This is a genomic window from Rhodanobacter aciditrophus (genome assembly GCF_042679525.1).
In the GTDB taxonomy this organism is placed as follows: Bacteria; Pseudomonadota; Gammaproteobacteria; order Pseudomonadales; family Marinomonadaceae; genus Marinomonas; species Marinomonas aciditrophus.
The window spans coordinates 1-57,353 of the sequence record NZ_JBHTMN010000011.1 but is presented as its reverse complement, the minus strand read 5'-3'; the positions used below and the strand labels follow the sequence as shown (position 1 = coordinate 57,353).

Sequence of the window (57,353 nt, the reverse complement as noted above, 5' to 3'; positions counted from 1 at the left end):
AGAAGAAGTAAAGACCCCAGAGGATATGAAAGGCATCAAATTTCGAGCCGCGGGGCTGGGCGGAGAGATCATGGCTGAAATGGGCATGTCCGTGACCGTGCTTCCAGGTGGCGAATTATATCAGGCCCTTGAAACAGGCGTGATTGACGGCACTGAATTTTCCATCCCCACGGTCGATCAGCAATTAGGGTTCTACCAAGTCGCCAAGCATTACTACCTTCCTGGTTGGCATCAGCCAAGCACCAACCTGTTTTTGTATATTAATCTGGACAGCTGGAAGGACTTAAATCCATCCACCCAATCTCTTATTGAAACCACTTGTATGGCGGCAAACACCTACTCCATTGCCAAATCAGAAGCCATGCAAGGCGCCGTTATCAACGACTTTGAGTCTAAGGGTGTCCAGCTGCACCAGTATTCACCTGAGATCCTAAAAGCTTTTGAGAAAGCGACCGAGACCGTTATGGCTCGTCGTTCCGCCAGCAATAAAGAATTCGCAGAGATTTATGCATCCATGAAAGCTTTCCAAGAAGAACACAGTGCTTGGAAAAACTACGGCTATTTACCCCGTGATTGGCATCAAAACTAGCTCTTAATCCATGCCTAATCGGCCCTGCCATGAGCCAGTGCTGCTGGCCTTGTTTGCTAACTTCTGATGTTGGAATTTTTATTATGTCGAACCATGAGATATCTCAGGACCTAAAAGCCATTGAGGCAAAATTGTCGGACACTACTTGGTCAACGCTCCCCCACACTCGACTCAGTCGTGCTATTGACCGAGTGATTGAAATCATTGGTCGCAACGTCTCGTTTGTGTGGGTGCTTTTAATGCTTTTAATCGTTGCCAACACCCTGATGCGCTATATTTTCAGTGTCAACTTTGTTGCTCTAGAGGAGTTGCAATGGCACCTGTATGCCATCGGCTTCATGCTTGGCTTATCTTATTGCTTAACCCACGATGGCCATGTGCGGGTAGACACCTTGGTTGAGCGCTGTCATCTAAGAACCCGAGCAACCATTGAGCTGCTCGGATTAAGCCTTTTACTCTTGCCTTTCTGCCTCATCGTCTTCGATTACTCTCTGCCTTTTATTACTCGTTCTTATCGTTTAAGTGAAGTGTCCTCTGCCCCCGGAGGTTTACCCATGCGCTGGCTCATCAAGTCTACCGTGGCGATTGCATTTGCCTTACTGACACTGGCGGCATTTTCACGTTGGCTGCGCTGTTTCGCCTTACTACGCCAACCTAAATCCACCGCATCGGTATAGGGGGTCACATGCTAGAAACAAATGAAATGCTCGTTATTGCCATGCTAGGCAGCTTTATTGCTTTGCTCTTTACTGGCTTCCCAGTCGCTTGGATTCTTGCTGGGCTGGCCGTGATATTCAGCGTTATCGGTATCGTGACTTATGAGTACCTAAATTGGGACACCTATTTCATGACCAGTTGGCGTGTTTATGGTTTGTTTGTGCAACGAATCTATGCCCAAATGACAAATTGGATACTGGTGGCCTTGCCCATGTTTGTATTCATGGGGCTCATGCTTGAGCGCTCTGGTATTGCGGAAAAGCTCATGGTCAACTTTGTCCGCTTGTTTGGCCGATTCCGTGGTGGTTTAGGTGTGGCGGTCATCTTGATTGGTATTCTCTTTGCCGCCTCCACAGGGATCGTCGGAGCCTCTGTTGTACTGCTCGCCATGCTCTCAATGCCTGTGATGTTGCAACAAAACTATTCCAAATCCTTTGCCAGCGGCATCGTTGCCTCTTCTGGCACCTTAGGCATTTTAATTCCGCCTAGCATCATGCTGATCATCATGGCCGATCAGCTCTCTTTGTCTGTGGGCAGTTTATTCATGGGCGCCTTGATCCCAGGTCTACTGTTAGGCTGTCTATATATTATCTATGTGATTGCCAGTGCCTATCTGAATCCAAAAGCCTGTGAACTCCCAACGGATTTGCCTCCTGTAACCTGGGGACTGATCAAAGAGACCTTACTTGCTGTCATCCCACCCTTGGGTTTGATCTTGGCAGTATTAGGCTCCATCTTTATGGGGATCGTTTCTCCCACGGAGGCGGCTGGGGTTGGCGCCTTAGGTGCGACCTTACTGGCCATTTTAAACAAGCGTTTCTCTTTCCCTATGCTGGCAGATGTGTGTCGCCGCACCACGATTACCACAGCTTTTGTGTTCGGTATTTTCCTTGGCGCCACAGCCTTTGCCGTGGTGCTGCGAAACCTGGGCGGCGATGAATTCATCAGCGATAGTTTGCAAAGCATTCCCCTATCGTCAGCTGGCATTGTCATCGTGATCTTATTGATTACCTTCATTGCCGGTTTCTTTTTGGATTGGCTGGAAATCAGCTTGATTCTATTGCCATTAGTAGGCCCTGTGGTGGTGGCACTTGGTTTCGACCTTGTCTGGTTTGTGGTGCTCTTTGCTTTAGCGCTACAGACTTCCTTCTTAACGCCCCCGGTGGGCTTCTCCCTGTTTTATCTAAAAGGCGTCGCACCGCCAAGTGTTACCACCTTAGACATTTATAAGGGGGTCATCCCTTTCATCTTGTTACAACTGTTAGCCGTTGCCCTAGTGTTTTATTTCCCAAATATCGTGCTCTGGCTACCTCAAGCCATGTACGCAAATTAATAGGAGGACCTGCACTAACAAGCAATACCACCTTTATGGACGTTAACTAAAAAGGAAATACATCATGAAAAATCAAACCGTTTTAATTACTGGTGCTGCCAGCGGAATAGGCTTAGAAATCGCTTTGGCCTTTCTTAAGCAAGAGGCAAATGTGGCCGTTATAGATTTCAATCAAGACGCATTGGATAAAATGAGCCGTAATTTAGAGGACTTTTCGGCTCAGTTGTGCTTTTTACAAAGTGACGTGTCTGATGAAAAAGTCTTTGAGGCCGCCATCGATAAAGCCATTGAGCGCTTTGGTCAGGTAGATATTTTAATCAATAATGCCGGCATGCAACATGTTGCGCTGATTGAAGACTTCCCCACTGAGCGCTACCGCCAGCTGATTGACATTATGTTGGTTGCGCCATTTATCGCCATTAAAAAGCTCATGCCTAGCATGAAGGCTCAAGGCTTCGGACGCATCATTAATATGGCGTCTGTTAATGGATTACTCGGTTTTAGTGGCAAGGCTGGCTACAACTCCGCCAAACATGGTGTGATCGGCCTAACCAAGGTGGCCGCTCTTGAATCCGCACCGTTTGGCGTCACCGTCAATGCTCTATGCCCTGGGTATGTGGACACACCACTCATACACAACCAGCTGGAAGACCTGGCTAAAACCCGTGGCATCGCGGTAGAAGATGTCATGGAAGAAGTTATGTGGTCCAAAGTACCCCAGAAGCGTCTGCTGGACGTGTCAGAGATTTCTGATTATTGCCTATACCTCGCAAGCCCATCAGCAAAAGGCATCACAGGGCAAGCTGTGGTGATTGATGGTGGGTATACCTGTCAGTAACTGTCATTTAAAACAGCTGTCCCATAATCAGCATTTTGGTTATGGGATAGCTACTCACTCCCCCCCCGAACATTCCGGCTGCCAGATCCGATTCACGAACTCAGGATGATCAACAAAGGGGTTGCGGTTGCCTTGCAGTGACTGAACTCGATCGTTGCGTCTTTGTTCAAACGCTGTGACAGGAAATCTAAAGTGCCATTTTATTAGAGTACATAGATCGCCAATGGTGGGTTGGCCACTTTGCTTTTCATTACCATGGACTACTTCTAAATCTGGCATGAGTTCTGGGGAAGCATTGTCCCCTGCTTCATAACGAGTGGCCATGTAAAACACCATACGTGCCACCTGCCCCTTAGCTCTATCTGGTGGTTCAAACGACTCATTCTCTTTATTAAGGTAGGCACCTGATAATACTTTAGAACCATCGGCTAGCTCGTCATACACTGGCTCGCCCCCCTCCCCGTAACCATAATTGCTATGGGCACCATTGATATTACGATCAGAGGGGCGCAGGTGATTTAAATCGGTGTAGCCATCTTGGCTTTGCTTGGCAAAGCCTCGGGACTTTGGCCAGACATGCTCCCTATCCCAAGAGTCATCCTTACTTTTACCGCGATTAGCTTGATCAATTCGTCGTACATCATCCAAATACAAAAGCTGTACTAGACCACATTTAGGCGCGTCCTCAGGACAGGCTGAGTCCGTATAAACCAGCGCTTCCCAGACATCGACTTTTTTGCCATCAAACCAATCGGCATTGCCACTCTGGGTGTATTTGAGAGGCTTTTGTCCATCTATAATCTGGTGCAATTTTGATTTTAACGCTTGTCCAGTCAGCCCTTGGGTACCGTTGTAATAATCGGCATTGGCCTGAAGACAAAATAAGGAGATCACAAATATTGAGAGGTATTTCATATCTTCCTATTGATAGTGTTAGAAATGAATATTGTGGGGCAATTTTATCGTCACTAAAACCCCATCTTCGAAATGCATTTTAATGTCATGGAGTGCCGTTATGGTGCAGATTTCCCGAGTTAAAGAACTTGCTAGTGGACGCACAAATTGAATGTCTACTATCTCTCTAGTAAACACACGGCAGGTCACTCCATCGAGTGGTGTACGCGGGGGACAAATGCTCCCGCTTCATGGACCACTGAGGCGTGATGCCCTGGGAAGCGAAGAATACCGTGCCCTTTCCGCTGTGGTTGATGCGATCCAACACCTCCATAAGGGCTTTGGAATGGGGCCTTTCAGGCGATCCCTTAAAGAAGTCCTGCTGATAAGCCCCTTGCTCAAAGAAGCCCGTCAACATGACGCCCGCCTTAGCGTAGCGATAACCTGCCCGATAAATGCGTGAAAACAGTACGTCAGCGGCTTCCAACAAATCCCGTGTGTCATCCGTGGGATAAGGCAGCTCCACAGACAAGGCATTGGAATACTGAGGGTCATTAGGGTTAAACACGCCTGTGCGAATAAAAACCTGGATCACGCGGGCCAGACGCTTCTCCCCCCTGAGTTTCTCTCCAGCTCGGGCCACATACTTCGCCACGGCTTGTCGTAATTCGGACTTATCCGTAATCCGTTGACCAAAGGAACGACTGCATAGAATCTGCTTTTTAGTGGGTGCTAGCGCCTCAAGCTCCAGACAAGATACGCCATTTAGCTCCCGCACCGTCCGTTCAAGCACCACAGAGAACTCCCGACGAATGCTCTTGGGATCGGCATCGGCCAGATCCAAGGCCGTCTTAATGCCTCGGGCTTTGAGTTTCTCTGTTAAACGACGCCCAACACCCCACACATCTCCCACATCCACCAAGGCCATTAAGCGCCTTTGTCGAGCACGATCCGTCAGGTCCACCACTGAGCCTGTAGCGGGATACTTTTTGGCCGCATGATTGGCGAGCTTAGCGAGGGTTTTAGTGGGCGCAATGCCGATGCCAACGGTAATGCCCGTGTGTTTATCTACTCGCGCTTTCACGTGGCGACCAAAATCCAACACATCTAATGTGTGGCCGATCCCCGTTAGATCCAAAAACGCTTCATCGATGGAATACACCTCAACCCTAGGCGCTTCTTCCTCTAGGATGGTCATTACCCGATTGGACATGTCTGCATACAAGGCGTAGTTAGATGAAAAACACACCACATCGTGTTTGATAATGTCGTCCCGCACCTGAAAAATCGGCACCCCCATCTTGATGCCCAATACCTTGGCTTCTTTAGAGCGAGCAATCACACAACCATCGTTATTCGACAACACCACAATCGGTTTCTGCTTCAAATCCGGTCGAAACAGCTTTTCACAACTGGCGTAGAAGTTATTGCAATCCACCAAAGCAAAGACGGTATTCATCAGCCACGCTCAAACTTACGGACAACCCCAGTCACCACACCGAAAATCTCCAACTGGGATTCTTCAGTGATCTCAATGGGACGATAGGCTTTGTTTTTCGGACGCAGCAAGACATGGGGTTTTAACTCAAGGGTTTTCACCGTCATCTCACCATGCAGACACGCAATCACAATGTCCCCATGGCGAGCCGTTAAGGAACGATCCACTACCAAGATATCTCCTGAGTGAATCCCCGCTTCCACCATGGAATCCCCTTGAGCACGAACAAAAAAGGTCGCACTCGGGTGCTGAATACACAGCTCGTTCAAGTCTAACGTGCGCTCCACAAAGTCCTGAGCCGGAGACGGAAACCCCGCCGACACCGACTCAACATAGAGCGGAATGTTTAACTTATTGATCGAAAGAAAAGCGGCTGATTCAGCAGAGCCAAGATACGTGACCTTCATAATGCGCAAAACCCAATTACTGTATATTTATACAGTATAGTTTTGACAACGGATTGTGACAACAGGTTTTGGTGTGCAGGAAGAATACAGACGAGCGCCAACGCGAAAAGACACAGCAAGCGCTGGTTTCGGTGTAACAGAGAAACCGATAGATAACTGAAAAATGAAAGATATAGAGAAGCAAAACCACTCAGAGGCGTTAGGCAAACGCCTCTGAATGGTTTTATGGATGAGTATTAACTTAGAAACCGTATGGATTAGCTCTGTACACGATTGGCATCGAAGATCTCAATCCAGTAACCATCTGGGTCTTTAATAAAGGCGATGTTATTCATCTTGCCATCAGACAGTCTTTTTTGAAATGCCACTCCCAGGTCCTCAAAGCGCTGACATGCCCCTTCTAGATCTGGTACATGAAAGCCAATGTGGCCAAAACCACGAGGATCGCTATTGCCATTGTGGTATTCCACCGTATCCGCCGTATCGCCCCAGTTGTGGGTCAACTCCAACATCGCCGGACGACCAAAGGTTTGCGCAGTACGCTCCTTTTCATCGGCGCTAATATCAGAGAAATCTTCACCGTGAGTCAAAAAATACAAACTGAACTTCATCTCAGGGAAATCAAGCTTACGCAGCAAAGTCATGCCCATCACACGAGTGTAGAAATCAAGCGAACGAACAGGATCCGCAATACGCAACATAGTCTGGTTAAACACGAATCCATTGGTTGCTGGATCTTTTTCTTCACACAAACCCTCGGCTTGCTCAAAATGACGACTCATAGTCATACCTCCTTTGATGTTAAAGAAAAGGTGGGGGTTAAGCGTCAAAAATCAATAGCTTAGTACGGCCAATACTCATATAAATAGCCGACTGAATACACGACACAATGATCCGCTTTTTTGCACTGGGTCGATGGAATTGTACTGTTAACTTTCAAGCACACATTCCTAAGATAAGTCTTAGAGCGAGAACCATCACTCAGATTTGATTCTTATTGGTCTCCCTCAGTAGATCCCATTATTAGTACATCCCCTTTCTAAAAATCATGAATTTTTCTGATCACCTAGATCCCTTACAATTTCTTGCTTAGAGCAATTTTTAGCCACTTCATTGGCGCAAAAACCGAACTTTTATTCAACAAAAAGGTTGACTATGTTCACTGGTCAATTTATTGCTAAAGGGAGCCTATCGCTTCCTTGGGAAACAACTGCAAAAATCGAGCTAGGTGACATTGTTCTGCCAAATGGCCAATCTGCTAAAGAAGCTATAAATGCTAGCTATTCAGACGCATTGATAGTCATCGAAAATGGCAAGCTAGGTAGCGAACTCTACTTCAATGAAACCACCGAAACATCTCGCCACTTACTTTTTTCGATTACTAAGTCAGTAGTCGGTATGTTAGCGGGAATACTGATCGAAGAAGGTTCATTGTTACGTGACTTACCTGTGACCCATTACATACCTGAGCTGGCAAACTCTGCTTGGGGGGATGCAAGTGTTGATCAGGTACTAGACATGCTTGTGTCGGTGGATTTTGGAGAAGACTACTTAGACCCACAAGGGCTGATGGAGCATTACCGCGTAGCAATGGAATGGAATCCACCAGGCAACGTAGACTACAGTGGAGATCCTCATAGCTTTCTCACTAGAATCGTAAAGGGCAAACAAGAGCATGGCCATTGGTATCCATGGTCAGTGGCTATACGTTGACCCCAAACGCAAAGTCACAATCGTGAAGTTTTCTTCTCAGCCATTACCTGAAGATGGATTACTGGACCAACTAAACATCGATTTATGCAACGCCATTGCCGAAGCCATTGAAAACCGCCGTTCACCTAATAATTTATAGGTAATGAACAGGAGTAAAACATGATTGAACTTCAAACAGATAAATTCTATATCAACGGTCACTGGGTAAATCCCGCTGGCAGCAAAAAAGCCGCCGTGATCAACCCAGCCACCGAAGCCCCAATTGCAGACATTGCAATGGGATCCACTGAAGACGTAAACATCGCTGTAGACGCAGCGAAAAAAGCCTTTGAGAGTTTTTCTCAAACAACGAAAGAAGAACGTCTGGCTTTGCTCACTCGTATTCGAGAAGTCTACGCTCGTCGTTATGATGAAATGTCCGAAGTGATTCGTGACGAACTGGGGGCTCCCATCAGTTTGTGTCATGACGCACAGAGTGCGGTTGGCTTATTACATATGGACGCAACGCTGGCAGCCCTAAAGCTCATGGACTTTGAAACCTCCAATCATGTTGGAGATACCATTCGACGTGAACCCATTGGCGTTTGTGGACTTATCACACCATGGAATTGGCCTATCAATCAGATCGCATTGAAAGTCTTTCCAGCAATCGCAGCAGGTTGCACTATGGTTTTAAAACCATCTGAAGTGACACCCCTAAATGCCCTACTTATGGCCGAAATACTCGACGAAGCAGGCGTTCCTGCTGGAGTGTTCAACCTAGTGAATGGTGATGGCGCTGAGGTGGGTTCTGCAATTTCAAAGCATCCTGACATTTCCATGGTTTCATTCACCGGCTCTACACGGGCTGGCGTGTTAGTCAGTCAAGATGCAGCGACTACCGTTAAACGGGTTACCCTTGAGTTAGGAGGAAAGTCGCCAAATATCATCCTGCCAAGCGCGGACTTAAAGGCGGCTATTCATGAGAATATGGCCCATTGTTTCTCAAACAGTGGACAGAGCTGTAACGCACCAACTCGAATGCTGGTGAGTGCAGAACAATATGACGAAGCCTTACAAACCGTAAAAGAGCTAAGCTCCAAATTTGAAGTGGGCTCACCTCTTCTCAAAGGTGAGCACATTGGCCCTGTTGTGTCAGACGTCCAGTTTGGCCGAGTCCAAACTCTGATTAAAGCCGGTATTGAAGAAGGAGCGACATTACTCATGGGTGGGGCTGACCGACCTGAAGGGTTCGAAACAGGCTACTATGTTAAACCGACCGTCTTTGGCAATGTTACAAACGAGATGAGAATTGCCCAAGAAGAGGTGTTCGGCCCAGTATTAGTTGTTATTCCGTACAAAGATGAAGATGAAGCGGTTCGTATCGCAAACGATACACCTTATGGACTCGCGGCATACGTCCAATCAGGCGACCTAGAGACAGCCCACAATATTTCAAAAAAACTGCGTGCGGGGATGGTTCGTATAAACGGTACGGACATCGCTGAAGGGTCACCTTTCGGTGGGTACAAGCTCTCAGGCAACGGTCGCGAAGGTGGCGTATACGGTATTGAAGACTTTTCTGAAATGAAAGTCATTTCAATGCCAAAATCCTATTAAAAGCCCCCTAGCGTAATACTTTAATACAGGCCGAACCTATGTTCGGCCTTTTTGTTACACCTTCAACAGTTCAGTTAAGGAACATGGGATTGAATTAGCAACATGAAGCAAGCTAGCCAATCATGGTTCGTTGGAATTGATCTGCTAACTTTCATGTCAATTCATACCGCCAATAAGAATCATTGCAAACTAATGCGCGATCCATGCTTTCAATGCATCTCGGTGGATTGTCCCAAAATGACTATATGTTGTCCTGATTTGCCAAGTCACTCTAGAAAAAGAGGAAGAATATAGGAGCTACAAGATCACAAAATAGGAACTCAATATTATGAAATCTGGCTATTTATACGTCATTATGTGCTACATACTGGTTGGCATTAGCTACCCGATTGCTGCGGATGCGATGTACGCGATCCCCGTTTGGACATTTATTAGTATTACCTTCGCCATTGGCTTTGTTTTTTTATATGCCATCGGCCTATTTTCAAAAGCACCGAAGTTTTTTTCTCTGAGTATGAAAGCTTGGGTAGTTATAAGCATTCAATCCTTGCTTGGTGCCGTGCTTTATACAGCCTTTTTGTTGTATGGCTTTGAGTACGCAAACGCCATTACGGCATCGATTTTCACCAGTATCTCCCCTGCCTTTGTACTGGCTTTGTCATTCTTCATACTTAAAGAGAAACTTTCGGTGAAAAAGAGCGCTGCGATTGCCTTGGCTATCGCTGGGGTAATGTTCCTGACACTGCCTGGTATTGAAGCAGAAAGCGGCCCATCGGCCTTAGGGATTTTGTTCTTCTTCCTTTCAACTCTATCTGTTGCAGGTTGTGTGATTGCAGCGAAGAAACTGGATATTCAATTACCGGCTATTACAATGGCGACCGGAGTATGCTTCACTGGCACCATTTTTACCTTACCTGTGGCACTACTCACCGAAACAGCGTCTATCGAGCTAAGCCTGTTTAGTGCAGAAAATATCACCATCATGGTCTATTACGGTCTGTTGGTATGGGCGGTCCCTTACTTCTGTTTCTACAAAGGCGTGACACGCATTCCTGCCAGCGCAACAGGCATGGCTTTTGCGACCATTCCTGTGGCCTCAACCTTTTGTTCGATTATGTTCTTTGACCAGTCAATGAGCACGACTGATATTGTTGCACTAATAATGGTCACTTCATCCATCTTCTTAGCTGAAGCTGAAGAGCCAGTAGCAGTTAACAACAAGCTAGACTTTGCTTAACGAAATCTTTTGTAAACCTCCCAACTCGTAATCTTTGGCTCGACTTCGGTCGGGCCTTTTTTTCACCACGATTATGCTTAAAAACCTATTGTTTTTGGCAACTTTCACTAGCGCCCTTCAATCTACAACTTCTCTACGAAATCCGACCTTTTTGCACCGAAATGGCACTTAAATTGCTTAAAATAAAGAAGTTATTATTTGAGAGGTTTTCACCATGAGCATAGTGCTAACAACTGAGTCATTAGACCAAAAAGAGCGGTTTAATTACTGGAATGATGTAGTCACTAAATTCTATGCGCCATGTGTCGGAAATGTTGCCGAATTAGATCGATTTAATGCCACTACAACGGTTCACTCGTTTGGCTCTTCTGAAATAAGCACCGTTGATTCAGTAAGTATTCGTTATGACCGCCGACCCGAAGATCTGCACCGTATACCCAGAGAAGACATATTCTTATCGGTGATCACTGAAGGGGAAGGTTACTTCAGTCAAAATGATCGTACCGTCAAACATCAGAAGGGTGACGTATTACTTTATGACTCTGCAAAACCCTATGTGTTTAACTACCCGAAAGCGTACCAGTCTATGCTGTTACGAGTACCTCGTGCTTTAGTGCAAACCAAGGTTAATCAACTTGATCAACTTGGTGGGACGGTGTTTAAAAGCCATACTCCACACGCTCGTCTAATCCAATCCTTGATGCGTGAAACCAACTTCATTGCTTCTGAACCTGAGCTTCAAGAAGGCGATGAGTTTATTATGCCCACCTTAGAAATGATTACGACAGCCTTAGGTAAAGCAACTAATAGTCAATTAATATTGGCGAACGAAACCTCTCATCAAAAACTACTGAATGAAATCAAACAATTTGCGAGACAAAATATCACGGAAGAATCTTTGTCCCTAGAAATGATCGCAGAGCACAAAAACTTGTCGATTCGTACTTTAAGCCGCTTGTTCGCTGAAGCTGGAGAGACGCCGAAAAGCTGGCTTCAGGAACAGCGATTATGTGGTGCTTATGAGGCTATTTTGAAAAGACGTGTCACGAATGTCACAGAAGCTGCATTAACATTTGGCTATAAAGACTTATCCCATTTCAGTCGTGCTTTTAAACGACGCTTTGGCTGCACACCTAATTCACTACTTCACTAAGCATTTTCTTATACTCACAAAAAAGCGAGCTATTCAGCTCGCTTTTTAAGTTCAGACAGTCACTACTTGCCAAGCAGTGGCAGTGACTCCATCATTTTTTTCAAGTTGATCGCATCCCAAGGTAAATGTTCAGCAATACCCAAACCAACAACGGGAGCATATTGTGCTGCTTCATTGATCACTTTTACGGCTTCAGCCATGGTCAGTTCGCCTTGCGCAATACCATCAAATGCGTCTTTTGGTGCATGAGGGTTCGCAAACAAAAGCGCACCAAAATCCTTAGTACTGAGTACATCTAAATCAAAATGAATGGCTAGGCACTTAATGCCCTCTTCTTCCATCCATTTCTTAATAGAAGTGATTTCACCACGAATCTCGTCAGGACGGCAAATACGCATGCCACGTTCTGCCAAAAAATTGGCTTCGTATTCGTTCTCATTGTTCACACCCGCATACATGACTTTATTGGCCTTGATCGGTGTTTTAACAAATTGAGTCAAATCAGCATCACCTTCACCCATTAGTGCACGAAGTACAGAGGCATGGGAGTGCTCAAATTGCTCTGAGGTCATGATATCAGGATGGGCATCTACCCAAAGAACTCCTAGCTCATCACCGTATTTTTCACTCAAATAGGCAAACGGAGCTAAATCCACTAAGCAGTCTCCACCCAGCACTACCAAGCTTTCAGGGTTATGCTTTTCAATCAACTCTTGAGAATGTTGAATTTGCGGAATGATCAAAGAACGACCCACAATCCCATTCTCGTTCTCAAGCACCATATCTTTAGAGAACGGTACATTGACTTCTTCAACAGGGCCATCGGTGGCTGGCGCCAACCATGCCAATAATTGCGCCCCCAAGTGATAAGCATGATTGTTGCCACCTTGCCACTGAGGCATGATGAGGCGTAGCGTTGAATCTTGATTATTAGACATAAATTAAAAAACCTTACTTAACAGGGTGACACATATCGATGCATTGAGTCGCACCCAAGTTCGACTCAATGCAGATCTTACTTAAATTAATAGTTAGCCAATGCACCGTGACAAAGATCTAAGGTCTCTTTTGTCACAATCGGGTTTGGTAAATAGGTGTACTTATCTTGAGGCTCACCGTTTAGCAGTTTTACAGCGGCATTCACAGCATACTTGGCATCACTGTAGGCATCCGACAACACTGTGGCATGCTGAACACCTGCATCAATGTTTTCATAACCTTCTAGCTCACAACCAACACCCACTAGAGCGAGTTTAGTGGGATCAATATTGGCACGGGCTGCTGCGACAATCACACCGGCTAACATGAGATCTTCCACGGCGTACACACCGTCTACCTGATCACCAAAGCGTGTGAACAAAGTTGATGCTGCATTCATCGCCACGTTCTGATCCCAATTACCCGGTTGCTCACCTAGAATCTTGATCCCTGGAGCAATCTTAGCCAGCTCCTCTTTGAATCCTTTGGTGCGGCCAATTGACGTTGGAGTGCCCGGTGTGCCCGTGATGACAAAAATCTCGCCTTCTTCGCCATGCCCTTTTGCCTTAAAGGCATCGACTAATGCATGAGCAGACTCACGACCGATTTCTTCAGAATTACCACCAGTGTAGACATCCCAATAAGGTTCAGACTGCTTCGCTGGCATCGCATCACTGATGATCAATGGGATGCCAGCCTTTTTGATTTTGCGCATAGATGGAATCAAAGCGTTCACATCAACTGGCCACAAAATAATGGCATCAGGGCGCTTAGCAATGGCCTGCTCCACCTGATTCGCTTGGTTAGCTGGGTCAAAAGCACTCGTTACTGTTTCAAATTTAAACCCGGCTTCTGTCGCGTCTTTCTTGAAAAACTTCAAGTAATCCGCACAGTAAGCACATTCTTCTGTTGGCTGAAGCAAAATCACAGATTTGTCTTCAATCCCAGCACTAGCTTGGCTAGAAGATGCCATAACCGTCGCCATTGAAACTGCTGCTGAGACAGTGCTCAAGGTTTTCACTAAAGGACGTACAGATTTCATAGTTCACTCCTGATGGATATATTTGATAACGCAAGTTCAAAAGATCATCGGTCTATGCCGATGCTGTTTTTTTCATTTTCTGGGTAATAAATTCGCTCAGGCTACCGTTCATAATCACTACGAACGCCAGCACAGAACCATTAATCAGCAAGGACACGGCGGAACTTACTCCCAGCAAGCTCAAGCCATTGTTCAGAGCCGCTAGAATCAATACACCGATGGCAATATTGTGGATTTTGCCCACACCACCACCTAGGGAAACGCCTCCCAAGATCGCTGCAGAAGCCGCTTGAATCAGCAAACCGTCACCCAGTGTTGGAGAGCCCGTTGCCAAGCTGATAGAGATCAAAGCACCTGCCAACGCCGCGAATGAGCCAGAACACGCAAACGCAAAGAAGAGAGACAATGAGGTATTAGCACCACTCATGGTGGCGGCCTGACGATGACTGCCCGTAGCGTAGAGATCACGGCCAAGACGGGTAAACTTCAATACCAGATACAGAATGAAGAAGGCACCGATTGTGATATTGATACGTGGTGAGAGCAGATAGAAAATCTGCGCGTCCAAGGCATCAGCCGCATCAAAATTGAAGTAAGGCACCACATTGCCATCTGCAATCCAATAGCCAAAACCAGAGAGCAGAATCATCACTCCAAGCGTACTGACCAATGATGAAACCTTTAGACGAATCACCAGCAAGGCGTTGATCAAGCCAACCACCAGACCAAAAACTACCGCGCAAAGCACGCCTATGTACGCACTGTCGACGCCTGTTTTGGCAAGGATGAGTCCACCAACGGCCACCATAGATGCCACCGACAAATCGAACTCTCCGACCACCATGGTCAGAGATAATCCAAGTGCCACTAATCCTACCAACGCAAAGTTTTGCATCAGGGCAAAAAGGTTACCGCTTGATAAGAAATACTCACTGATCAGGGCAAATACTGCTGGAACAGCGACAATTAACCCAACACGCAAATAATCTGATGCATTCCAATTTAATGAACGAGACATGGCGTCACTCCTTATTTCTTACGTTTGCGGGTTAACACCGCACCTAACATGACTGACGCCACAACCACTGCCCCTTTCACCATCAACTGGATGTCTAAAGAGAAGCCCTTGAGCAATAAGATGTTGCCAATAATGGCCAAGAACAGAGCGCCACAGACTGCGTCATAAATACGACCATGACCGCCTGCGATAGCGACACCACCCACAAGCACCGCAGCAATGGCACTGAAATCCAACCCGGCTCCTAATGACAAGTTGCCTTGAGATGACTGCGCCCCAATCAACACACCGGACAAGGCAGCCGTTAACGCAGCAATAACATAAGCAACGATGGTGGCACGCTGAATACGTAAGCCTGACAACTTGGCAGTATTGGAATTAATACCGATTAGCTGAAGCTCACGGCCCAAACGCATACGGGAAAGAAAGAACTCAGCGGCAATCAAAACCGCTAACAGGATGAAAATCTGATTAGGAATACCAGGCAGCACGTGGCCGACGCCCAACCATTCCACTTTGACATCGCTGGTGATGGTGCGACCACCCGAGTACCAGGCCCCTAGCCCCATAATGATGGACGACGCAGCAATAGAAGTGATGATTGGGTTGGTCTTTAATACCCCCACTGCACCGCCTTGCAAAAAGCCCAGTATCACCCCGACAAAAAGCGTTGTTAGGATCGCGGGTATGACCCCAAAATCTAAAACACTGGCAAAAACAATGGTCGAAATTGATGCCGTGGCACTGATGGACAACATGAACAAGTTGCCGCTGATGGTAACCAAAGCTAACCCTGCTGCGACAACACCGACCGACACAGTCACAAACAGAATAGAACTCAGATTTTGCAGAGAAGCGAAGCCTTCCACAAAGATGGATGCCAACAATGCCATAACAACAATGAGCATACGCACAGCCGTGGCTTGTATACGATTAGGGGAAAACATTCCACTGGATGACAGCGCTAATGATATTGATGGCTTAGCCGTAACAGACTGACTCATGCTGCAACCTCACTGTTTCCATGCAGGATGTCCTGCAAAATACTTTCTTGAGTGGCTTCGGATCGGGGGACAGACCGCACAAGGCTACCCTTGAAGACGGTAACGATTCGGTCTGCAAAATCTAAGATTTCTTCCAAATCTGTGGAGTAGAAAATGATGGATAACCCCTCGTCTGCACGCTGACGTAAACGGTCATAGATATCGGCACGAGCGCCAATGTCGACGCCACGAGTTGGCTCATTGAGCAAGAGCACATCAGGATTGGTGGCTACCGCTTTACCGAGCACTACTTTTTGCTGGTTGCCGCCACTTAAAGTCGACACGGCGTCCCCATTTCGCTCAGGATTCACGGTGAACGCTTCAGCAAGATCCCGGGCGAGCTTCAACTCTTGTTCTGCATGGATCACACCTTGAGGCGCTAAATCACTCAGTACTCGAGACGTTAGATTTTGACCAATTGGCGCCTCTAAAAACGCCCCTTTACCGGCACGATCTTCAGGTACATAGGAAATGTGATGACGCTCAGCGTCTTGTATAGAGCGTAGGCTTGCTGTTTGACCACCGATTTCAATGTGGCCGGAGGTCACAGGTGACAAACCCGCAAGGGTACGAAGCAATCCATCCGCGCCTGAGCCTAATTGACCTACTAACGCAACGATTTCCCCTTTGGCACAATCAAAGTCTAACGGGCCAAAACTATCAGTGATGGCAACATTGCGACAGCGCACAAAGGTATCCCCTACTCGTCGAACGGGGCGCTGAACACCACGCTTCACTTCATGGCCCAACATCGCTGTGACCAGCTCAGCACTGCTCACCTCTTGAGTACGTTTAGTAAAAATATGTCGTCCACCACGAAATACCGTGACCCGATCTGTGATGGCAAACACCTCATCTAAACGGTGACTAATGATCACCATAGTGGTGCCTGCCGCTTTCAGCTTACGCATGATCGCAAAGACTTTTTCGATCTCGGCTTCAGACAGAGTTGCGGTCGGTTCATCAAGTAGCAACACTTTAGCGCCACTGGCGAGACCTCGAGCAATCTCCACCAATTGACGCTCCGCTAGGGACAATGTCTCAGCCAATTGATACGGTGAAACATGATCTAAACCCACGTCTTTTAAATACTTCTCCACTCGAGCAACGTAGCGGCCACGAAGGTAGATAAGCCCCTTACTTTGCATACCGATCATAATGTTATCCAGCACGCTTAAATGAGGCAGAATAGACAACTCTTGGTGAACGATGGTGATTAAAGAGGGATCAATACGCTTGCCTAGTTCAATGGATTTACCATCCACAATCAGCTCGCCTTCTTCAGGCTTAACATAGCCTCCCATGACTTTGACCAAGGTACTTTTGCCTGCGCCGTTTTCACCGCATAGTCCCAGGATTTCTCCTGTTTCTAATGAAAAGCTCACATCACTCAAAGCGAATACGCCGCCATAGCGCTTTGAGATATTATTGGCTTGTAAAATAGGTTGTGTTTCCACGAAATATCCTCTCAGGTTTTGATTTAGGGAATTAAAAATGAGAGTTATTTTGGAAACACAGTTCGGTGTGTTAGCGGCAACATCTGCATGGAATCAAAATCGATGAAATTCTGACTGTCGATTTTCACCTCCTCCATTTCCCAGCACACTTTGGCTGCCTCAGCAGATTCAAAAGTGTAGATTGAGATCGCATCGTAAGCAGGCCCCTCTTCTGGAACATAAATGTCCCCAAGATTTGTCTCGCGGATAGGATAATGATCATAGGAAATCAGCCCTCTATCCTTCATCAAAGCCACCATGCACGGACCGTGTTGGTTTTTGTAATAGTCCAAGAAGCCCTCAAGTGACATGCCTGGCACACGACGAAAAATATAAGCTGCGATATACATAAGATGTTCCTCTGATTTATTCAGTCTTTTTGTGACTTTGTAAATCCATAGTAAGGAACGAAAGATGAAACCCGCTTGGCAAAATAAGCCAACCTATTGGATATTTAGGACAAAGGGTAAAATTAATCAGAACAACTTTGAGTAAGTAAGGGCAGGAATAAACGAAACGAACAATTTAGGAATGATCAACCAAGAGCCACGGAGACTTCACTCTCCGTGGCTCTTATCAATTAACAAAGACGTTAATACACCTATTCATTTGCAGATGCTTAAGGACTCGCTTTTCAAGTAAAACTTGTTGTGCTTATTTTTCTCTTAAGGTCACAACAGCCATTAACACAGCCAAACCCAACATGATATCACGTACTGCGGTAGGTAATGGCGTACCACTTAGTAGGATCTGTAATGCTGTGAGTGCTAAGGCCCCACCAAACATACCCAAGTAATGACCCCGACCACCACTGATCAAAGTACCACCAATCGCAACAGCAGCAACTGTTGGTAACAAATAACTGTCACCTAAGGATAAACTTGCACGCCCTAAGAAACCTGTTAACAACATGCCTGCAATGGCGGCACAAACGCCGGATACAACGTAGGCCTTAATTGTGACTTTGCTAACATTGACCCCAGAAAGGAACGCCGCTTCAGCATTGCTACCAACCGATATCAATCGACGTCCAAACGCTGTACAGGTCGTAAACAACACGCCAAATACAACAAAGACAAAGATTAAAAGTGATAGTGGTGCCATGCCTAAAATAGAGCCGTTTATCAGCCATATTAAAGCCGGCGATGCAGTCCCTGACGGAGTCCCTCCAGAAACAAACATCGTGAAGCTCTGTAGTAAACCACCAATCGCCAAGGTTGCAACAATCGGAGATAAGCCAACAACTGACACCATTACGCCATTAATTAAGCCAATAAAAGCGCCAAGCAATAACACGACGGGTAACGCAATCAGTAAGTTCGCATCACTACCTTGCATAATCATGGCACCGACTACACCACAAGCCGATACAACCCAACCCACTGATAAGTCAAAACCGCCGCTCATAACGACCACACCTTGCCCCAAAACGAGAACAGATAAAAAGGCTCCCAGTAATAACAGACGGTCTATGTAGCGCAGTGTTTCTAGATCCTCGCCGTAATACATCATTGCAATTGCAGAAATGACCACAACGCCAACCCAAGCAGGAATCATGTATTTACGATCACTCTTTGGTAACCATGCACTGATTGGAGGAAGGTTAAACTGGCTTGCACGTTTTTTCGCGACGTGGCTTGAGCGCAAAGAGAATTGCTGAATGGAAAGTAGCATTCTTTGTAACCCTCCATTTGCTGACTCTCCGCGTGGGCGATTGATGATGACAGCCAATAGCAAGATCAGTGCTTCAATCCCTGCACTTAAGTAATTGGGGGCACCGAAAGCTAACAGTAGATTTACCATTGCAATCACTGTTAATGCACCCATCACTGAACCCAACGCAGAGCCTCGGCCACCTCCTAATAACGTGCCACCTAGCATGACTGCCGTTAAGCTCGAAACAAGAAGAGGTGTTCCAATAGTGGGATCAGCTGCGCCAGATAAAGAGGCAGCCATCACACCAGCTGCACCATAGAAGCCGCCACCGATTATATAACTTGCCCACACTCCCCGCTTGACGTTTAAACCCGCTAATTTGGCAGACTGTCCATCGCTACCAGCCGCATAAATACTGGTACCTAATGACGTATTCCTAATAACCCACCATATAACTAACGCAACCACTAAAACCGTCAAAGGTCCTGGTAACACATCGTAAATGGTGTCATCCAATAACATCACTATGAGCTCATCTGGCACCATACCGCCAGGCTGAGGAAGTACGAGGTATGTAACCCCCTGTAGAGTGAACATAGTCGCTAGAGTTACGATAATCGGTTGCAAACCGACGACGGAAACAAAAAAACCATTGATCATGCCGGCCAGCATACCAATGACCACACCTATCACAATTAGACTTTCGACAGGTAAGCCCAGCTCAGCAAAATAGATCACCATGACGGCTTGTGAGAAAGCAACCACTGCCCCGACTGATAAATCCAATCCACCACCAATCACAATGACTGTTTGGCCGATTGCAGCAAGGGCTAATGGCGCTACGGAAGCTAGAAGCATGCTGATAGTAAAATAACTCGGCGCTCGACCATTTACGAGGGCTGTAACCACCATCAAGCTGAAGAAAAAGACCATACTAAGCAGAAGGCCTTGGTTCGCTTTGATCGAGGTTGACCAATCACGACCGGAATTCGAAGTACTAGTGAGTGTCGTCATAAGCTTACCTATATCGCTTCTTTGGTTTGTTCAAAGTATTCTGCTTCTGGGGCAGCATGGGCCTGACCTAACGCCAACTCCATAATGCGTTCCTCATTGATGTCTTCGCGGGATAAGGTTTCGATAATTTCACCGTCATAAAACACCATTGCACGATCTGACAGCTGTACAACCTCTTCGATTTCGGTTGAGTACAGCAATACTGATCCTCCATCAGCAACAAATTGACGGATCCATTTATAAATTTCGGATTTAGTACCAATATCTACACCCCGAGTTGGGTCGTACATCAATAAGATTTTACTGCCCGCGACAATCCAGCGTGCCATAATCATCTTCTGCTGATTACCACCACTGAATGCGGTGGGAGGTTGATATAAACCACGCTCAGCCACTTCGGTTTTGACGAGGGAGTCAGCCACTTCATTCGTCTCGATCTCATTGTTTACCAGACCAAATTGTGTGTACTGATCAATCACAGGAAGGCTGATGTTGTGACGCCCACTTAAAGATAGAAATAAACCTTCGGTTTTACGCTCTTCCGGAATAAATCCAATATCTCGCCCTGGAACAATAGCGTCCGCAGGTGACGTCAGTAGGGTCTTTTCACCATTGATATAGAAGTCGCCAGATGCAATCACTTCTGCACCAAAGCAGGCTTTGAATAGCTCTAGCTGGCCCATGCCCTGGAGACCTGCAACACCAAGCACTTCGCCTCGTTTTAATTCAAACGAAGCATTTCTAAGACGTTTTCCAACTTGTATTGAGTCGCCTTTTAATGCGGATGGCAGTGCAGTGTTTGTTGTATTCACTATGTTTGGAAAAGTGGCACTTAAGCTACGTCCAATAATGAGCTTCACAATTTCTTCATCAGAGACATCAGAAACAGCCCCTTCATGTACGGCTTTACCATTTCTTAAAACAGTCAAGCGATCACAATATTCACGCACTTCTAGCATGCGGTGCGATATGAAAATGATGGTACATCCTTGCGACTTAAGTCGCGCAATAATGCTACCTAACCATTCCATGTCCTTACCACTCAATGACGAGGTAGGCTCGTCGAGTAGCAAAATCTTAGGTGATCTTGATACCGCCCTGGCAATCTCAATCTTTTGTCTGAGTGCAAGGTCAAGCTCTCCTACACGAGCTTGCAAATCAATACCTTGTAGATCGAGGTCATCGAGGATTTTTTGTGCTTGAGCTTTGGAGGCTTTTCGATCCACAAGCCCCAAGCGATTTGTTGGTTCATAAGGAATCAGAAGGTTTTGGGTGACCGTTAAGTCTGGGACTTGGGTCATCTCTTGGAAAGCCGTTTGAATACCGAGGTCGTGAGCTTGTTTTGGTGAAGATAAAACCACTTCTTGGTTATTGACCATAAGCTGACCAACATCAGGGCTCAATAAACCACTTAGCATTTTAACCGTTGTAGATTTGCCTGCACCGTTTTCACCTAGCAAAGCGTGAACAGTACCAGCATGTATCTTCGTAGAAACGCTTTCTAAGGCTACCGTTGCACCAAACGCTTTACGAATATTGATCATCTCAATAGCGTTCATAAGGAGTATCTCATTTCAGAATTGTCATATAAGGGGCGATAACATCTCGCCACCTTATATGAGAAAGACGGGACAGCCTTACAGGAAGGCTGCTTTTACATTACTCAATTAATATTCAGGCGTACCGTTCAACGCAGCTTGTAAACCAAGTTGAGGCGTGTCTTCACTGTAGATCGCTACTGAGAATTCAGTATTAGGAATCATGCTTGGCTTGAATACATTACAACCGGTTTCATGCATTTCTTGCCAAGATCCCGTTTCACATAGCTTAGTATCTTTGTATGTAACAACTGGTACATCCATGATGATGTCATGGGGCAACTCTTTACCTTCTAACAACGCATCGATACCGTACATAAGTGCTTGAGCCCCCATAACAGGCCCTACTTCAAACGTTTGACCTTTGATACCCATTGGACGGAATGCACCCTCAGTTTCACCAACGTCTGTATTTGGATCCATTAAGGCTACACGTTCACTGATTTCTGCCGACCCTGCACATGGGATTTTCTCAGCATCAGGAATGCCCGCAGAATCTTGCAATTGGTAGAATGGGTAACAACCTAATTGTGCGGTTGCGATGTCAATATCGCTCCACTTTTTAACGGCCATCACCTTACTCAACTCACCCAAAACAACTGGGTCGCTCCACATACCGTTCACTTCGGCAACCACGTTTACGTTAGGATATTTGTCATAGACTTTTTTCGCTGCGACAACTCGATCATCGTTTGCCGCCACACCAGGCGCACCATTGATCATAAGGATATTGCCGCTTTCATTGATCGCTTTCACCGCCCATTCTGCCTGGTTGGTAGCTAATACCTTGTTATCAGCATGGACATTAGTTGCACATCTTTCACTTACCGTTGAGTCCCAAGCAATAACAGAAATACCTTGACGACAGGCGTTACGAATGGAGCGATTTAAGGCCGTTGGTGAAGAAGGATACATGACGATTAAATCCGCTCCAGCTTCGACCATACCGTTAATTTGTTGGGCTTGGCGTTGAGCATCACCGTTATTCACTACCTGAAACTCAATGTCTACTTTGTCGCTGTAGTCAGAGCTTTTAGTTAGTGCTTCCATCATATTTTTGTTTTGCTCCATCCAGGTATTACCGTAGAAACCGAAGCTCACAAACACTTTCAACTTTTCGGTGTCCGCTGCATAGCTCGGCGCTGATACCGCTACCGCTGAGCTAACTAATGCAATTGGCGCAACCACTTTTTTCAGTTTTTTTAGGGACGACAAAGCCCCCATCGCATTTTTCGATGTCATTTTGAGTTCCTTTTAGTTGGTTTTTTGTGAGCTTTAAACTCTATTTTTTGGCTGGGCTAACACTAATTGGCTTAGGTTTAACTCCATGAGAATGATGATGGTGGTGATGCGGATTAGGCATATCCGGCAACCCTTTTTGAAATTTAATTGGCTGACCATGCTCGGTAACGATATATGATCGACGCCAATCTTCTTTGTATAACGCACGTGTTTGCTCGGACGTTATCCCCTTGCTATCAAGCAAACTTTCTAAAGCAGACAGCCATTGCCGGTAATACGCTTGCTGCGGTGTTTCATCACAATGTTGTGGTCGATCAGCAATATGCTTGGCAAACATCTCTACCCACTCCGTCCACGCAAACAGCCCTGACTTACTAAGCAAAACCGTAACCGCGAAAGATTGTGCCTGCCAAGGTTCTTCAAACGTCACATCAGCCGCATCATTGACGTCAATCTTGCTCAGTTTATTTAACAGTGAAGAATTCTCTGATTGGCTCATTTGGCTGCCTCTAAATAGCTCTCATACATATCAATGAAAAGAACATTGTTGGGTTCGCCACCGTCACCCCACAATTCATTATTTTCAAATCGCACACTGTATAACGCTTGCGGACATTCACCCTTACCGTGAGCACGTGAATCAGCGAAGATGTAAATACCGTAGTATTTCACAATGACCCCTTCACAACCTCTAAGGTACGAAGGCACTCGTGTGTGATCTGTTTTAACGGTTCGTGTCACTTTGACACGATCACCTTCTTTAAAACGAACCGGCAAAGTCGTTTCATGATGAGGATGTTGGCTGCCCATAATCATGTCGATCACGTCTTTTGCATTGATTGGCATTATTTGTCCTCCCCCAGTTCTTTTAACTCTGCTACACGCTGTGTCAGCTCTTCTTGCGTTAAAATACCCTTGCTTAAAAGCAACTGTTCAGTTGCATATAGCCAGTGTTCGTAATAAGGAGATTCTAAATAATGGACAGGGTCCATTTTTTCCATTTCATGACGACATTCGTCGGGGTACATCATCCCTTCTAACTGCACCAGCATATGAATGGCAAAGGTTCTACGTTCCCAATCTTCTTTAAATGGGGGCTCTTTGCCGTGATCATTTTGAACAGGGCCGTAACATTGCATACCACCAAAATCGTGTGCGCTATTCACAGTAACCTCCTATTTTGATGGCTTCTCAGCTAAGCCAGTACCAATCATGGAATTACGAGTCACCCATTCCACTAACTCTTGCTCAGATAAACCTTTTGATTCTTCAGGTTGCTCAGGTAGTACCATGAAGCGGATTTCTGCGTTGCTATCCCATACACGAACTTCTTTCTCGGCAGGAATCTCTAAATCAAACTCTTTCAGTACAGCACGTGGCTCTAGCACAACGCGACTACGGTACGCAGCGGTTTTATACCAAGTCGGTGGAAGCCCTAAAACTGGCCATGGGTAACAAGAGCAAAGCGTACAAACAATAACGTTGTGTACTTCTGAGGTATTTTCCAACACCACCATTTCTTCACCTTGTACTCCGGTAAAGCCAAGCTCAGCAATCGCTTTACTGCCATCTTCTAACAATCGAGCTTTATAAGCCTCATCGGTCCAAGCTTTTGCTACCACTTGTGCACCATTTCTAGGGCCAAGTTTGTTTTCATAAAGCTCGATCATGGCGTCTACTGCGCTGGTGTCAATCAGGTTCTTTTCTTCTAATAAAGTTTCAATAGCTTTAATTCGTAACATCAAATCTGAAGGAGGCGCTGTACCTGACATCTTAAGTTCCTTTATTGCAATCGTATAAATTCGCTTTTTATTTACATTGAAACAATGCGTTTCAACTCAGTGATTTCATAATGGATGATTCTTAAACATCTCACCATCAACATTTATGACGATATGAAGCCAAAATACTTATCTATCTAATGTGTGGAACACTCACACATGATGTATAGGTTGAATATGTCTAAAAAAGTACGTCCACCATCCACTGCAGAAATTCAGAGCATGGGAGAACAATTTGGAATGCATTTAACACCCAGTGAAGCGGCAATGTATTCTGAGTTTATTGCACCCATCGTAAAAGATTACGATCGTATTGATGAATTAAACGATCCAATTCCACTGGTAAAATATCCTCGCACTCCTGGTTATGAACCAACAAAAGAAGAGAATCCTCTCAATGCGTGGTATTGGAAAACTCACATCGAAGGGGCTGACGAAGGTCTTCTGAAAGGCGTAGAAGTCGCGATCAAAGATAATATCTGTGTTGCTGGCGTTCCTATGATGAATGGTACGCGAGTGTTAGAAGGCTTTATGCCTAATGTCGACGCGACCGTTGTTACGCGCATCCTAGATGCCGGCGGCATCATTGCAGGAAAAGCTGCTTGTGAAGCACTCTGTACCTCTAGCCAGAGCTACACATGCGAAACTGGCCCCATTTTGAACCCTGTTAACAACGCCTACTCAGCTGGCGGCTCTTCTGGTGGTAATGCTGCGCTCGTTGGCTCAGGTGTGGTAACCATGTCAGTGGGTGGTGACCAAGGCGGATCCGTACGTACTCCTGCGGCTTGGTGTGGTATTTATGGTTTAAAACCAACTTGGGGATTAGTCCCAACGACTGGGGCTATGCCGATTACCTACTCCATGGATCACCTAGGTCCCATGTGCGATACCCCTGAAAATGTTGCCAAACTTCTGACCGTTATTGCGGGACCTGATGAAAATGACCCCAGAACGGTCAGCTCAAAACCTCAAGATTATCTTGCTGCACTTAACAAAGACGTTAAAGGGCTTACTATCGGTATTCTTAAGGAAGGATTTGGTCACCACAATAGTGATCCAGAAGTGGATGCAACCGTAAAACAAGCGGCAGAACATTTCGCGGCATTGGGAGCTAAGGTGATTGAAGTGAGTGAGCCAATGCATTTAGACGGCTGTGCTATTCACACGGGTATCGTTATGGAAGGCGCTGCTCAGCTTATTTTCCATGGCAGTGGTCAAGGTGATAACTGGAATGGTCTTTACACCACCAGTTTAGTTCAAGCCTTTAGTAGTCGCTGGCGTGCACGCCCAGATGAACTTCCGTACACCACGACATCTATGTTGTTCCTTGGCGATTACATGCATAAGAAATATCAGGGCCGATACCATGCTAAGGCTCAGAACCTCAGAATGAAGTTAAAGCAAAAATACGATGAGCTGCTAGAAAAAGTCGATTTGTTAATCATGCCAACGAATCCACATACTGCGGATAAATTACCGGCACCCGGAACCCCAGAATCAGAACTGATTGATGCGTCCAATATGCTGCAAAACACCATGCCATTTGATGTATCAGGACACCCTGCTTTCAGCATTCCTTGTGGAGTGGTGAAAGATATGCCTGTTGGTATGATGCTAGTAGGACGTATGATGGACGATGCCACCCTCATCACCGCAGCGCAACAGTTCTATAAGACGTACGACTGGAAACAAGGTACTGCGCTGTAATGAAGAAAAACCGCTACAATACTTTATCGCCCTCCAATACTAGTTTACTAACCCGAATTGGAGCTTGCCTAGCCGTCTGTGCGGCGTTAATGAGTAGCGGTTTACCTTCTCCGTTATATACCCACTATCAATTATTATTCGATTTAAGCAGTTCAAGTATCAGCGCAATTTTCAGTGCCTACGCTGTTGGTGTACTTTCTGCACTATTGCTTAATATAAAAATTAGCCGTTATATTCGAAACAGAAAATACCTTTTACTATCAGGAAGCCTCATTCTGATCGTTAGTAATATCGTCTTAGCACTGGCGAGCAATGAAGCAGCTTTATATCTTGGACGCTACCTCTCTGGTATTGCAACAGGCACGCTTCTAGGTGCTGCGGCTGCGACACTGCTAGAACTTCATCCAAAAAAGAATCCACGTGCAACCGCTGTTCAATCGACCGTGGCATTCACACTCGGAAGCGCATTAGGCCCAGTTATCAGCGGTGTTTTCATACAGTATGACCTTAGCCCTCTTTTCTGGTCATATTGGGTCATCATTCTGGTCGCCTTGTGCTCAATCCCACTCTTCTTATTAACTGATCAATGGATAACACCACCAAAAGCGACTCAAAAATCAACTAGCCCTACATTGAAAACTCGTCCTTTCCATTTAAGCCCACTTTTTTTCATTTCAGGATTAACCTTGATTATTGGGTGGTCAGTGGGATCAGTCCTCATGGCCGTAGGTACCAAAATCGCGATAGAACAGGTTGGTATTTCAAGCGCATTATTGGCTGCTGCGTTATTAATGGGGTTTCAACTCAGTGCAGGCATAGGGCAACTCTTAAGTGGATACATTACACCAAAAATGAGCGTAACATCAGGCATCGCGCTTACTATTAGTGCACTTGCTCTAATAAACCTGTTTTCGATCTTTCACGCTGCCATTGGTTTTAGCTTGTCTGTTTTCATATGCGGTTTTGGGTATGGCATCTCATTTGTCGGGGCAACAGGACTTATTAATCAAAACTCTCCTAATAAAGAACTTGCAAACAATATTTCTCGCTACTATTTCATAGGCTATATCTTTGGCAATGCATTCCCTGCCATGCTGGTTGGCCTTTTAATGGACCAATTTGAAACATCCATTTCAATTGGTTTATTAAGCGTTTGGTTACTCTCTATAACCGCCATACTTTATTTCTTGATATACAAAAATGAAAAAGCGGCATAATAATTGCTCAGAACATTTATATTGGTAATTGTGTTTTGAGGTCTAAGATAATGTTTAGTGATATGACGATGAATGAAATAAAACTTTTTGCAGACATCGTAGCCAAACTTGAAAGTTATCAATGCAACGATGTTGAAGTTAGAGAATCTGTTTTAACGGATTTGGCGAAGCTGCTCCGCTGCGAGCATGCCTGCTCATACATTCTCGATCCTCAAAGCCAACATTTTATCAAAGGTATCAACGAGAACATTTCTGAAGATGCTCAAAAGATCTATACAGATCACTACCAATTTCATGACCCCATCACGTTCAAGATGAGAGCGTTAGGTTGCTCTACTGTCGAAGAAGTCATCGACTATAAAGATTATTATCGTACTGATTACTACAACGATGTGATGAAAAAAGACGGTTTAAAATACGGCATTAATCTGTATCTTTTTGATGAAGGTCGAGACATTGGTGATTTCCGTTTATGGCGCGGCAAAAATCAAGAAAATTTCGATAGTCGTGAAAAGGGACTTCTGAGAATCCTTGAACCTTACCTAAAACGTTCCATACTCAAGAACGAAAACAACATTCAACTAATCAACACTTTGACGTCACGGGAACGAGATGTCGTTGAGCTAATCGCTAAAGGGTTTACAGACAGAGAAATTGGCCAATATTTGAACATTGGCTTTAGCACCGTACGAACTCATCTGAACAAGTCCTTACAAAAACTCGGCTGTGCTAATCGCGCAGAGTTAGCGGTTCAATTCAATACCGCATTACATTAGATCCTCTACCCACAATATCATTAACGCCAAATCACGGCCAGTTATCAACAAAAATGCCGATGCTCATCTAGATAATTTCTTGTTCTAATCAAGACACCAACAGAATTATTATTTAGAGGTAGTTGTCATGCATATTGATCCGGAACTCATTACAGGCGCCAAAGTCGCATTAGGCTACGCAACAGGCAGTGCTTCATTGCTCGTTATTGCCAAACAGGCCCTTAGCCATCTTAAAAGTCCGACTAAGTCATTAGCTTTAGCGGCATCCAGCATAATCACCACAGCACTTGTTCTATTCTTCTTTCAGGTGCTACCACACCCCCCTGTAGGCCTTTCAGAAGTCCACTTTATTTTCGGATCGATGCTCTTTTTAGTATTTGGTATGACCGCAACAGGAATCGGCTTAGCGACCGGCTTATTGCTTCAAGGGTTGTTTTTCGCGCCTTTTGACCTTCCACAATACGGCATGAACATCACAACATTGCTAGTTCCATTAATGGCTATGAATATGATTTCCCAGAAAATTATCCCTCAAGGTACTTCCTATGTGGATTTAAGCTACGCTCAGGTATTGAAGCTTTCTAGTGTATTTCAAGCTGGGATCGTTGCTTGGGTCGCATTCTGGGCTTTTTATGGCCAAGGCTTTACTGCTGAAACTCTAATGAGCGTTTCTACTTTTGGCATTGTTTATTTAAGCGTCATTATTATTGAGCCTGTTATCGATTTGGCCGCCCTATATACTGTTAAAAATATTTTTAAGCACAAAAACCTTATAATTTTCAACTCTCGATTAGTTTAATAAACTAAAATAAAAGCCGAGATCCTTCTCGGCTTTTACTTATAAATCATTAGCGTCTTAAGGTAAAATCTCTAATATAAAGGAGAATCTAGCCCTATTAAATTTACCAATTCGTTTTAATCCTAATTTTGTAGAGGAAAACTAGAATATTTAAACACCTCAGTTGTATTTTTGATCTAAATTATCATTGGTTATTTTGGCTTCTCTAATACTTATCAAACACAAGAAAATAATTGCTATGGACTTCCCAGAGTTTGCTAGACAGTAGGAACTTCTAAAAAATACTTTTCTTCGAACTTAGCAGGTGACACGCCACCTGTATGCGAATGTCGTTTTATCGGATTGTAGAACATCTCAATAAAATTAAATATTTCACTTTTGGCTTCTTCCCTTGTTCTATAGATTTTTCGTTTTGTCACCCGTTTCTTGAACGTGGCGAAAAAGCTTTCTGCAACGGCGTTGTCGTGACAATTTCCTCGACGACTCATTGATGGTGCTAAATTATGAGCTTTCATAAAAGCAAGATAGTCAGAGCTCGCATATTGGCTCCCTTGATCGCTGTGAACCAGCACTTCACCTTTAGGTTTACGCTGCCAGATGGCCATTAGTAAAGCATTAATGACCAGATGACGATCCATCATTTTATCCATTGACCACCCAACAACACGTCGGGAAAATAAGTCGATAACAGTTGCGACGTATAAAAAACCTTCATGGGTCCTAACGTAGGTAATATCACTTACCCACGCTTTATTAGGGGCATCAGGGTTAAACTGACGCTTCAATATGTTGTCAGCAATCTTGCCTACTTTACCGCCTTGAATATGGCGACGTTTATAGCCAATCTGGGTCTTAATCTTGTTATTACGCATGATCTTGGCAACACGATGTACGCTACAGGATTCTCCCTCATCACGAAGATCTCGATGTATCCATGGACTTCCATAGGTGCCACCACTTGCAATGTGGCATTCTCGAATCTTCTCTAAAAGCCTTAGATCTTCAATAGCCCGATCAGACAGTGGCTTTTTTAACCAAGCATAATAACCGCTTCGATGAATTTTAAAGACGTGACACATCAATTGAACAGAGTGTTCTTTTTGGTGATCTCGAACAAAGGCGTACTTTACTCTGGGTTGTTGGCAAAGTACCTTGCGGCCTTTTTTAGAATGTCACGCTCCTCCGTGATTCGTCTCAGTTCAGACTTGAGCCGAGCATTCTCAGAGGCTAAATCAATGTCTTCGGATGGTTGAGGCTGTGGCTCTACATACTTTTTGATCCAAGCGTATAAACTATGGGTGGTTGTATCGAGCCGTTGAGCCACTTCAGCAACAGAATAACCACGCTCTGTCACTTGTTTAACCGCTTCTCTTTTAAATTCTTCAGGGTAACGTTTGGACTTCATAAAACACCTCTTATTTAACTAGATTTTAACGTTAATAGGTGTCTAGTAAAGTCTGGGAAGTCCAGTAGAGGCAATCAAATCGTTGCCCCAACCATGAAATAACTTTTCCTAACTTTGTTCTTGACGCTGAATGGAGGATGCCACCGTAGGCATACCTTTTGTGACGTGTGATGTGATCTCATGCAACATATCTGAAAGGCTTTCACCCTTGGCAAATTCAATGTACTTGTCATGACCGGATAAAGCAGGGCCTTTTCTATTATGAATTTTCTGGTGTAATGCCCAATATATTTGCAACCTTCCAGCTAACGTTTTCCAAGAGGATAAAAGTAATTCATTATCTGCAAACTCGTATACGGTTGAATGAAAGGATAGTTCCGCTTCAAGTGAACGAGGCTTATCCTCTGCCAAAATGGCTTCTTTTAGGTAATTACAGCGCTGATCTAACTCGTTAAAAAATTGATCAGTTCGCTTTTCCCAGATCAACTCGAAAGCCAAACGCTCCAGCCCTATTCTCATTTGGTACAGGTCTAACAAACGCTTGGGGGTTAGCTTTCGAATGGAGTAGCCTTCAAATGGGCTTGCTTCAATAAACCCTTCTTGTACTAATGCAGAGATAGCTTCTCGAACAGGGGCACGACTGGTTCCAAACTGACTAGCTAAACGCGACTCTACAAGCTTAGAACCAGGCAATAATTCACCACGTAAGATTGCATCACGCAGAGCTTTTTGAACTGTGTGTCTGATCGTCGTACGGGGGGTTAAGTTTTCAAACTGCATATAATATCCTTTTATTATTAGAACCCCAGTTAGTCGTATTTAGCGTAACGTTTTTCTAAGCGAGCTGAGCACCAGCTACCAGGAAAGATTGCGATAAAGTAAACAATCGCGACAACAGTAAAAATCTCAAGTGGTCTAAAGTAAGCAGCACTTAACAAACGACCTTGGTACATAATTTCTTCCACCGCAATCACAGAACAAAGTGACGTCATCTTTGCCAGCTCGATGCCTCGGTTGGTAAAGGCAGGCAACATACGTTTGATAACTTGCGGCAGAATAATGCGTCGAAACACCTGACTGGAACGCATACCAATCGAAGCACCGCCTTCAAATTGGCCTTTGGGAATAGACAAGATGCCACTTCTAAACACTTCAGTACAATACGCCGATGTATTCAACGCCAAGCCCAATAGCGCTGCTTCAAACCCGCCCAACTGCTGACCGGTTAAGATGGGCAGAGCATAGTAAAACCAAATCACCTGAATCAATACAGGCGTATTACGAAAGACCTCAACATAACAAATAGCCAATAGGTTCAACATTTTATTTTTTGAAGATCTTGCAATCCCTAATAGGCTTCCAATAATCATGCCAATAGCAAAACAGATCACCCACAGTTCAAAGGCAACCACCACACCTTTTAGAATCACTGGAATGCTGCTACTGACAACACTCATATCCCATTGAAAACTCATTGTCTACTCCCCTAATTCGCCGTAATTTTATACTCGACCCACTTCATACACATGCTCATTACTAATAGAAAAAAGAAGAACATCAGAGCGATCGTGGAATACACCTCAAGTGGGCGATAAGTAATTGCGTTGACCTGCATAGCTTGGTAAAGCAACTCGCCAAATGCCAAGGTGGATGCAAGTGTTGTGGTTTTCGTTAACTCAAAGGTACGTTCCATGAATGGCCCCGCCATACGTTTAAACGCTTGTGGCAGAATAATACGTCGCATGATGGTTTTAGACGTTAAACCAATAGAACGTCCACCTTCCCACTGCCCACGCTCGATGGATTTAATACCACCACGGAAGACTTCTGCGTAAAACGCACCCGACTGAGTGGAGAGTGCGAGGGCTGCCGCCCAAAAAGGTGACAGAGAAATCCCCGCCACGATTGGTAATGCATAAAAAAACCAGAAAAAGTGTACTAAGGGCGGCGTATTTCGAAAAAACTCTACAAAACACGTCGCAGGTAATGACATACCACGATGAGTAGACAAACGTGCTGTAGCTAACAACGCTCCCACAATCACCCCAAAGAAAATGGATACTACAGCTAGCTGCAATGTCCCTAATGCCCCTTCAAAAAGCATATCGCTATGCTGCCATACCGCAGCAAAATCCCATTCAAAACCCATACGTACACCTTTACTGATTTTGGCTATCAGGCCTTACTTCATGACACCTGGAATCTCTTTAGGATTCAGACCTTTGGTTTTCAAATATTCTTCGAAGACTGCTGTCACGGTTCCGTCTTCCATCATTTTAATGAATTCAGAGTTCACATACTCACGGAACGCCGTATCTTCTTTGCGAATACCACCACTTGTTGGATTGCTAATCTCAGGTTTCGGAATCACAAGATTCCCCATTCTAATTTTTGATTTTGCAATCACCAATGCTGGGTGAAAGAACGCAAGCCCATCGATTCGACCTGAAATAAACGCCGCAATGGTTTCATCCGTATTGGCATAACGTTCAATATTGGCTTCAGGTAGACGTTGCGTCAGGTCACGGTCAACGGAACTACCCATTGCCGTACCAATGCGGTATTCCGACGAGTTCAAGTCTTGCCAGTTTTCAATTTTTAGGTCTTCACGAAGCAGGATACCTTGCTTGTAGTACAGCAACGGTGCTTCCGGGAAAGAGATCGCCTTTTTACGCTCTTCGGTCGCATCCAGTACCAATACAAGATCTGCTTGCTTAGACTGAATCGCCGCTGGCGCGTTACCGTAAGTGGTTTCAGATGGCTGTACCGTTGCACCTAAATCTTCCGCAATCTTCACACCTAAGCGGTAACCCACACCGTCCCATTTACCTGTAATTGGATCTTTGAAGTACCAGGGTTCGCCCTGTACAACACCCAATTTCATCACTTTAGTTGATTTAATTCTCTCTAAAGTCGATAGGTCCTCGGCAAAACTGACGCTTGCGCAGATCACGGATAAACTAATTAACGTAAAGCACTTTTTGAAAACATTTTTCATACTTGCGTTCCTTTTTTAATTAATAGCTGTTTAGGTACTCTTCATACAACTGAGTAAGTTTTTCGATCATTTCACTGTTATTACGGTTAGTAATGGTATGACCATCAATATTGCTGACCGGTGTAATGCCGCCCAATGTGCCCGTCAAAAACGCTTGATCAGCGGAATACGCTTCAGCAAGGGTGTAGTTTTTCTCACGGACCGTAATGCCTGCTTTACGAGCCAACTCCATCACTGTTTTATGGGTGATACCGTTAAAGTTGTAATGCCCCGTAGACGTCCAAAGTTCATCACCACGAACGATGAAGAAGTTAGTTGAGTTACAGCTCGCCACAAAACCATTTGGGTCGAGCATCAATGCTTCATCTGCACCGGCATTAATGGCTTGGATCAAGGCCTGGATTAAATTTAAACGGCTGTGTGAATTCAGACGTAAGTCAAAGACATCTGGGCCACTGCAACGGAACGTTGAGGTGAACAGCTTACGTCCCCCGATTTTTGATTCGGGCGTGATCGTCTTGTATTCCGCCACCACAACGATGCAAGCTTTTGAAATCGTAAAACGTGGATCTTGGTTCGGCGTTTCTTTACGGCCACGCGTGACCATCAAGCGAATATGCACACCATCATGCATGTCATTCTCAGCGAGGGTTTTTTTAATAATCTCGATCATTTCGTCTCGAGACACGCCCAAATCTAATGAAATTGCTTCGGCACCTTGAAATAAACGGGTCATATGTTGGTCCAGCGCCACTAATGAGCCATTTACAAGACGCATGCCTTCCCAAACACCATCCCCTAACACAAAGCCACTATCAAAAATGGACACCTTGGCGTCATCGCGTGATTTAAATTCGCCATCTACATAAATTTTTACATCCGCGTTGCGTGGATCGCCTTCATACGCTTGGGCACTACGTTGTGTATTGTTCATCTTTATTTATCCAATCAAATTAAAAACTGAAAGCCGAGAATTGTTCGATAAATTCTTGCGTGCGTTTCTTCTGTGGGTTTTTAAGCACCTCATCAGGGGTGCCTACTTCGTGAAATTTGCCGTCGGCAAAAAAGAGAACGCGATTGGCAAAGTGGTAAGCAAAACCTAATTCATGCGTCACTAGCAGCATAGTGCGACCTTCGTCTGCCAAGTCACGAATAACGTTTAACACTTCACCTACTAGTTCAGGGTCCAGTGAAGAAGTGGGCTCATCAAATAAAAGAATTTCAGGGTCCATCGCCAAAGAACGTGCAATAGCAACACGTTGTTGTTGACCACCTGAAAGATGTGAAGGAAAGGCACCCAATTTCTGCCCCAGGCCGACTCGCTCAAGTTCTTTAGTCGCTCGTTCATTAGCGGCCTTCTTGGAAAACCCTTTTACTTGTACAAGTCCCTCAGCCACGTTCTGAAGCACGGTCATGTGAGGAAAAAGATTGAACTGTTGAAAAACCATGCCGACATCTTTTCGAACAGAGCACAATTCTTTTTCGCTTTGTTTATATACTTGAGGACCCGATGTGTTTTTGGATGCCAACGTACCGATGGTGTTTCCTTTCAATAAAATTTCACCACTGGTCGGCGTTTCCATAAAATTAAGGCAACGTAGCATTGTACTTTTACCCGAGCCACTTCCACCAATAATTGCAATACGATCTCCTTTATTTACTGTCAGATCTATATCAACCAGAACATGGTTCGTCCCAAAAATTTTATTGAGTTTTTTAGTCTCTAAAACAACTTCACTCATGACAGCACCTGAAATAATGATGAAAAAACGAAGATTGACGACTGTCGACAATCTGTATGCAATCTATATTCGTACGTATGGACAGGGTATGTCAAAAGATTATCTATAAACATAAGAAATTGATTTAAAAGAAAAAATTTATGTACTCTTATGAGGCAGTATCATTCATCTGAGCACTAATACAATGCAAAACCTCTAATTTGGTAGGAATATCTAAGTAAAAACGATCAAGATTTGGATAATATGGTTCAAAATTAGTGCGATTTTATAAATACAATTTTTATGTTTTAAGGAATGAGGTAACTGAATTTAAATATATTTATTTCGCATATAAAAATTATTTTTTATATCGAAATCAAATAAAAAGAGCATTTCACAGATCTCATACAATTTTTACTTTTGATGATGTGAAATTTTTTCATTGAAAAGAGTTTTGCCAATAAGAAAATGCTTTTCTATTGGCATGATAAGGAGTCAAAACCACGCGATGTAGTCTGCAAAGTGACAAAGTTTACCTACTACATCGCATGCTTTTTAAAACTTTTGCTGTAGGTGGTTTAGGAAGGATCGGATATTGCCGTCAATGTGAACGGTATTTTCCTTTAGGGAACATGCGATTACATGAGATTAAGTCGGCCAGATTGTCTCATGTTGCCAACTTAATCGCATGTTCCTTAAAACTTCTGCTGTAATTGATCCAAAAAAGATCTAACATTGCCATCAATGAAGAAAGTATTATCTTTTAATTGATTTACTAACCGCTGAACTTGGGCTGTTTCTTTATTTGCTTGCATATTTGCTTCACTCATTGTCCGTGAGATCTTCTTAGCATTAGCCGCATCCATTAAGAGCTGAGAAAGCTGATGATTCATATTTTGACTAATTTCGGCCTGCAGCTCTGTTTCAGTAGCCACATCTTTTGCAATAGCATCCACTTCATTCACCACATCATTTGTCATTTTCAATGTTTGAACAGTGTTATGCATTGACGATCGAACTAGATCAATTTGTGTCACAATACCTTCTGTCGCTTTAGCAGTTTGGCCAGCTAGATTTTTTACTTCCGTAGCCACCACCGCAAAGCCCCGACCCGCTTCGCCTGCTCTTGCTGCTTCAATAGCTGCATTTAGAGCTAATAAATTGGTTTGATCCGCAATAGATTTAATTAATTCAACGACTTCGCCAATATTTTCAGCGGCTAGAACCATTTGCTTCATTATCTCATCTGATTTACGAGTTTCAGCGGAAGCAGTTTGTGCAATAGATTTAGCGTGTGTTACTCGCTCTTGAACTCGCGTTGAAATATTCACCATATTGTTAATTGAGTTAGATAATTTGTTTGCAGACTCTGCAGATTGTTCAGCAAGCGACATACTTTCAGTCGATACCTGCGTTGCCGTAGCAGACTTATCAACTAAACCAAAAGTACTAGTCTCTAGCCCGTTGGAAATATCTTTCATCACAACTAAAGCCTTTCCCACTTCAGACTCAAATGATTGAGTAAAGGCTTCCATTAGCTCTTTGTTTTCCAACACGCTTATGGTGTACAGCGTTTTACCAACATTAGCTAAGGTAACAATTGCAGACGTCGTGAACGTAGAGCCATTAGCGCATTGATACGTTAAACCTCCTCGCCAATATTTATATTGGCCTAATAGCTTTTTTCCTTCGAGCATCATTTCATCACGAGATCGATTTCCAGGTTGATTCTCGGATAAAATATCGTAAAGAGGTCGACCTTTTAATTCTTTTGCATGCTTATAGCCTAACTTTTCAACCATCGCACGATTAATAAATAACAACCCTTTCTTTTTACCACCACCTCCTAAACAGTTAATAAAAGCAGGGACTGATAATTCCGAGATGACTTTTTGAGCAATATTGGCTACCCACATATGCATTCTCCTTTGTTAATGGTGTTTTTTTAGCATATATGCTGGTTGAGATTACTTAGCTTCTACTAATTCAATGATTCTATTAACCACCAAACCGATCTCACTATGCCGAGTAAAAATGCCTTCGATTCCTATTTTTTCTAGTGACTCAAAATCATGGTCTGGTATTACACCGCCAACAATTAATGCCGTTTTAACAGGATCAATGCAAGAAAAGACGGCCTTAGAAAAATCAAGGTGTGCTCCCGCCAAACTTGAAATCCCAACCACATCAAAATGATGATTCTGAATCATCGATTGAACCTCTGAAAACGGTGTTAACACGGGTAAATAGGTCACATCCAAACCCACCGCTTTTAAGGTGGCAACCACTTGCTTTGCACCGCGATCATGGCCGTCTAAGCCGACTTTGGTAAACAATACTTTTAGTGCTCTACCATTTTTATTCATGAACTGTTGGTATCGTGATCTCACAGTTTTAAGGTCCTCTGAGTCCAACAACTCATTAGAAATTTTTTGCTGCGGAAAAAATCGAGGATGGATTTGACATAAAGCTTCGGTGACCTCCCCAACTGTCGCACGATGCTTTATCGCCGCGACCACATAGGGCATAAGATTTTGGCCACTTAGGGCTTTTTCCTTTAGTTTTTCTAAAGATTGATTGACCAAACGATTGTTTCTAACAAGCTTCAATTTATTGATTGATAAGCGTTGAGATTCCAGTGCTTTTTCGGAATGAATCACTCGCGGAGAAACCTGAGGTTTGTCTTGTTGATCTGAAATGCTGGTCACAAATGGTTTGGATAGTTGAGCTTGCTGCATAGCCTGCTGATGAATAAAGAAGGCAATGTCTCCTTGCTCAACTTTTGCTAACACACCCTCTCCTGACTCTAAAGATATTAACGTGCTGTTCACATAGTCGATCATTTCTGACGTTAAAGTTTCCATCATGTAGGAACCACCCCATGGGTCAACAACGTCAATCAATCCTGTTTCCTGTTGTAAGATTTGTTGCGTCCCTAAGGCAAGGCTGGCGGCAAAATCAGAAGGCAATGCAATCGCCTCGTCGAAGCTATTTGTATGAAGTGACTGCGTCCCCCCCATCACCGCAGCCATGGCTTCAACCGTTGTGCGAGTCAAATTGTCGTAAGGTGATTCGGCATTCAAGGATACGCCCGAGGTTTGGCAATGCATCTTCATGCGTAGGGCTTGCTCATCAGTCACACCTAGCTCGACAAGAAGATCGTGCCACAATTTTCGGGCAGCACGTAATTTTGCTATTTCTTTGAAAAACGCCATGCCCGATGCAAAAAAGAAGCTTAAGCGACGTGCAATAGTGTTTAGGTCTAAGCCTCGTTTTTGACACGCTAATAGATAAACTTTGGCATGAGCCAACGTCAGTGCTAGTTCAAGTTCAGGTGTCGCGCCCCCCTCTTGAAAGTGATAGCCTGAAATCGACATGGTATTAAAGTTTGGTAATTTCTTTTGGCTGAACTCAACTACATCTATGCTCATCTCAAGCGAAGGTTTAGGTGCATGAATAAACGTATTTCGAACGGCAAATTCTTTCAAAATATCATTTTGGATCGTGCCACGTAATGAGCTAGACGCATAACCAGCTTCCTCCGCTGCAACGATGTAACACGCTAAAATCGGCATGATAGCGCCATTCATCGTCATCGAAACACTGACTGAAGACAGATCAATTCCATCAAATAAGCGCTTCATATCCTCAACTGAGTCAATGGCCACCCCAGTTTTCCCGACGTCGTATTGTGCCCTTTCATCGGTAGAATCCAATCCAAGGTGTGTAGGTAGATCAAATGCGACTGATAGGCCTGTTTGTCCGTTTTCTAATTGCTTCTTAAAAAATTCATTGGTGGCATCCGCTGAGCTGAATCCGGCATATTGCCTCATTGTCCAAGGTTTTTGTTGGTACATGGTTCGATAGGGACCACGAACAAATGGGGCTTGGCCAGCTTCACTGCTTTGCCACGATTTAGCCAAATTTGGCAGGCTTTTGTAGATTCCTTTTGCGCGTACAGAAGACACTAGACTGCCTCCGACAAAGCTTGTTGACGCCACAAAATACCATCATGTACTACGAACTCTTTTTCCGTGTGTATATCCCCTATTACTTGTCCGTCTGAGCTTCGAAACATGCGTAAATGAGTCGTCATAAAACTGTCGCTGATCTCTCGCGCTACACACTGCACACACACGACATCGTCGATATTGACGTTACCGTAGTAATAAATAGAACGCTTAATCGTGCTCAACAATTTGGTTGCGGGAGTAAAGTAACGCTCTGCCCGATCAGCAATGCTTTGAAACGCTGCAAAGTACAGAAAGTCAGCGCCATTAAAGTCCGTGTAGGGGCAAGGTAAATAGCGATACTCTCCAAGACTGGAGTGACTGAGCGATCTTTGAGTTTTGTGTTCCGATAAAAGAACCTGAGCCTGTAGATCCTTTGATACTGCCAAACCTTTCATATCTGCTCGTACAACACTCTGATTGTTGCCGGCCATCTCTCGATAAACAAATGTAGAAATCATCTCGACACGAGCAATCACTAGGTTACCTTTCATCACCAAATGGCGAGACATGCTGCGCGTTGAGGAGATACGAATGAGCGAAGTGATGATGTCGATTTCATCATTTTCATTTACTTGATTAAGTTTGCCATTTTCAATGTTCAAACAAACAAATGCGGCATACACTTTACGTCCATGTTCGTCTTTAAATTCAGGCTTTACACACCCCAGAGCGCTCGCCAACGCCAGCCAATGTTCATGTCCGCATTCCTTTAGTAACCATTGCTCACTCAAGCCCACTGCTGACAATTGAGGCATTCCAATTAAGTAGTGAGACACCTGTTTTATATTCACTTCATTCATAAAAAAACCTCTCGAACGCAATGGATTTGAGTGAAACAAGACGTGCGACGCCTGTTACGCTACTTCAGTCGTAGTCGTCGAAACGACATTTTGTTGAATGGTATCCGCGAGATAGGCTGAGTCTTCAGCAATGCCTGAGAAGCGACCTGATCCCCAAGTGTTCAACCACGGAAGGCCAATAAAGTAGATACCTGGTGCTTGTGTTACGCCACGATAGTGAACTGGTGTACCTCGTCCATTGAAGACTGGAGCATCCAACCAAGTAAAATCCGGACGGAAGCCGATACACCAGACGATAGACGTGATACCTGACCCTGCTAGGTCTAAAGTATCTCGCTCTTCTTCTGGCTCCCAGACAGGTTTATAATGTGACTCTTCAGGCGCATCGATCCCTTGCTCGACAATGTATTTGTCAATCCGAGTATTGATGTTGTTGTACACAGAGTCAGCAAACGCGAGGTTTTCCTTCAGATCTGGACGAAATGTAAGACAAGCGCCATCGTAATTTTCAAGCACACCAAACAACTCCATGCCTTCGGTGGCGAATTTGCGCAAATCAATGTCGCGACCGCCATCACGCCCAGTAACGTAATGGTTGGTGTTATCTCGTACTCCTTCTCTGAGAGGATGCTTGTCGACAGTCATTTTGTAATAGTCCATGTCGTCTAACCATTCAACGACATCTTTACCACGGTACTTACGCGCAACACGTGGCGCATTACCAACGGCCAAAAAGACTTTCTTGCCTTCTAGATGAAGATCTTCAGCGATTTGAGCGCCAGACTGTCCTGAGCCGACCACCAATACTGCCCCTTCAGGGAGCTGAGCTGCATTTTTATATTGGTTAGAGTGTATTTGCAGAATCGACTCTGGAAGGCGTTCCGCCATACGAGGAATAATGGGTTGATGATATCCGCCACTCGCAACCACGACTTGGTCACAGCTCAATTCGCCTTTGCTCGTTAGCACGTGATAGCCCCCTGCTTCACGCTTCCAAATACGCTCTACCGCCACATTTTCTAACACCGGAGCATCCACTTTTGCAGCAAATCGCTCTAAGTAATCAATAGTTTCATTGCGATTCATGAATCCTTTTGGATCATTGCCGTCATAAGGGTGATCAGGCAATGTACATTGCCAATTTGGCGTCACCAGTGTGAAAGAGTCCCAACGCTGCGTTTTCCAGCTGTTTAAAATCTGGCGTTTCTCAAGCACCAAATGCTCGATGCCTTTTTTCTTTAAACGGTAACTAACAGACAGCCCGGCTTGCCCTCCGCCAACAATCACCACTGGATAGTGCTTTTTAAACATTTCAACTGACATAATTTTTCTCCTAAGAGGGTTCACATTGTTATTTGATGGAATAAACGACAATCACGCTGTTAGGATCGTCATATCGTTTGCACTGCATTTGAATGGTACTGAGCTGATCCATTGCACTTGAGCATGCATAGCCATATTTTTGGCGAACACGCTCACTGGCCTCATTCAACGCCTGATCGCACACAGACAAAAATTCTGGCACCGTGTATTCGTGCTCAATTTGGAAATAATTTTTGATCACGCTAGAAGGCGAATAACAAGACTCTTGTTTGCCATCGGGCCAACGAACGTTAAAGGTAGTTACGGGCATAATCTGGCTCCTCAGACGAAGAAGTAGTGTGAGTGCTTGGCATCATGAATGGCTTTTTGTGAAAGTCCCAAAACACATCGTTCTCCTGTTGATGCGTTACAGTAATGCGAGCAGAGTTATTTAACTGACCAATACAAGCCGCATGAATGTTGCGCTGTTGGAATATCGCCAGTACTTGAGGCGCGACATCCGCCTCACACGTAATGAGATAGCCAAAACTCGGAAAACTACGTAACCAATCTAGCCAAGAGACATGCGCCGGCTTAGGGATTCGATCCAGATCTATCTCAACACCACAACGTGAACAGTCCATAAACATTGCAGCAGTACCAAGAAGTCCGGCCTGAGAAATGTCCTTAGCTCCGCTCACACCCGGCATAGACGCGACTTTAGGAAGCAAAGCAATATCTTGCTGCAGCTGACCTGAGGGCGCGGACGTTGCGGCATTCCAATTTAAAAAAGGCTCTCGGTATTCGCCTCTTAAATCTATTGCGCAGAGCAACACATGATTCGGTTTTGCATCAAAGCTCGATAAAACATGCGTGGCATGACCGATGATCGAAACCGACAACTGATTGAGTGGCGAATCTTGACAGGTATGGCCGCCGACAATTGGAACCCCAAAGGCCTGAGATGCAGCGTTCATTCCACGTGCCATTTGCATCAAAGCATCGTCGTCTTGACACCAAATGCTGTTGGTCACTGCGACAGGAACGCCTCCCATCGCAGCGATATCACTGCAATTCACCATGACACCACACCAGCCAGCAAACCAAGGATCATTAGCAACGAACTCAGGGATAAAACCTTCCATTGCAAACAGATTAAACCCGTCACCGTTTGGAATGACGGCGGTATCATCGCCATTTTGAATACTGCTATCAGAGCAGGCTTGCATATTAAGCAACACTCTCTGTAAGCGCTTTTTTGACTGAAATCCTGAATAAGATTTCACATCTTCTAACAATGTTTTTAACGCCATGATTTGCCCTCTTCTAGGTCTGATCTATGAAGGGATACGTCTTCTACTCCCTCGATGACAGTTAGATCAAAGGGAGATTTATGGCGTCGCCCTTCTACCCAAAAGCCTTGAGAAGGGGTGAACAAAGCTGGGTAGAAAGGTAACTCTGCACGCATTTTCACATGCTCTGTTCCCTGAATTTCAAGGCGGCCTGTCGTCGTCCAATGCAATCGCTTAAACAGCGTTTCATTTTGTGCTTGCACCGTGGCGTGAAATTCATCACACCCCAAGGTGTTAGCACTGCTTACTGCCAGCCGAATTAAGCCAGCACCAAGAACGCCTTGACGACGATAAGCATGTTCAACAGCCAAACGAGATCCCCACCAAACTCGTGGTGATGACTCATGAATACGCACAGTGCCCACCACTTTTTCAGGCATGCCTGCAACCTGCTGAATAGCTACTAAAACCTGTGCTGAGACATCAATTTCATCTGTATCATGGTCTTCAAACAGGCCTTGCTCTTGGCAGAATACATCTCGACGAATACGGCGAGCCTGTTCGATTTCCCAATCATTTTGCGCCCACTTGATCTGGAAATGGTCGTGATTAAAGGTGTTCCACATTGGCAGCCTCCTTTTCGTAGCGAGAGAGTGAGCTGCAAGCACCACATTTGACGCAGCCCGCTTCAGATTTATCGGAGGTAATACCGGCCGTGACTAACTCTTCAGCTAAAGGTTTTAAAACACTTTCCATAAAGGCTTTAGAAGGCGCAGGATGATCCTCTAAGGGCGTGCCGCGAATCGGAACAAAAGGCACCACAAAAGGGTAAACGCCTATTTGCACTAACTTTTTAGATGTTTCGACTATGGCCTCTGCAGTGTCACCCAGTCCCGCCAGAATATAAGTACTCACCTGCCCTCGACCGAACACCGCTACCGCAGCTTCAAAAGCGGCAAAGTACTCGTCTAATGAAACATCTGCTTTTCCTGGTGTAACCTGCTCTCTGACGGCAGGCGTGACTACCTCTAAATGCATTCCTAAGGCATCAATGCCCGCATCTTTCATTTTTTGAAACCAAGCATGATCTTTCGGCGGCTCACATTGGCCTTGGATAGGGACATCAACGACCGCTCTAATGGCCTTTGCGCTATCACACATCACACGAGCACCACGGTCAGGTGTCGCGGGTGTACCAGTCGTCATAACGATATGCTTGATGCCATCCATCTCTACAGCTGCTTTAGCGACTTCAGCGAGTTGCTCTGGTGTTTTGTGGGCGATCGTTCGGCCAGCACTTAGCGACTGACCTATGGAGCAAAATTTACAAGCCTTACGGCGACTCTCGTAACGAATACAGGTCTGTAAGACTGTCGTTGCCAAGACATCAGAACTGTGGAGCGTAGCAATTTGCTCATAAGGAATACCGTCTTCCGTTTGCAAGCCATAAAAATTGGGCGTCTTGGTATACGTCACATCCGTCAGAGGAATCGCGTCACCGTTAGTCTCTAATTGAGTAATTTTCCCATTATCCAAAACATACGGAGACTCCCATGCCGATTGGGTGTACACCGGAACCATCACTGTCGTCCCGTCAATAGTGAGCGCTTGATGATCTGATGGCCCAGCTCCGCCTCTTCTACTTACATGAGTTTGATCACGATTCACCAACCTCAGCCCTTTTGTCTGAAGGTCTGTAATCAGGCTAGATTTCACTGTTTGTGATGATTTCATGGTTTGACTCCCCGGTGACCTCTATAGAAGATTCAACAATGGGTGTTTGAAACATTGGTGTTGTGTACTGGCTTGGGGCATTTTGAATCCGTAAACTTAAAAGTTCAGGGCGAGCGTAATGCCCAACGGAATCCATCATGCGCTTGCGCTTGTCGATTAACCCCATGTCTAAATCTGCGACGATGTAGCCTTCCCCTTCGGTCATAGGCGGCACAAGATGCTTACCTTCAGGCGTAATAATGGCTGTGTTGCAACCATCTCGAAGAGCTTTTTGCATTTCAGGGTCGTCCGTTAAACTTTGGATTTGAATGTCTGTTAACCAACCTGTTGCATTGATCACAAAGCAACCCGACTCCAAGGCATGATGGCGAATGGTCACGTCCATCTGCTCACCAAAGATTGGCCCAACCAGAGACCCAGGGAACTGTGCACAGTGGATTTGCTCGTGTTGGGTCATAAGAGAATATCTGGCAAGAGGGTTATAATGCTCCCAACACGCAAGCGCCCCGACTCGACCAACATTGGTTTCTACAACTTTTAATCCAGCTGCATCACCTTGCCCCCAGATCATGCGCTCATGATAAGTCGGTGTGATTTTTCTGCGTTTCAGAACCAATTCACCGGTGGCGTCAAAAATAAGCTGAGTGTTATACAAGCTGCCGTGATCTCGTTCGTTTACCCCCATCACAATAACCATGCTGTGTTGCTTCGCTTTTCGGCTTAGCGCGTCAGTGGTGGCACTAGGAACTTCGACTGCTTGTTCATAAAGTTTTAAATGAGGTTTACCTTGCTTAACCGGTGGCAAAATAAACGAAAAGTACGGGTAGTAAGGCATAAAGGTTTCAGGAAAAACGATCAGCTCAACCCCATCTTTCGCGGCTTCATCAATGACTGCTAAGACTTTTTCAAGCGTACCGCTCAAACTCTCTAAATCAGGAGAGATTTGAACGGCAGCAGCGCGAACGGTCTGTTTTGATTGCATCGCTGCTGCCTCCTGCTTATACAGTCCAGGTATCGATGATCAACGCATCATCACGTTTGTGAATTAGCTTAAGATCAAGAACATCCAAAGGATTGATAGGACGGATGCCTTCAATCAAAGAGCGCTCTCCGTGGCCGTATAAAGCTTGTAGAGCAAAACGACACGCGTACACTTTGCCTCCTTCTGCCATGAACTTCTTCAATTGATTGTTGAAGTTCATGTGCCCTGGAAATGCTTCATCACCAAGAGTTGGAAAGCCACGCTGAACCCCAAGATTGACGCCTGGGCCGTATAGTAGAATCGAAGTCTCATAACCTTTGCGCAACAAGCGGGTCGCTTGAAGCATATTTACAAAGCCAATAGAGCCTTCGAACGCTACAGTGTGAAATGTCACTAGAGCTTTCTCACCTGCTTCAGCTTTGACGTCTTCAAATACTTTTTCTTCGTAATCAACAAAAAAATCACCGTCTTTATTTAGAGGGAATTCGACTGTAGGCATTGAGTGTTCTCCTTAATTAATTTTGGTTAGAAATCGATACTGCTCAATTTCACAAAATATATTGCACACCTAATGCCAATGATTGCATTTACAAAAGCAATCAATTTGCGATAAATGCTTTTTCCACTCTTTCTAAGAGGTGAATTTTTTTTTAAAATAATGAAAATTTCGTTAAAAATGGCATTTATTGATAATTTATGAATGCACCATTTGATTGCATATATGAAATAATAGTCACTCTTTGAGTGCATTTTGGAAGCTTGTCCCAATGTACAAAGCACAGATAGAGCGCTGGAAAAAAGCCGTAGAAGAGAAAGGTAAATACCCCACTTATAAACTCTTAGCAGACTTGATTGAGCAAGATATAGAGACGGGGAAGCTACAGCCACAAGACAAAATCCCTCCCATGAGAGATCTAGCTGAGATAGTTGGGATCAATTATTCCACAGCATCAAGAGCCTACGCAGAGGCTCGAAAACGCGGTTTAATTGAATCTATAACTGGTGCAGGCACCTTTGCCAAAGGCAAAGTTCCAGCAATAAAACCCAGTTTAGCTCCCTACGAACTAACCATGAACATGGTCATAGAGCCGGCCATACCGACACTAGTAGATGAGATAAAAGACGTTGCCATTAGCACCATCAGTCAAGGTAGCCTATACAAAATGTTGCGCTATCAGGAACATGGAGGAAGCACATTAACTAAAGAATTGGTTAAGCAGCACTTACTGCGTAAAGCTGATCACATCTCCCTTTCTCAACTTGTTATCTCTCAAGGTGTCCATCAAATATTAAGTGCACTTGTTACGCAGCTATGTGACGAACAGCAAGTTATCTGTGTAGATTCACTGACTTATCCAGGCATCAAATCTATAGCAGCACAATTGGGCAAACGACTACACGCACTTGAAAGAGATCATGACGGCCCACTGGTATCCTCATTTGAGGACGCTTGCAAAACACATCAAGTTGCGGCTTTGTACCTAAACCCAACCATGCACAACCCTACCTGTACGTCTATCTCACGAAGCCGTCGAGAGGCATTAGTTGATGTAGCACTGCGCTACAGCATCAACATTATCGAAGACGATGTTTACGAACCACTGGCGGAAAATCCTGCTCCGTCCTTTGCGCAATTGGCTCCTGAGCTCACTTACTACGTATCCAGCTTGTCTAAATGCTTTGGCCCGGGAGTTCGCTTTGGCTTTGTGGCATGTCCTACCAGACGAGCCGCAGAGCATACAAATGGCGCACTACGCTCTCTTAATGTCATGTCAGTACCGATTATGGAGATGATTGTGTCCAATTGGCTTAGAGAAGGCACTGTAGATCGTATGATCCAATCAATACGAAGAGAAGCCAATGCTCGGCAGCAAATCATTTATGATCAGCTTCATGGTATCGCGCTCAATATGGAAGAAAACGCCTTTCATTTCTGGCTCAAATTTCCGAAGACTGTCAGCTGGCACCCAACAGAACTTGCAATAGAACTTCGCTCAAAAGGAATAAGTTCTGTAGCAAGCGTCGCTTTTGCTACAGATAATCACCCACCTCATGCAATGAGAGTATGCTTTGGCGGCCCCTTTAATCGCAGCGATGTTACAGAGCAAATGCAGCGACTCAAGGAAACCTTATTTGAACCTCCACACCTAAATCAAACTCGCTACTAATTCGGTAACGAACGAAGCCATCTTGCTTGTTGAGCAATGGCTTTGTTTGCTTGCTTATCGCCAACAAATAGTGGGTAAGCATGAACGGCTTCCCTCTCTTCGTGGTATAAACATGTTACTCCTGCCCCATCTATTTCCCTTTTTAAGGCCCGGGTTGCAGGCAAAAAAACTTCTCTTGAGCCAGATAAGATAAAGAATTCCACACCGAGCATCTTTAAATTTGACCAACTCATAACTGGCGCGGTGTGATCAAGCTGGCTACTCATCCAATTCAACCAACGCACATCTAGAACTAGATCTTTAAAATTAGATGCGTCCTCATAGTTTGGCCAATCTTGTCTATTTGTCCACGGAGACATAAGTAGTACTCCACGAGGGGCAAAAACCAAGCCCGTATTTTTTGAAAGCTTGCCCAAGAGTGAGAGAACCAAACTTCCTCCCGAACTATCGCCTGCAATAGACCAATTTCCATACAGATCGCCTGATTGATACATAGTCGTTAAAACACTTAAGCATTGCTTCGTCATCATGTCATAAGAGCAAGTTGTTGGAAATTTTGTATAGTGCAGCACAGCGGCAGCTTTATTTGTCGATAAAACCAATTCTGAAATCCAACGCCATTGAGATCCCATAACTCCTGCAACAAAACCTCCACCATGGAAATACACCAGCACACCTTCTTCTGCCGCCTTTTCACGATTAAGCCAAGTGCATTGAACCTCTCCATAGTATGAATTATGGATAGTAATACTTTGATACCTATCAGAATTAGATAACACCTCTACAGCCTGTAGATCTGTATTACGACTTAACTCTTCAAGGGAGGTCAGGCTCACAGGCTTGCCAAGATGAATTCCTTCTAAAATAATTTGCCCTAATTTTGCAATAGGACTGCGTTGCAGTCGTGCCTTCATTTCAGGTGAACAGGACACCATACGCTCCTTTTTCTAAAGACATCTGATCTAATAGTCGATACAGTTTAGACAAAACCACAAAAAGACTTTGAAAAACAGGAACAGAATTCCTGCCATATTCATTATGAAGAAATTTCGGTACCTAGCACTTGAAGAACAACTTAGGCACAAAATTAAATCTCAACGTTTCAAAGAGGGAGAAAAAATCCCCTCTGTTCGTGCCTTGTGCCAACACAATGAACTGTCCAAGGCAACTGTCCTACACGCCTTACAACGGCTCGAAGCCGAAGGTCTGATTTATGCTGTCCCCAAATCAGGCTACTTTGTTTCCCAAACATTAGTACAGCGTAATCTGCCAACAAAAGTCACCACACCGAGCACACCAACACAAGTGAATGTCCCAGAGCTGTTTCGAGACATCATGTCTCGAAGTGCAGCGTTCGACATACTGCCTAAAGAAGGGGCACCGCATGTAACCAGTCACCAGAAAACACTCAACAGAATGATTAATCGGGCCGCACGAGCCCGCCCAGAGCAAAAATCAAACTACTACGATGAACCCAAAGGTCAGCTGCCTTTAAGAGAAGCCATCGCTGAGCTTTATCGACAGCGGGATACAGAAATTCTCCCCGAATCCCTTTGTATTACGGCAGGTTGCCAGCACGCCCTATTTCTATCAATTATGGCAACCTGTAAAACAGGTGACACCGTAGCAGTCGAATCTCCCGCATTTTACGGTGTATTACAGCAAATTGAGCACCTAGGGTTGGAAGTTATTGAAATCTCATCCGATCCTTCAACCGGCTTGGATCTCGATGAATTAGAGAATAAAACCAAAAACTGGCCAATCAAAGCCTGCATCGTAACGCCAAATTTCAGCACCCCCACAGGCTCAAAAATGCCACCAAGCGCTATGCAAAGACTGATATCGTTAGCGCAGGATAAGGATTTTTTTATCATCGAAGACGATATCTATGGGGAACTGAACTTTGATAATGAACCCTGTTTACCGATTAAAGCTTTCGACAACTGTGGTCGAGTAATTCTCTGCGGCTCGTTCTCCAAATGCCTTTCTCGAGAATTACGAATCGGATGGGTAAGCACAGACCGCTTACAAGACAAAATAGTACAGCTCAAATTGATTACGCAACTCGCAAGCCCACAAGCAGCTCAAGGAGGCTTAAGCGAATTTATCCTCAGTGGAAATTTCAAACGCCACACAAATCAACAGCGGCAACGATTAAAAACACAACGGGACGAGCTACTACGGGAAATAGAAAAGCATTGGGGAAAAAACTGTCGATTTAGCTACCCTAATGGTGGATTAAGCTGTTGGATCGAGCTTCCTCAGCACATCGACACACAGAGAAGTTATCGACAATTACTCACAAAAGGCATTGTGCTAACGCCTGGGCCGCTGTTTTCCGCTAATGGGTTATACAAAAATCATATGCGTCTGAGCTTTTCTCACCCGTTAACGGAGCACCGCCGAGCGGCACTCCATGTACTTTTTAACACCTTACTTAACCAAGTTGTGTAGAGCTTTTTGCCCTTTCCAACGAGGTTTTAAAAGCCCAAATACTGTACGAAGCAATCGCAATAACCAAAACCAGTACCATCCATAGGGTGTGCTCTAAGTTTGCGCCTGTCGCCATTTCATAAATACTCACATCAGGCAAAACTAACGTTGGCCAAAGGCTGGTGATGTACGTGAAAAAAGCTGTCCCTAACATAATTAAAGTGATCGCAAACGGCCATCTCTGCCATTCAGAAAAGCGTATAACAAAGTACACCCACACAAATGCCATAATCCCTAGTGTTGGCACAAATCCCATGTAGAAAAAGTTTGGCAATCCAAGCCAACGCTCTCTTTGTTCCTCATTTAAAAACGGCGTAATCAAAGTCAAAGTGGTCATTGCATAACCAAACCAGACCAACAGATGATGGGCATATCGGCGCATAGTGCTATACAAAGCGCCTTTTGTCGTAACCAATAACCAAGTCGCACCAAGCAAGGCATAGGTAAGCATCAATGTCACGCCAGTCAAAATACTAAACCAAGTAAACCAGCTCCAAAAACCACCGGTAAACTGGCCACCTTGCACACTAACACCGTCTACAAGCGCCCCTAAAATAGTGCCTTGCAGAAAGGCTACCAAAGCGGAGCTAATACAAATAACCACATCCCAAAATCTTGAATTGTTAGCCCTTAGTTTAAACGCTATACCACGCACAACAAGCCCACAGAAAACGCCAATCAAAGGGACGCTAAACGCAGCAATCAGTATTGATAACGTGGGAGGGAAAGCGATAACCAAACAAACAGCTACTAATAAAAGCCAAGCTTCACTGCCATCCCAAACGCATGAAGTCGAGCGCACCATGGTTTCTCGATCCTGCGTGTTTCTTACCGCCAAAAAGAGCATGCCAACGCCCAAATCAAAGCCATCTGACACAACATACATAGATAAGCCAAAAATAATGGCTAACGCCCATACAATGACTAAGTTAATCTCCATCCGTTCTCCCCGCTTAACTGACAACATCAAAACCATTCATATTTGGTTTAAATATTAAGAGGAAGTTAGAGAGCGACACAGGCACAAAGATGAGAAAAATCAATAGGGACAGATGGGGTTTGCCCCTATGAATCGCCCTATCATAGCTAGGCACCTTTTTTAACTAGATTTTAATGTCAATGGGTGTCTAGTAAAGTCTGGGAAGTCCATACAGAGCAATTTTCAATGGTACTTTAGCCCCTTTTAATCGCCTAAAAGTAAGCTCAGAAGCACACAAGACAACCGATTTCAGCTTAAATGACCACAAGAGTCACTTTGTCCCAAATGGAATTAAAATGTTAACTTTTCTGATTCAATAATTCCTAGCAATACAAAATGCTAAACGCGAACTGCCCGCCAGCAAAGATTGCATGAGCAACGACTAAATATACATATGTAGCTGTCTTATTGGGCAGTAACCGACCAAAGAACCCTGCTCCTAGTCCAGGCATTAAAATCCCCAAACCTGCAATAGTACTCAACACCACGCCAACAAAAATCACAGGAGCCAATGCAGGGTTACTAATGAATTCAACACCATAAATAATCAAAATAAGTGCAGCATAGACAACACCAATAATGTAATGAAAGCTCCAACCAAGACTCTTCTCGGTTAATGTAATTTTAGAATCATCAGTGGTATCTGCGACAAATCTTCCAGCTGCTATCCCCTTCAGCCAACGGCCCACTACGCCCCAGTTTGTGGGTGGAATCCCTAACACTTTTTTGACCAGAAGTACCCATAGATCTAAGACTAGAGTTGAGCCAACCCCAACAAAAAGACAAAAAAATACAACCTGTTCCATAACGCTCCTTACTTCTTCAGCCCCTGAGAAAAGACCAATGAATGATCTTTAAATATTTGCGCGTTAATTATGGATCAATTAATCTATAAGTTCTACTCTTGATTGAAAAAGAGATTCATTGGCACCTAATCGTGGCTGTCATACAAAATATCGACAAATATTGGAGAAATAATATGAGCGTACAACTAGAGTCAACTTGGACCGGTGGTAAAAGTGGTAAGGGAGAAATTCAAAGCGATAATTTACAAGCGACCATCACCATTCCAGCCATCTATGGTGGCCAAGGCTCACACTCTAATCCTAAGGAGCTGTATGTCGCATCCACTGCTGCTTGCTTCATATCTACACTTACGGCGATGATTGAAGGTAAAAAATTAGCCATTGACGCTCTACGAGTCATTACTCATGCAGAAGTGGACGACGATAATTTTTCGATCACACACACAGCTGAAGTGAAGCTCTCTGAAGGGGTAACCGATCAGTTAATTGAGAAAGCTAAAGGGATAGTTTCTAAAGCAGATGAGATCTGTACAGTTGGAAATATGGCTAGAAAAGCTGGCGTACAAATCAGCGCGATTGCAAAGATTTCTTAAATTGAACGTTGCTACCCTCTAGAAAATGAGGGTAGCAAAAACTAAAGTCTATGCCTGTTTCCAGCTCAGCAACAGGCAATCCGCTGCCTTTAAAAGCGCATCTGAACTGGCTCCGTCTTTGGCTTGAATGGCAATCCCCTTCACAAAACTATCGAGCATCAAAGTGTAGGTTTCAATATCAGTTGCTACAGGCAACTCACCCTGCTCTACACCGCGCTTAACGCAACCCAAAATAGCATCTCTGGTTTGCTTTCTGACTGTAAAAGCTAGCTCCTCAACTTCTTTATTGTCTTCGCTACAGTGAATACCTGACAGTACTGCCATACACCCAAGGGGCGAAGTACTCGAAGTTTGTATCTGAATCGTATGCTTGAGCATGTCACTCATGGCCTCTCTTGGGGACTTCGATAAATCCACCAAGTACGACGTCACTTCACCACATGTTTCTGAGTACCGTTTTAAACATTCCTCATACAGTGACTTTTTTGAGCCAAATGCTGCATAGAAGCTTGCTGATGACAAATTGAGCAAGTCTCTAAGTTCAGACAATGACGTGCTTTCGAACCCTCTCTCCCAAAATGCATTCATTGCTGCATCGATTGCTTTATCTCGGTCAAACTCTCTTGGACGACCTGTTCTCGCCATAAATCCCCCTCCTAAATCATAATTTATAGATTAGTCATTCCATAATAAATTGACAAGCATACAAAGAGCCTTTAACTTATGGATCAATCAATCCATAAAAGAGAATTTTATTATGCCAATTGCCCTCTACGCACTTGCTGCGGCGTCTTTTGCCATAGGTATGGCCGAATTTGTCGTAGTCGGTATCTTGCCTGCTATCGCTAGCGACATGGGAGTAGACATCCCTACAGCAGGACAACTCGTCTCCCTATACGCACTAGGCGTTGCTCTAGCCGCCCCTCTATTAACGGCTGCTACTGGAAAATTCGAGCGCCGCAATCTTTCACTCATTTTGATGATCGCATTTGTGGCTGCCAATTTAATTGCTTGGCTAGCCAGCAGTTATTCAATGCTATTAGTCGGTAGGGTTCTAGCCGGGATGGTTCAGGGTGTTTTTTACTCCATGGCAACCGTGCTCGCTGCCAACCTAGTGAGTAAAGAAAAATCTGGGCAAGCAATTGCCCTAGTATTCATGGGGCTGACCGTGGCATTGGTATCTGGCGTGCCCATGGGAACCTTCATCTCTGACTTATTTGGTTGGAGAGCGACGTTTCTATTTATCAGCATTCTAGGTTTGATGTCAGCCATTGCCCAATGGATGTTTCTGCCTAAAAAAATCGAACGACCTGCTCCTGCAAAACTGCATCAACAACTAAGCGTGATCCTAGTACCGCGCATGATGTTGGTGTTTGTTATTACTTTGTTGAGTTACGGCGGGGCGTTTATCGCGTTCACTTACCTTTCTGAAATTCTTCAAAAAGTTACTGGCTTTTCGGTCTCGACCGTCAGTGCTGTGCTCATTCTATATGGGGTAGCAGTGACATTGGGCAACATCTATTGTGCCAAGTACGCAGGAACCAAAGGCCCAATCAAAGCGATGGTGGTTATGTTCGCCATCCTGACTGTTGTGTTGGCACTGATTGAGCCAGTGGCAAGCAACCCATTTTTAATGGTGCCACTGATCATGGTATGGGGTGCGATGGCGTTCGGGAGTATTCCTGTTCTGCAACTTTACGTTGTTCAACAAGCTGAAAAACATGCACCGCGCTCTATTGATGCAGCATCAGGCATGAATATCTCGGCTTTTAACGCGGGTATAGCCTTAGGCGCATGGTTAGGAGGGATAGTCGTCGCAAACTATGGCTTGCTTGCTACAGGTGGCGCCGCAGCTATCGTCGTAGCATTCAGCATATTACTTGTCGTACTCAGCGGATATCTCGATAAGAAAGACCGCCAACCTAAACACACTGTCGCGAGCTCTTTATAAGAGCTCTCACTACATCGCATTTCGAGGTCATTATGTCTGTTAACCCAATAACCCTAGAAAATTTCAATACCATTGTAATCGATGAGCCAGGAATCAAACTATTGCGCTTCTGGGCATCCTGGTGCCAGCCATGTGTAATCATGGGCCCAATGTACAAAAACGCCGCAAAGGAGCTAAAAAACAAAGCTCTATTTAGCGAAGTGGACGTCGTCTCTCAGCCAGAGCTCGCGAACATGCATCACATTCGCTCAATACCAACCATCGTTGTTTATAAAGACAACGAAGTCATTGATCGAGTGTCAGGGATATTGAATGAGAAAGGGCTGGCAACACTCGTAAATAGATATGCTAGATCTTAGATAGATCAACTCTTTATCTGTATAAAAAACCATCATCTAAACTAAGGGCGATTAGGTTCGTATACAGAGCTGAATCGCCTTTCTTTAACTGCCCCTTGCCAACTGAATCGACCCGCTTTAACTAGACAGCTTTTTACCCAAATCGTCAAAACCTTCTTCAACCTCTTTTGCACCACTTCTGTCTCTTTTGCACCAGTTCTGTGCAAAACCAAAAGTTAACACTCCAATTCCATTTTTGGCGGCATTTTGCGAGAAAAACGCTGAAAGCCCCAGTGCATCTAGCATTGGGGCGTTTTGAAGAAAATTCGGGCTAAAAAGTTAACAGTTTAATTCCAACAGAACCGGAGAAAGTTAACAGTACAATTAGAAAGTTAACACTTTAATTCCAAGGATCCACTCATGGATCGTTGGAATTGTACTGTTAACTATTTGACGCTGTAGGCCGCATGGTTGTGTCCGCAATTTTGGACAAAATTGGAATTGATCTGTTAACTTTTGCTCCAAAAGCCCATTTTGATCAAAAAACATACTAAAAGGCATAAAATGCAATTAAACCGTTAACTTTTTGATGCCAAAACGCACCAATATAGAGCATTTTTCAGTCGGGTTTTAACTACTTTTCATCCCCAAAAAGTAAGCTAAGAAGCAAACTCAAAAAACATACTAAAAACCATGAAATGAAATTAAAGCATTAACTTTTAACATAGATTCTGCAGCATAAAAGTGCAGAGAGCGACATCAAAGAGAATTTACCGTAACCTGGGCACTAACTCATCAATCTGAATTAGAGCATGCCTCATACTGTAGACTTTCCACCCTAACTTTGCTGCAGCAACAGCATCAGCTTTATCTACAGCAACCCCAACTTTTCTTAGCGGCCAAGCCAATTCCAGTTTAGCAACAACTCTTCCTCGTTCGTCTTGAAGCTCTTCACCTACTTCTGGAAAATGAACTTGATAACGCTCTAGCAGGTCAATCACACCGTGCATACCAGGATCTGCTAGTTCATATACACTTTTCCAGCTCTCTTTGGTGGTTATACCTTGTTCTTGCCTTAAGTGATTGATTTGTTGTGTTTGCTCATGGCTAACGAACATATGATTATGATTTGGCTGCTTACGATGACAATCACAACACAAAGATCTTAAGTTATCTTCGCGGTTATCTGACTTAACTCCATTAACGTGATGGACATGTAAAAGGCTCTTATTAAAGTTAAGATCCAGTCCACATTGCTGGCATTGATAGTTGTACTTTTCACGTATATTTCTAGAGATTTGATCCCAATCTTTGGTGTAACCGCTGGTAAGTTTTTCTGCTAAGCCTGATGGCATAAATTTGAAGAACGAGCTGTAGGTATCAAAGAAATCTGCGAGGCTAAACTGGTCAACAAACTCTCTTCTAGCACTTCCCTTCGATAAAGAGGCAAACTTCTTATAATTAATGTTTTCTAAACAATCTTGGCAAACATTAAGATTAGCCTCTCCCTCTATCTGCTCATTAGTACGCTTATCATGACCTGAAATCTTGAAAATACCGTCAACCTTGTTGGTTACAACGTAGCGATCAAATCGTCCGTTCCTACGCATCTTTTCCAAGGTTTTGCAATCTGCAATATGAAACTTATTACCTTTAGCGCCTTCTTGAAGAGCGCTGTGGAATTTGTTCCCATAACTATGATCTTTTATATAAAGTAAAACTTGTCGTCCCTGATAACTTGCCAAACCTGTAACAAAGTCAATATCTTCAAAATTAACTTCAATACCTTCGTCTAACTGCTTATCAATTGGTTCTATAGGGATAATTTCGTCATCAAGTTGTATTTCAACTGTTTCCGCCCCCATTGTGACAACGGCTTGCTCTAAAAGGGAAAAATCTACATCTAGTTTCATCTACAGACCTTCAACAATTCTACGAATTTGGATGTCTGCATTAGTGATAACCCTGAAAGAAACACGACGTGACCGTTCTTTATCTTCCGTCCCATCTCCATTAAGTCGGAGTTTTGATGATGCTAACCCCACCGCTGCGAAAGAAGACTTAATCCAAGATTGTTGCTCTTGTGATAGACTCGGTAAGAAATATGAGTAATTGAGTACCGAGCGCGTTCGGTTTTGCGAGAGCTGCATATTAAAGAAATACGCATCATCTTGGTTAGTTTCAGCTCCCCACTCAGAAGAGGTATGACCTTCGATACGAATTTCTCCTATACTTTCTTTATAACTCTCGAGAACAGATAAATATCGAGGAATAAAGCCTTTAAGAATCGCCTCGAATTCTGGCTTTAGTGAGCTTTCACCTGGAGAAAATAGCACTTCAGGTGAGTTAAATTGAAAAGATAATGTTGAATCGCCACTAGTTAGCTAGACACCTTTTAGTTAGATAAAATGATCTAATTGAGAGGTATTTATG

Annotated in this window: 59 protein-coding genes (1 of these 59 running past the window's edge); 18 read left to right on the top strand and 41 right to left on the bottom strand. The window is 44.4% G+C overall.

All coding sequences use genetic code 11. The annotated features are described in order from the left end of the window. The 4 genes from ACFQ45_RS09330 to ACFQ45_RS09315 all read left to right on the top strand — a co-directional run. Window positions 1-589, top strand: the 3' portion of a protein-coding gene (locus ACFQ45_RS09330) for a TRAP transporter substrate-binding protein (RefSeq protein ID WP_377366964.1). It extends 470 nt beyond the left edge of the window; only the last 589 of its 1,059 coding nucleotides appear in the window; the start codon falls outside the window, past its left edge; its stop codon occupies window positions 587-589. Window positions 590-672: 83 nt separating this feature from the next. Then, window positions 673-1,266, top strand: a complete 594-nt coding sequence (locus tag ACFQ45_RS09325) for a TRAP transporter small permease subunit (RefSeq protein ID WP_377366962.1) — start codon at window positions 673-675, stop codon at window positions 1,264-1,266. 8 nt (window positions 1,267-1,274) lie between these two features. Continuing rightward, entirely contained in the window at window positions 1,275-2,639 is a 1,365-nt protein-coding gene (locus ACFQ45_RS09320) for a TRAP transporter large permease (RefSeq protein ID WP_377366960.1), read from the top strand. A 64-nt stretch (window positions 2,640-2,703) separates the two neighbouring features. After that, on the top strand, window positions 2,704-3,477 hold the full coding sequence (locus ACFQ45_RS09315; protein WP_377366958.1) for a 3-hydroxybutyrate dehydrogenase: 774 nt from the start codon (window positions 2,704-2,706) through the stop codon (window positions 3,475-3,477). Between the two features lie 54 nt (window positions 3,478-3,531). Here the strand turns inward: ACFQ45_RS09315 and ACFQ45_RS09310 are convergent, their stop codons facing one another. The 4 genes from ACFQ45_RS09310 to gloA all read right to left on the bottom strand — a co-directional run bounded on the left by ACFQ45_RS09310 (window position 3,532) and on the right by gloA (window position 7,058). Next, complete coding sequence (locus tag ACFQ45_RS09310; protein WP_377366956.1) at window positions 3,532-4,392, bottom strand: endonuclease I family protein; 861 nt, start codon at window positions 4,390-4,392, stop codon at window positions 3,532-3,534. Window positions 4,393-4,558: 166 nt separating this feature from the next. Then, window positions 4,559-5,830, bottom strand: coding sequence for a translesion error-prone DNA polymerase V subunit UmuC (gene umuC / locus ACFQ45_RS09305; protein ID WP_377366954.1), 1,272 nt, complete (start codon window positions 5,828-5,830; stop codon window positions 4,559-4,561). Next, window positions 5,830-6,276, bottom strand: coding sequence for a translesion error-prone DNA polymerase V autoproteolytic subunit (gene umuD, locus ACFQ45_RS09300; protein WP_377366952.1), 447 nt, complete (start codon window positions 6,274-6,276; stop codon window positions 5,830-5,832). The genes umuC and umuD overlap by 1 nt, the downstream gene beginning before the upstream one ends. Before the next feature lie 257 nt (window positions 6,277-6,533). Then, entirely contained in the window at window positions 6,534-7,058 is a 525-nt protein-coding gene (gene gloA, locus ACFQ45_RS09295; RefSeq protein WP_377366950.1) for a lactoylglutathione lyase, read from the bottom strand. Window positions 7,059-7,431: 373 nt separating this feature from the next. Between gloA and ACFQ45_RS09290 the strand changes: the two genes are divergently transcribed. From ACFQ45_RS09290 to ACFQ45_RS09270, 5 genes are all read left to right on the top strand, one after another. Continuing rightward, a complete protein-coding gene (locus ACFQ45_RS09290; RefSeq protein ID WP_377366948.1) occupies window positions 7,432-7,989 on the top strand; it encodes a serine hydrolase domain-containing protein in 558 nt (185 codons plus the stop codon). Further along, window positions 7,952-8,128, top strand: a complete 177-nt coding sequence (locus tag ACFQ45_RS09285; RefSeq protein WP_377366946.1) for a hypothetical protein — start codon at window positions 7,952-7,954, stop codon at window positions 8,126-8,128. The genes ACFQ45_RS09290 and ACFQ45_RS09285 overlap by 38 nt, the downstream gene beginning before the upstream one ends. A gap of 20 nt (window positions 8,129-8,148) precedes the next feature. Next, entirely contained in the window at window positions 8,149-9,588 is a 1,440-nt protein-coding gene (locus ACFQ45_RS09280) for an aldehyde dehydrogenase family protein (protein WP_377366944.1), read from the top strand. Between the two features lie 328 nt (window positions 9,589-9,916). Continuing rightward, window positions 9,917-10,825 (top strand): DMT family transporter, encoded by a 909-nt coding sequence (locus ACFQ45_RS09275; protein ID WP_377366942.1) that lies wholly within the window; start codon window positions 9,917-9,919, stop codon window positions 10,823-10,825. Between the two features lie 214 nt (window positions 10,826-11,039). Next, a complete protein-coding gene (locus ACFQ45_RS09270; RefSeq protein ID WP_377366940.1) occupies window positions 11,040-11,978 on the top strand; it encodes a helix-turn-helix domain-containing protein in 939 nt (312 codons plus the stop codon). 62 nt (window positions 11,979-12,040) lie between these two features. On the opposite strand, the gene ACFQ45_RS09265 is transcribed toward ACFQ45_RS09270, so the two are convergent. The 13 genes from ACFQ45_RS09265 to nthA form a co-directional block, all read right to left on the bottom strand. Next, window positions 12,041-12,916, bottom strand: coding sequence for an arginase family protein (locus ACFQ45_RS09265; RefSeq protein WP_377366938.1), 876 nt, complete (start codon window positions 12,914-12,916; stop codon window positions 12,041-12,043). Between the two features lie 86 nt (window positions 12,917-13,002). Further along, the gene (locus tag ACFQ45_RS09260; protein WP_377366937.1) at window positions 13,003-13,998 is read right to left on the bottom strand and encodes a sugar ABC transporter substrate-binding protein; all 996 of its coding nucleotides are present in this window, start codon (window positions 13,996-13,998) and stop codon (window positions 13,003-13,005) included. Between the two features lie 52 nt (window positions 13,999-14,050). Next, on the bottom strand, window positions 14,051-15,016 hold the full coding sequence (locus ACFQ45_RS09255) for an ABC transporter permease (protein ID WP_377366936.1): 966 nt from the start codon (window positions 15,014-15,016) through the stop codon (window positions 14,051-14,053). A gap of 11 nt (window positions 15,017-15,027) precedes the next feature. Continuing rightward, window positions 15,028-16,020: an ABC transporter permease gene (locus ACFQ45_RS09250; RefSeq protein WP_377366934.1), complete on the bottom strand. Its 993-nt coding sequence runs from the start codon at window positions 16,018-16,020 to the stop codon at window positions 15,028-15,030. Beyond that, on the bottom strand, window positions 16,017-17,516 hold the full coding sequence (locus ACFQ45_RS09245; protein ID WP_377366932.1) for a sugar ABC transporter ATP-binding protein: 1,500 nt from the start codon (window positions 17,514-17,516) through the stop codon (window positions 16,017-16,019). The genes ACFQ45_RS09250 and ACFQ45_RS09245 overlap by 4 nt, the downstream gene beginning before the upstream one ends. Window positions 17,517-17,560: 44 nt before the next feature. Continuing rightward, a complete protein-coding gene (locus tag ACFQ45_RS09240) occupies window positions 17,561-17,905 on the bottom strand; it encodes an EthD domain-containing protein (RefSeq protein WP_377366930.1) in 345 nt (114 codons plus the stop codon). A 304-nt stretch (window positions 17,906-18,209) separates the two neighbouring features. Next, window positions 18,210-20,225, bottom strand: a complete 2,016-nt coding sequence (locus ACFQ45_RS09235; RefSeq protein ID WP_377366929.1) for an ABC transporter permease — start codon at window positions 20,223-20,225, stop codon at window positions 18,210-18,212. Between the two features lie 8 nt (window positions 20,226-20,233). Continuing rightward, window positions 20,234-21,784: a sugar ABC transporter ATP-binding protein gene (locus tag ACFQ45_RS09230; RefSeq protein WP_377366927.1), complete on the bottom strand. Its 1,551-nt coding sequence runs from the start codon at window positions 21,782-21,784 to the stop codon at window positions 20,234-20,236. A gap of 108 nt (window positions 21,785-21,892) precedes the next feature. Continuing rightward, window positions 21,893-23,065, bottom strand: coding sequence for a substrate-binding domain-containing protein (locus ACFQ45_RS09225; RefSeq protein ID WP_377366925.1), 1,173 nt, complete (start codon window positions 23,063-23,065; stop codon window positions 21,893-21,895). Window positions 23,066-23,105: 40 nt separating this feature from the next. After that, a complete protein-coding gene (locus tag ACFQ45_RS09220; RefSeq protein WP_377366923.1) occupies window positions 23,106-23,564 on the bottom strand; it encodes a nitrile hydratase accessory protein in 459 nt (152 codons plus the stop codon). Further along, window positions 23,561-23,911 carry an SH3-like domain-containing protein gene (locus tag ACFQ45_RS09215; protein WP_377366921.1) on the bottom strand — a complete coding sequence of 117 codons (351 nt, stop codon included), beginning with the start codon at window positions 23,909-23,911 and terminating at the stop codon, window positions 23,561-23,563. Before ACFQ45_RS09215 ends, ACFQ45_RS09220 begins: the two co-directional genes overlap by 4 nt. After that, window positions 23,911-24,231 carry a hypothetical protein gene (locus ACFQ45_RS09210; protein ID WP_377366919.1) on the bottom strand — a complete coding sequence of 107 codons (321 nt, stop codon included), beginning with the start codon at window positions 24,229-24,231 and terminating at the stop codon, window positions 23,911-23,913. Before ACFQ45_RS09210 ends, ACFQ45_RS09215 begins: the two co-directional genes overlap by 1 nt. A 9-nt stretch (window positions 24,232-24,240) precedes the next feature. Continuing rightward, window positions 24,241-24,837, bottom strand: a complete 597-nt coding sequence (gene nthA, locus ACFQ45_RS09205; RefSeq protein WP_377366917.1) for a nitrile hydratase subunit alpha — start codon at window positions 24,835-24,837, stop codon at window positions 24,241-24,243. Window positions 24,838-25,023: 186 nt separating this feature from the next. Between nthA and ACFQ45_RS09200 the strand changes: the two genes are divergently transcribed. From ACFQ45_RS09200 to ACFQ45_RS09185, 4 genes are all read left to right on the top strand, one after another. Then, a complete protein-coding gene (locus tag ACFQ45_RS09200) occupies window positions 25,024-26,553 on the top strand; it encodes an amidase (RefSeq protein ID WP_377366915.1) in 1,530 nt (509 codons plus the stop codon). Next, the gene (locus ACFQ45_RS09195; protein ID WP_377366914.1) at window positions 26,553-27,770 is read left to right on the top strand and encodes an MFS transporter; all 1,218 of its coding nucleotides are present in this window, start codon (window positions 26,553-26,555) and stop codon (window positions 27,768-27,770) included. The genes ACFQ45_RS09200 and ACFQ45_RS09195 overlap by 1 nt, the downstream gene beginning before the upstream one ends. Window positions 27,771-27,820: 50 nt before the next feature. Next, a complete protein-coding gene (locus tag ACFQ45_RS09190; protein ID WP_377366912.1) occupies window positions 27,821-28,546 on the top strand; it encodes a response regulator transcription factor in 726 nt (241 codons plus the stop codon). 127 nt (window positions 28,547-28,673) lie between these two features. Then, window positions 28,674-29,345, top strand: a complete 672-nt coding sequence (locus ACFQ45_RS09185) for an energy-coupling factor ABC transporter permease (protein WP_377366910.1) — start codon at window positions 28,674-28,676, stop codon at window positions 29,343-29,345. Window positions 29,346-29,602: 257 nt separating this feature from the next. Here ACFQ45_RS09185 and ACFQ45_RS09180 read toward each other — a convergent pair. The 17 genes from ACFQ45_RS09180 to ACFQ45_RS09100 all read right to left on the bottom strand — a co-directional run bounded on the left by ACFQ45_RS09180 (window position 29,603) and on the right by ACFQ45_RS09100 (window position 46,091). Beyond that, window positions 29,603-30,750, bottom strand: a protein-coding gene (locus ACFQ45_RS09180) for an IS3 family transposase (RefSeq protein WP_377366908.1) whose coding sequence is annotated in 2 segments (ribosomal slippage) — window positions 29,603-30,513 and window positions 30,513-30,750 — 1,149 coding nt in all. Because the reading frame shifts where the segments join, the coding sequence is not laid out codon by codon here. 108 nt (window positions 30,751-30,858) lie between these two features. Next, window positions 30,859-31,530 carry a GntR family transcriptional regulator gene (locus ACFQ45_RS09175; protein WP_377366906.1) on the bottom strand — a complete coding sequence of 224 codons (672 nt, stop codon included), beginning with the start codon at window positions 31,528-31,530 and terminating at the stop codon, window positions 30,859-30,861. A 29-nt stretch (window positions 31,531-31,559) separates the two neighbouring features. After that, on the bottom strand, window positions 31,560-32,225 hold the full coding sequence (locus tag ACFQ45_RS09170) for an amino acid ABC transporter permease (protein ID WP_377366904.1): 666 nt from the start codon (window positions 32,223-32,225) through the stop codon (window positions 31,560-31,562). An 11-nt stretch (window positions 32,226-32,236) separates the two neighbouring features. Then, window positions 32,237-32,899 carry an amino acid ABC transporter permease gene (locus ACFQ45_RS09165; protein ID WP_377366902.1) on the bottom strand — a complete coding sequence of 221 codons (663 nt, stop codon included), beginning with the start codon at window positions 32,897-32,899 and terminating at the stop codon, window positions 32,237-32,239. 33 nt (window positions 32,900-32,932) lie between these two features. Continuing rightward, window positions 32,933-33,748: a transporter substrate-binding domain-containing protein gene (locus tag ACFQ45_RS09160; protein WP_377366900.1), complete on the bottom strand. Its 816-nt coding sequence runs from the start codon at window positions 33,746-33,748 to the stop codon at window positions 32,933-32,935. 19 nt (window positions 33,749-33,767) lie between these two features. Continuing rightward, entirely contained in the window at window positions 33,768-34,682 is a 915-nt protein-coding gene (locus ACFQ45_RS09155) for an aminotransferase class IV (protein ID WP_377366899.1), read from the bottom strand. 19 nt (window positions 34,683-34,701) lie between these two features. Continuing rightward, complete coding sequence (locus ACFQ45_RS09150; protein WP_377366897.1) at window positions 34,702-35,490, bottom strand: amino acid ABC transporter ATP-binding protein; 789 nt, start codon at window positions 35,488-35,490, stop codon at window positions 34,702-34,704. 674 nt (window positions 35,491-36,164) lie between these two features. After that, window positions 36,165-37,385 carry a methyl-accepting chemotaxis protein gene (locus tag ACFQ45_RS09145; protein ID WP_377366895.1) on the bottom strand — a complete coding sequence of 407 codons (1,221 nt, stop codon included), beginning with the start codon at window positions 37,383-37,385 and terminating at the stop codon, window positions 36,165-36,167. A gap of 51 nt (window positions 37,386-37,436) precedes the next feature. After that, window positions 37,437-39,437 (bottom strand): methylmalonyl-CoA mutase family protein, encoded by a 2,001-nt coding sequence (locus tag ACFQ45_RS09140; protein ID WP_377366893.1) that lies wholly within the window; start codon window positions 39,435-39,437, stop codon window positions 37,437-37,439. Then, window positions 39,437-40,282 carry a Pnap_2097 family protein gene (locus ACFQ45_RS09135; RefSeq protein WP_377366891.1) on the bottom strand — a complete coding sequence of 282 codons (846 nt, stop codon included), beginning with the start codon at window positions 40,280-40,282 and terminating at the stop codon, window positions 39,437-39,439. The genes ACFQ45_RS09140 and ACFQ45_RS09135 overlap by 1 nt, the downstream gene beginning before the upstream one ends. Window positions 40,283-40,336: 54 nt before the next feature. After that, the gene (locus ACFQ45_RS09130) at window positions 40,337-41,605 is read right to left on the bottom strand and encodes an MSMEG_0569 family flavin-dependent oxidoreductase (protein ID WP_377366889.1); all 1,269 of its coding nucleotides are present in this window, start codon (window positions 41,603-41,605) and stop codon (window positions 40,337-40,339) included. Window positions 41,606-41,633: 28 nt separating this feature from the next. Continuing rightward, window positions 41,634-41,915, bottom strand: coding sequence for an MSMEG_0570 family nitrogen starvation response protein (locus ACFQ45_RS09125; RefSeq protein WP_377366888.1), 282 nt, complete (start codon window positions 41,913-41,915; stop codon window positions 41,634-41,636). Continuing rightward, entirely contained in the window at window positions 41,896-42,897 is a 1,002-nt protein-coding gene (locus ACFQ45_RS09120; RefSeq protein ID WP_377366886.1) for a sll0787 family AIR synthase-like protein, read from the bottom strand. The genes ACFQ45_RS09125 and ACFQ45_RS09120 overlap by 20 nt, the downstream gene beginning before the upstream one ends. After that, window positions 42,888-43,502 carry an MSMEG_0567/Sll0786 family nitrogen starvation N-acetyltransferase gene (locus ACFQ45_RS09115; protein WP_377366884.1) on the bottom strand — a complete coding sequence of 205 codons (615 nt, stop codon included), beginning with the start codon at window positions 43,500-43,502 and terminating at the stop codon, window positions 42,888-42,890. The genes ACFQ45_RS09120 and ACFQ45_RS09115 overlap by 10 nt, the downstream gene beginning before the upstream one ends. Beyond that, on the bottom strand, window positions 43,486-44,610 hold the full coding sequence (locus ACFQ45_RS09110; protein ID WP_377366882.1) for an MSMEG_0568 family radical SAM protein: 1,125 nt from the start codon (window positions 44,608-44,610) through the stop codon (window positions 43,486-43,488). The genes ACFQ45_RS09115 and ACFQ45_RS09110 overlap by 17 nt, the downstream gene beginning before the upstream one ends. After that, on the bottom strand, window positions 44,582-45,592 hold the full coding sequence (locus ACFQ45_RS09105) for a Nit6803 family nitrilase (RefSeq protein WP_377366880.1): 1,011 nt from the start codon (window positions 45,590-45,592) through the stop codon (window positions 44,582-44,584). Before ACFQ45_RS09105 ends, ACFQ45_RS09110 begins: the two co-directional genes overlap by 29 nt. 16 nt (window positions 45,593-45,608) lie before the next feature. Further along, on the bottom strand, window positions 45,609-46,091 hold the full coding sequence (locus ACFQ45_RS09100; protein WP_377366878.1) for an MSMEG_0572/Sll0783 family nitrogen starvation response protein: 483 nt from the start codon (window positions 46,089-46,091) through the stop codon (window positions 45,609-45,611). Window positions 46,092-46,359: 268 nt separating this feature from the next. Here ACFQ45_RS09100 and ACFQ45_RS09095 point away from each other — a divergent pair, with 268 nt between their 5' ends. Continuing rightward, a complete protein-coding gene (locus ACFQ45_RS09095; RefSeq protein ID WP_377366876.1) occupies window positions 46,360-47,760 on the top strand; it encodes an aminotransferase-like domain-containing protein in 1,401 nt (466 codons plus the stop codon). On the opposite strand, the gene ACFQ45_RS09090 is transcribed toward ACFQ45_RS09095, so the two are convergent. Next, complete coding sequence (locus ACFQ45_RS09090; protein ID WP_377366874.1) at window positions 47,757-48,674, bottom strand: alpha/beta hydrolase; 918 nt, start codon at window positions 48,672-48,674, stop codon at window positions 47,757-47,759. The genes ACFQ45_RS09095 and ACFQ45_RS09090 overlap by 4 nt on opposite strands. Before the next feature lie 124 nt (window positions 48,675-48,798). Here ACFQ45_RS09090 and ACFQ45_RS09085 point away from each other — a divergent pair, with 124 nt between their 5' ends. Then, the gene (locus tag ACFQ45_RS09085; protein ID WP_377366872.1) at window positions 48,799-50,214 is read left to right on the top strand and encodes an aminotransferase-like domain-containing protein; all 1,416 of its coding nucleotides are present in this window, start codon (window positions 48,799-48,801) and stop codon (window positions 50,212-50,214) included. On the opposite strand, the gene ACFQ45_RS09080 is transcribed toward ACFQ45_RS09085, so the two are convergent. Both ACFQ45_RS09080 and ACFQ45_RS09075 read right to left on the bottom strand, forming a co-directional pair. Continuing rightward, window positions 50,198-51,193: a cytochrome d ubiquinol oxidase subunit II gene (locus ACFQ45_RS09080; RefSeq protein WP_377366870.1), complete on the bottom strand. Its 996-nt coding sequence runs from the start codon at window positions 51,191-51,193 to the stop codon at window positions 50,198-50,200. The genes ACFQ45_RS09085 and ACFQ45_RS09080 overlap by 17 nt on opposite strands. A gap of 362 nt (window positions 51,194-51,555) precedes the next feature. Continuing rightward, entirely contained in the window at window positions 51,556-52,038 is a 483-nt protein-coding gene (locus tag ACFQ45_RS09075; protein ID WP_377366868.1) for a DUF2938 family protein, read from the bottom strand. A 173-nt stretch (window positions 52,039-52,211) separates the two neighbouring features. Here ACFQ45_RS09075 and ACFQ45_RS09070 point away from each other — a divergent pair, with 173 nt between their 5' ends. After that, entirely contained in the window at window positions 52,212-52,631 is a 420-nt protein-coding gene (locus ACFQ45_RS09070) for an OsmC family protein (RefSeq protein ID WP_377366866.1), read from the top strand. Between the two features lie 48 nt (window positions 52,632-52,679). On the opposite strand, the gene ACFQ45_RS09065 is transcribed toward ACFQ45_RS09070, so the two are convergent. Then, entirely contained in the window at window positions 52,680-53,276 is a 597-nt protein-coding gene (locus tag ACFQ45_RS09065) for a TetR/AcrR family transcriptional regulator (RefSeq protein ID WP_377366864.1), read from the bottom strand. A gap of 112 nt (window positions 53,277-53,388) precedes the next feature. Between ACFQ45_RS09065 and ACFQ45_RS09060 the strand changes: the two genes are divergently transcribed. Both ACFQ45_RS09060 and ACFQ45_RS09055 read left to right on the top strand, forming a co-directional pair. Then, window positions 53,389-54,582 (top strand): MFS transporter, encoded by a 1,194-nt coding sequence (locus tag ACFQ45_RS09060; RefSeq protein WP_377366862.1) that lies wholly within the window; start codon window positions 53,389-53,391, stop codon window positions 54,580-54,582. Between the two features lie 32 nt (window positions 54,583-54,614). Next, window positions 54,615-54,941 carry a thioredoxin family protein gene (locus ACFQ45_RS09055; protein ID WP_377366860.1) on the top strand — a complete coding sequence of 109 codons (327 nt, stop codon included), beginning with the start codon at window positions 54,615-54,617 and terminating at the stop codon, window positions 54,939-54,941. A gap of 117 nt (window positions 54,942-55,058) precedes the next feature. Here the strand turns inward: ACFQ45_RS09055 and ACFQ45_RS09050 are convergent, their stop codons facing one another. The 3 genes from ACFQ45_RS09050 to ACFQ45_RS09040 all read right to left on the bottom strand — a co-directional run bounded on the left by ACFQ45_RS09050 (window position 55,059) and on the right by ACFQ45_RS09040 (window position 57,256). Beyond that, window positions 55,059-55,226, bottom strand: coding sequence for a hypothetical protein (locus tag ACFQ45_RS09050; RefSeq protein ID WP_377366858.1), 168 nt, complete (start codon window positions 55,224-55,226; stop codon window positions 55,059-55,061). Window positions 55,227-55,690: 464 nt separating this feature from the next. Next, window positions 55,691-56,833, bottom strand: a complete 1,143-nt coding sequence (locus ACFQ45_RS09045) for an HNH endonuclease (RefSeq protein WP_377366856.1) — start codon at window positions 56,831-56,833, stop codon at window positions 55,691-55,693. Beyond that, window positions 56,834-57,256, bottom strand: coding sequence for an OmpA family protein (locus tag ACFQ45_RS09040; RefSeq protein ID WP_377366854.1), 423 nt, complete (start codon window positions 57,254-57,256; stop codon window positions 56,834-56,836). Window positions 57,257-57,353 lie beyond the last annotated feature (97 nt).

Excerpts from the sequence above, each read along its gene's own strand:
- ACFQ45_RS09325 (WP_377366962.1), top strand. The coding sequence starts at position 673 with ATGTCGAACCATGAGATATCTCAGGACCTAAAAGCCATTGAGGCAAAA.
- ACFQ45_RS09320 (WP_377366960.1), top strand. The coding sequence starts at position 1,275 with ATGCTAGAAACAAATGAAATGCTCGTTATTGCCATGCTAGGCAGCTTT.
- ACFQ45_RS09315 (WP_377366958.1), top strand. The coding sequence starts at position 2,704 with ATGAAAAATCAAACCGTTTTAATTACTGGTGCTGCCAGCGGAATAGGC.
- ACFQ45_RS09310 (WP_377366956.1), bottom strand. The coding sequence starts at position 4,392 with ATGAAATACCTCTCAATATTTGTGATCTCCTTATTTTGTCTTCAGGCC.
- umuC (WP_377366954.1), bottom strand. The coding sequence starts at position 5,830 with ATGAATACCGTCTTTGCTTTGGTGGATTGCAATAACTTCTACGCCAGT.
- umuD (WP_377366952.1), bottom strand. The coding sequence starts at position 6,276 with ATGAAGGTCACGTATCTTGGCTCTGCTGAATCAGCCGCTTTTCTTTCG.
- gloA (WP_377366950.1), bottom strand. The coding sequence starts at position 7,058 with ATGAGTCGTCATTTTGAGCAAGCCGAGGGTTTGTGTGAAGAAAAAGAT.
- ACFQ45_RS09290 (WP_377366948.1), top strand. The coding sequence starts at position 7,432 with ATGTTCACTGGTCAATTTATTGCTAAAGGGAGCCTATCGCTTCCTTGG.
- ACFQ45_RS09285 (WP_377366946.1), top strand. The coding sequence starts at position 7,952 with ATGGCCATTGGTATCCATGGTCAGTGGCTATACGTTGACCCCAAACGC.
- ACFQ45_RS09280 (WP_377366944.1), top strand. The coding sequence starts at position 8,149 with ATGATTGAACTTCAAACAGATAAATTCTATATCAACGGTCACTGGGTA.
- ACFQ45_RS09275 (WP_377366942.1), top strand. The coding sequence starts at position 9,917 with ATGAAATCTGGCTATTTATACGTCATTATGTGCTACATACTGGTTGGC.
- ACFQ45_RS09270 (WP_377366940.1), top strand. The coding sequence starts at position 11,040 with ATGAGCATAGTGCTAACAACTGAGTCATTAGACCAAAAAGAGCGGTTT.
- ACFQ45_RS09265 (WP_377366938.1), bottom strand. The coding sequence starts at position 12,916 with ATGTCTAATAATCAAGATTCAACGCTACGCCTCATCATGCCTCAGTGG.
- ACFQ45_RS09260 (WP_377366937.1), bottom strand. The coding sequence starts at position 13,998 with ATGAAATCTGTACGTCCTTTAGTGAAAACCTTGAGCACTGTCTCAGCA.
- ACFQ45_RS09255 (WP_377366936.1), bottom strand. The coding sequence starts at position 15,016 with ATGTCTCGTTCATTAAATTGGAATGCATCAGATTATTTGCGTGTTGGG.
- ACFQ45_RS09250 (WP_377366934.1), bottom strand. The coding sequence starts at position 16,020 with ATGAGTCAGTCTGTTACGGCTAAGCCATCAATATCATTAGCGCTGTCA.
- ACFQ45_RS09240 (WP_377366930.1), bottom strand. The coding sequence starts at position 17,905 with ATGTATATCGCAGCTTATATTTTTCGTCGTGTGCCAGGCATGTCACTT.
- ACFQ45_RS09235 (WP_377366929.1), bottom strand. The coding sequence starts at position 20,225 with ATGACGACACTCACTAGTACTTCGAATTCCGGTCGTGATTGGTCAACC.
- ACFQ45_RS09230 (WP_377366927.1), bottom strand. The coding sequence starts at position 21,784 with ATGAACGCTATTGAGATGATCAATATTCGTAAAGCGTTTGGTGCAACG.
- ACFQ45_RS09225 (WP_377366925.1), bottom strand. The coding sequence starts at position 23,065 with ATGACATCGAAAAATGCGATGGGGGCTTTGTCGTCCCTAAAAAAACTG.
- ACFQ45_RS09220 (WP_377366923.1), bottom strand. The coding sequence starts at position 23,564 with ATGAGCCAATCAGAGAATTCTTCACTGTTAAATAAACTGAGCAAGATT.
- ACFQ45_RS09215 (WP_377366921.1), bottom strand. The coding sequence starts at position 23,911 with ATGCCAATCAATGCAAAAGACGTGATCGACATGATTATGGGCAGCCAA.
- nthA (WP_377366917.1), bottom strand. The coding sequence starts at position 24,837 with ATGTCAGGTACAGCGCCTCCTTCAGATTTGATGTTACGAATTAAAGCT.
- ACFQ45_RS09200 (WP_377366915.1), top strand. The coding sequence starts at position 25,024 with ATGTCTAAAAAAGTACGTCCACCATCCACTGCAGAAATTCAGAGCATG.
- ACFQ45_RS09195 (WP_377366914.1), top strand. The coding sequence starts at position 26,553 with ATGAAGAAAAACCGCTACAATACTTTATCGCCCTCCAATACTAGTTTA.
- ACFQ45_RS09190 (WP_377366912.1), top strand. The coding sequence starts at position 27,821 with ATGTTTAGTGATATGACGATGAATGAAATAAAACTTTTTGCAGACATC.
- ACFQ45_RS09185 (WP_377366910.1), top strand. The coding sequence starts at position 28,674 with ATGCATATTGATCCGGAACTCATTACAGGCGCCAAAGTCGCATTAGGC.
- ACFQ45_RS09175 (WP_377366906.1), bottom strand. The coding sequence starts at position 31,530 with ATGCAGTTTGAAAACTTAACCCCCCGTACGACGATCAGACACACAGTT.
- ACFQ45_RS09170 (WP_377366904.1), bottom strand. The coding sequence starts at position 32,225 with ATGAGTTTTCAATGGGATATGAGTGTTGTCAGTAGCAGCATTCCAGTG.
- ACFQ45_RS09165 (WP_377366902.1), bottom strand. The coding sequence starts at position 32,899 with ATGGGTTTTGAATGGGATTTTGCTGCGGTATGGCAGCATAGCGATATG.
- ACFQ45_RS09160 (WP_377366900.1), bottom strand. The coding sequence starts at position 33,748 with ATGAAAAATGTTTTCAAAAAGTGCTTTACGTTAATTAGTTTATCCGTG.
- ACFQ45_RS09155 (WP_377366899.1), bottom strand. The coding sequence starts at position 34,682 with ATGAACAATACACAACGTAGTGCCCAAGCGTATGAAGGCGATCCACGC.
- ACFQ45_RS09150 (WP_377366897.1), bottom strand. The coding sequence starts at position 35,490 with ATGAGTGAAGTTGTTTTAGAGACTAAAAAACTCAATAAAATTTTTGGG.
- ACFQ45_RS09145 (WP_377366895.1), bottom strand. The coding sequence starts at position 37,385 with ATGTGGGTAGCCAATATTGCTCAAAAAGTCATCTCGGAATTATCAGTC.
- ACFQ45_RS09135 (WP_377366891.1), bottom strand. The coding sequence starts at position 40,282 with ATGAATGAAGTGAATATAAAACAGGTGTCTCACTACTTAATTGGAATG.
- ACFQ45_RS09130 (WP_377366889.1), bottom strand. The coding sequence starts at position 41,605 with ATGTCAGTTGAAATGTTTAAAAAGCACTATCCAGTGGTGATTGTTGGC.
- ACFQ45_RS09125 (WP_377366888.1), bottom strand. The coding sequence starts at position 41,915 with ATGCCCGTAACTACCTTTAACGTTCGTTGGCCCGATGGCAAACAAGAG.
- ACFQ45_RS09120 (WP_377366886.1), bottom strand. The coding sequence starts at position 42,897 with ATGGCGTTAAAAACATTGTTAGAAGATGTGAAATCTTATTCAGGATTT.
- ACFQ45_RS09115 (WP_377366884.1), bottom strand. The coding sequence starts at position 43,502 with ATGTGGAACACCTTTAATCACGACCATTTCCAGATCAAGTGGGCGCAA.
- ACFQ45_RS09110 (WP_377366882.1), bottom strand. The coding sequence starts at position 44,610 with ATGAAATCATCACAAACAGTGAAATCTAGCCTGATTACAGACCTTCAG.
- ACFQ45_RS09105 (WP_377366880.1), bottom strand. The coding sequence starts at position 45,592 with ATGCAATCAAAACAGACCGTTCGCGCTGCTGCCGTTCAAATCTCTCCT.
- ACFQ45_RS09100 (WP_377366878.1), bottom strand. The coding sequence starts at position 46,091 with ATGCCTACAGTCGAATTCCCTCTAAATAAAGACGGTGATTTTTTTGTT.
- ACFQ45_RS09095 (WP_377366876.1), top strand. The coding sequence starts at position 46,360 with ATGTACAAAGCACAGATAGAGCGCTGGAAAAAAGCCGTAGAAGAGAAA.
- ACFQ45_RS09090 (WP_377366874.1), bottom strand. The coding sequence starts at position 48,674 with ATGAAGGCACGACTGCAACGCAGTCCTATTGCAAAATTAGGGCAAATT.
- ACFQ45_RS09085 (WP_377366872.1), top strand. The coding sequence starts at position 48,799 with ATGAAGAAATTTCGGTACCTAGCACTTGAAGAACAACTTAGGCACAAA.
- ACFQ45_RS09080 (WP_377366870.1), bottom strand. The coding sequence starts at position 51,193 with ATGGAGATTAACTTAGTCATTGTATGGGCGTTAGCCATTATTTTTGGC.
- ACFQ45_RS09075 (WP_377366868.1), bottom strand. The coding sequence starts at position 52,038 with ATGGAACAGGTTGTATTTTTTTGTCTTTTTGTTGGGGTTGGCTCAACT.
- ACFQ45_RS09070 (WP_377366866.1), top strand. The coding sequence starts at position 52,212 with ATGAGCGTACAACTAGAGTCAACTTGGACCGGTGGTAAAAGTGGTAAG.
- ACFQ45_RS09065 (WP_377366864.1), bottom strand. The coding sequence starts at position 53,276 with ATGGCGAGAACAGGTCGTCCAAGAGAGTTTGACCGAGATAAAGCAATC.
- ACFQ45_RS09060 (WP_377366862.1), top strand. The coding sequence starts at position 53,389 with ATGCCAATTGCCCTCTACGCACTTGCTGCGGCGTCTTTTGCCATAGGT.
- ACFQ45_RS09055 (WP_377366860.1), top strand. The coding sequence starts at position 54,615 with ATGTCTGTTAACCCAATAACCCTAGAAAATTTCAATACCATTGTAATC.
- ACFQ45_RS09050 (WP_377366858.1), bottom strand. The coding sequence starts at position 55,226 with ATGCTAGATGCACTGGGGCTTTCAGCGTTTTTCTCGCAAAATGCCGCC.
- ACFQ45_RS09045 (WP_377366856.1), bottom strand. The coding sequence starts at position 56,833 with ATGAAACTAGATGTAGATTTTTCCCTTTTAGAGCAAGCCGTTGTCACA.